Raw genomic sequence first — 56,221 nt, forward strand, 5'->3', positions numbered from 1 at the left:
AGGGGGGACCCTGTGGGAGAGTAGGACGCCGCCGAACAATCATTCACAGAGAACCCCCATCCGGGAGACCGGATGGGGGTTCTCTGCATTTCCGGTGACGTATCGTCGGGGCATGGACGATCAGACAGCGGTCATTGCGAACAGTGCGCTCCGCCCCGAGCAGCGCGACGGCGCCCTGCGCGTTCTGGCGGACGCCCAGGCGGTGGACGGCCGGGCTGCCGTGTCCGAGCAGGGCCGGCTTCGGCTGCGTTCCTCGGACACTCCGCGCCCCGGCGTGAGCCACTTCATCGAGAGCGAGCTCGGCGCCGTCGTCGGTTACGGACAGCTCGAAGTCCAGGAGGGCTCCGCCTCCAACCCCGCCGCCGAGCTGGTCGTCGACCCGGCCGTCCGCGGCCGCGGCCTGGCCCGGCCGCTGGTGGACGCGGTGCTGGCACAGGCCCACGGGGCCGGCCGCGACGCAGTGGACTTCTGGGTGCACGGCGGTCACCCGGCGGCCCGGCACCTGGCCGGCCGGTACGGTGCCGAGCTGGTCCGCGAGCTGCGGCAGATGCGCCGCCCCGGGCCGCAGACCGAGGCCGTCGCCGTCCCCGAGGGCGTCGAGCTCCGGACCTTCCGCCCCGGCGAGGACGACGCCGAGTGGCTGCGGTTGAACGCGCTGGCCTTCGCCCACCACCCGGAGCAGGGCTCCTGGACGGAGCGGGACCTGGCGGAGCGGCTGGCCGAGCCCTGGTTCGATCCGGCCGGCTTCTTCCTCGCCACCCGGGGCGGCAAGGTGGTCGGCTTCCACTGGACCAAGGTGCACCCGGCCACCGCCACCGAGCCCGCGCTCGGCGAGGTCTACGTGGTCGGGGTGGACCCGGCGGAGCAGGGCAGCGGTCTCGGCCGTGCCCTGACCGCCGCCGGTCTGCGTCACCTGACCGGTTCGGACGCCGGCGAGCGCGGACTGGAGACGGTCCTGCTCTACGTCGACGCCGACAATCCGGCCGCGGTGCGGGTATATGAACGACTGGGGTTCACCATCCACGAGGTGGACCTCATGTACCGCGTCCAGTACCGCGAGGACCAGGCGGCCTAGGAGCCTGACAGGACCGGACAGGACCTACAGGACCTAGCGGCTCCGGGTGGTCCGGGGCAAGGGGTCGGACGTCACCGGCCCTTGCCTCGACCGACTCAGCTTTCCTCCTGGCCATGCGGTGTTTACCGTGGATTCAATTGCTGCCGCGAAGATCACAGGATGAAGTCCGTAGTGTCTCGCTCGTGCAGAGTCGACCGCCACGCGCCGGCCGGCCCTGTACGGACCGCGCCCGGCGGGTGGGCGTTGGCCCTGGGCGAGGACGACGGCCCGCAGAGCCATTCGCGTCCGGACGACGTCCTGCTGCTGGAGGAGCTGGAGCCCATGAGCATCCCCCGCCCCGTCTCTGCCTCGCTGTCCCCGCCGGCCAGGATGTCCGGTGCGCTGGGGATACCGCCCGAGCTGCCGGCCGAGGACGAGCAGGAGTTCGACGCACTGCCGCAGGGCCGCTTCCTGGACCGCGAGCGCAGCTGGCTCGCGTTCAACGAGCGCGTTCTGGAGCTCGCCGAGGATCCGGGGATCCCGCTGCTGGAGCGGGCCAAGTTCCTCGCCATCTTCGCGAGCAACCTGGACGAGTTCTTCATGGTCCGGGTGGCCGGGCTGAAACGCCGGATCGCGACGGGCGTCGCCCAGCGCAGTGCCTCCGGGCTCCAGCCGCGCGAGGTGCTGGACCTGATCTGGACCCGCTCGCGCGAGCTGATGGCGCGGCACGCCGCGGCCTTCCAGCAGGAGGTGCTGCCGGACCTCGCCACCGAGGGCATCGAGGTGGTCCGCTGGCCGGAGCTGGCCGAGAAGGAGCAGGCCCGGCTGCACACCCTGTTCCGGCAGAAGATCTTCCCGGTCCTCACCCCGCTGGCGGTCGACCCGGCGCATCCCTTCCCGTACATATCGGGGCTCTCGCTCAACCTGGCCGTGGTGGTGCGCAACCCGGTGTCGGGGCACAAGCACTTCGCCCGGGTGAAGGTGCCGCAGTCGCTGGCCCGCTTCCTGGAGGCCTCGCCGCAGCGTTACGTCCCGCTGGAGGACGTGATGGGCGCGCACCTGGAGGAGCTGTTCCCGGGCATGGAGGTGCTCGCCCACCACGCCTTCCGGGTGACCCGCAACGAGGACCTGGAGGTGGAGGAGGACGACACCGAGAACATCCTCAAGGCCCTGGAGAAGGAGCTGATGCGGCGGCGCTTCGGCCCGCCGGTGCGGCTGGAGGTCGAGGAGTCGATCGACCCCTACATCCTGGACCTGCTGGTGCGGGAGCTGAACATCACCGAGGCGGAGGTCTTCCCGCTGCCCGGTCCGCTCGACCTGACCGGTCTGTTCGGGATCGCCGAACTGGACCGCCCGGAACTGAAGTACCCGAAGTTCGTGGCGGGCACCGCCCGTGGGCTGACGGACGTCGAGTCGGCGTCCCAGCCGGACATCTTCGCCGCGATGCGCGAGCGGGACGTCCTGCTGCACCACCCGTACGACAGCTTCTCCACCTCGGTGCAGGCCTTCCTGGAGCAGGCCGCCGCCGACCCGGACGTCCTGGCGATCAAGCAGACGCTGTACCGCACCTCCGGCGACTCGCCGATCGTGGACGCGCTGATAGACGCGGCGGAGTCGGGCAAGCAGGTGCTGGTCCTGGTCGAGATCAAGGCGCGCTTCGACGAGCAGGCCAACATCAAGTGGGCCCGCAAGCTGGAGGAGGCCGGTTGCCACGTGGTCTACGGCCTGGTCGGGCTGAAGACGCACTGCAAGCTGTCGCTGGTGGTCCGGCAGGAGGGTGACACCCTGCGCCGCTACTCGCACGTCGGCACCGGCAACTACCACCCGAAGACCGCCCGGCTGTACGAGGACCTGGGGCTGCTGACCTCGGACCCGCAGGTCGGCGCCGACCTCTCGGACCTCTTCAACCGGCTGTCCGGCTACTCGCGCCGGGAGTCCTACCGCCGCCTGCTGACCGCCCCGCGCGGCCTGCGCGACGGGCTGGTCTCCCGGATCCACAACGAGATCGCCCACCACCGGGCCGGCCGGCCGGCGTACGTGAAGCTCAAGGTCAACTCGATCGTCGACGAGGCCGTGATCGACGCGCTGTACCGGGCCTCGCAGGCGGGCGTGCCGGTCGACGTCTGGGTGCGCGGGATCTGTGCGATCCGGCCGGGGGTGCCGGGGCTGAGCGAGAACGTCCGGGTCCGCAGCATCCTGGGCCGCTTCCTGGAGCACTCCCGGGTCTTCGTGTTCGGCAACAACGGAGATCCGGAGGTCTGGATCGGCAGCGCCGACATGATGCACCGCAACCTGGACCGCCGGATCGAGGCGCTGATGCGGATCACCGACCCGGCCCACCGGGCCGAGCTGTCCGGCCTGATCGACCTCGGGATGTCGGACGAGACCGAGTCCTGGCACCTGGGGCAGGACGGTGCGTGGACCCGCCACTCGCAGGACGCCGAGAGCCGGCCGCTGCGGCACGTCCAGGATCTGCTGATCGACTCGCGCCTGCGCCGCCGGGCCGCCGCCTCGCGCTGACGCGACCACTGATGCGAGCCGCTGGAACCGCAGGGGACCGGTTCCAGCGGTCGGCCACCAGCCCCGGGGGGACGAACCCGGGGGAACGGGGATCTACCACGCCATGACCGATGCGCCGATGACGGCCCAGGCGGCCGCCACCACGACCGCCGGGGACATCCTCTCCAGCCACCTCACCGCCCAGGCCGGCGCGTTCCTGCGCGCCCTGCCGCTGACGGTGGGCGAGGTCGGCGCCAGACCGGGGACGGCCGCGGTCGTCCCGGCGGCCGGTACCGCCGACCTGCTGCGGGCGGTCCGGCGGATCGGCGGGCTGCTGCACACCTTCGGCTCCGTCTTCGAGCAGGCCTGGGCCCAGGAATCGCGCACCGAACTGCGCTGGCTGCTCAACCTGCTGGCGCTGGAGCCCGGTTACGTCCGCCGCTCGGCCCGGCTGCTGGGCGCGCTGGACTCGCTGAGCGGCAGCGATCCGGACGGGACGGGCATGCTGGCCGGGCACGTCGGGGCGCCCAAGGCGCGGGCGCTGCTGGACCGGCAGCTGACCCTGGCCCGGACCAGGGCGCACTCCTCGGTGCTCCAGGAGCTCCGGTCGGCCCGGCTGCACGCGCTGGCGGACCGGATGACGCTGCTGGTCGGCGACGCCCCGCTGCTGGAGTCGGCGGGCGGCCGGGCGTCGGCGGTGCTGCTGCCGCAGGCGGCCGCCGCGTTCACGGCGCTGTCGGCGAGCGCCCAGCAGCTGCCGCTGCACCGGGCCGCCACGCCGTACGGCGGCGACGGGCTGCGCCGGCTGGGCGCCGTCCCGGCGGCGCGCGGCGCGGTGGACGCGGACACGGCGCTGGCGGCCGACGACGCGCCGTGGGCGCGGACGCGGATCCTAGTGAAGCGGGCCCGGTACGCGCTGGAGGTGTGCGGTCGCGGATCCGCCGAACTGGACGAGCTGGACGAGGTGTTGGGCCGGCACCAGGAGGCGGCGGACGCGGCGGTCACCGCGGCCACCGCCGCGCGGACCCCGCGGATCACCCCGGCGACCGCCTACGTGCTGGGCGTGGTGCATGCTGATCAGCGACTGGAGGTGGAGGCGGCGCGGTACGCCTTCGGCCGCCGGTGGACCGACCTCCCGCCCGGCCTGGACGGCTGGCCGGACCTCCCCCCTGCCGAGGGCTGGGGGCATTCCCCCGCACCACGGACGGCCTGAATTGCGCGATCGCCTGAGCACCGGGCCGGCAGTGGACGCACCCGCGACCGGGGCGGGGCACGCCCGGGTGATCCTGGCGGCGGGCGCGGTGCTGTGGCTGCCGGGCCGGCCGAAGAAGAGCGGCCGGCTGGGGCGGCCGCGGATCGCGGTGATCCACCGGCCCAAGTACGACGACTGGAGCCTGCCGAAGGGCAAGCTCGACCCGGGGGAGGGGGTGGTCGCGGCGGCGCTGCGCGAGGTGCGCGAGGAGACCGGGTTCGCCTGCCTGCTCGGTCCGGAGCTGCCGACCCAGCACTACCTGGCGCAGGGCCGGCCGAAGGAGGTGCGCTACTGGGCGGCGGTGCCGTCGAGCGGGGCGTTCCGGCCGAACCGCGAGGTGGACCGGCTGGAGTGGCTGCCCGCCGGGAAGGCCCGCGCCCGGTTGACGCACGACCGCGACCGGTTGCTGGTCGACGCCCTGCTGGCGATCCTGGGTGCGAAGCCCGTACGCGCGGGCGGTCACCGTCGGTGAAGGAGCGGTGGGAGTGATCTCGTCGCGCCCTTGCCGTGACGCAACCGTGACTACCTGGCGTAGTTTCCTGTCATCCTTTCGAGGTTCACTCTCCGTTCACTTGTGACCGGCTGTCGTGTCACCTACCCGGCCTAACTTCGGGTTTACCGGAGGGCCGAACGGGCCCCGGACCACAGCAGAACCCGCGCCCGCCGTCCTCGTACGGCCCGCGCGACGGGCAATGCCACAGAAAGGGACACCCCTGTGAAGCTCCAGCGGAACGGCCGCTCCAAGGCCCTCGCCATCGGTGCCATGGCGCTCGTCAGCTCGCTGTCGCTCGCTGCCTGCGGCTCGGACGACAACGGTGCCAAGGCGGCCGGTGGCTCCAGCGGCTCCGCCTCGACCGCCGCGGTCAACTGTGGCAAGGGCGGGACGCTGCTCGCTGCGGGCTCGACGGCTCAGGCCAACGCGATCGACGTGTGGAAGACCACCTACGGCGCGTCCTGCTCCGGCACCACCGTCAACTACAGCGGTGGCGGCTCCGGCGCCGGTGTGCAGCAGTTCAACCAGGGCAAGGTCGCCTTCGCCGGCACCGACTTCGCGCTCAAGCCCGCCGACGTCGACGCCTCCAAGGCGGTCTGCACCGGCGGCAAGGCGATCGACCTGCCGCTGGTCGCGGGTCTCGTCTCGCTGGTCTACAACGTCGACAACGTCGACAACCTGGTCCTGGACGGCCCGACCTCCGCCAAGATCTTCGACTCGCAGATCACCAAGTGGAACGACCCGGCGATCGCCGCCCTGAACCCGGGCGTGCAGCTGCCGGACGCCGAGATCCAGACCGTCCACCGTTCGGACGACTCCGGGACCTCCTACAACCTCACCTCCTACTTCGCCAAGACCTCCGGTGGCGCCTGGACCGCGGCGCCGGAGAAGGCGTGGAAGGGCAAGGGCGGCCAGTCCGCCCAGGGCAGCGCCGGCGTCTCCGCGCAGATCAAGCAGGTCAAGAACTCCATCGGCTACGCCGAGCTGTCCTACGCGCAGAGCAACAACCTCAAGAGCGCCAAGATCGCCACCGGTGCGGCCAAGCCCGTCGAGGCGACCGCGGCCAACGCCGCCCTCACCTTCGCCTCCTCCACCGTCGTGGGCACCGACGGCGACCTCGCCCTCTCGCTGGACTACGGGACCAAGGCCGACAACGCCTACCCGATCATCCTGGTGACCTACGAGATCGCCTGCGACAAGGGCAACAAGCCGGAGAACCTGGACAACCTCAAGTCCTTCCTGACCTACGCCGTCAGCGACGCCGCGCAGAAGGCGATCGGCGACAAGGGCTACGTCCCGCTCCCCGCCGCCATCAGCGACAAGGTCAAGGCCGCCGTCTCCTCCCTGGCCTGACCCGACAGGAGCACCGGTGGGACGGCCCCGTGAGCGAGGGGGGCCGGGGTCGTCCCACCGGAACGCACCGACCCAGCACGAACGTCCGGGGCACCGCCGCCATGGTGCCGTCCCCCTCCGGGGCGGCACCACCAGACCGGAGTAGACAATGACTTCATCCTCCCCTGCCGCCCCGCGAGGCAGGGAACGCCGACCGCGCGACAGCCGCTTCGGCGACAAGATCTTCATGAACCTCGCCCGCGGTTCGGGCATCCTGCTGCTGGTCATCATGGCCGCGATCGCCGGCTTCCTGGCCTGGCGCGCGGGCCTGGCCCTCAGCACCAATGAGGGCAACTTCCTCACCACCTTCGAGTGGACGCCGGACGCCACGAAGCCGGTCTTCGGCATCGCCGTCCTGGCCTTCGGCACCCTCGTCAGCGCCGTCATCGCGATGACGATCGCCGTCCCGGTGGCCATCGGGATCGCGCTGTTCATCTCGCACTACGCGCCGCGGAAGATCGCCCAGCCGTTCGCCTACCTGGTCGACCTGCTCGCGGCCGTTCCCAGCATCGTCTACGGCCTGTGGGGCGCGCTCTTCCTGGTCCCGCACATGGACGGCCTGACCAGCTGGCTCAACCAGTACCTCGGCTGGACGTACCTCTTCGACCAGACCAAGTCCGGCACCCCGCGCAACCTGTTCACCGTCGGCATCCTGCTGGCGATCATGGTCCTGCCGATCATCACGGCGGTCTCCCGCGAGGTGTTCCGCCAGGTGCCGCGGATGCAGGAGGAGGCGGCGCTCGCGCTCGGCGCGACCCGCTGGGAGATGATCCGCACCGCGGTGCTGCCGTTCGGCCGCCCCGGCATCATCTCGGCCTCCATGCTCGGCCTCGGGCGCGCGCTGGGCGAGACCATCGCCGTCGCGGTGGTGCTGTCCGCGAGCAACGTGCTCTCGCTGCACATCCTCGACGCGGGCGGCGGCACCTTCGCGCAGAACATCGCGCTGAAGTTCGCCGAGGCCGGCAACAACGGGCGTGACGCCCTGATGGCCTCCGGCCTCGTCCTGTTCGTCATCACCCTGCTGGTGAACGGTGCCGCGCGACTGATCATCGCCCGCCGCAAGGAGTACTCGGGGGCCAACGCATGACCGCGGCAACGACTTCCGTCACGGCCGACGCCCGGCCGCTCAGCCGGTCGCTGACCGCCAACCGGCTGCCCAAGTGGGCCCCGGCCGCCGTCGCGGTCGGCTCGATCGCGGTCGGCTGCGGGATCGGCGCCGCCGCGGGGCTGGAGAGCCACCTGCAGTGGGGCCTGATCTCGGCCCTGCTGTTCCTGGTGATCAGCTACGGCGTCTCGGCCCAGGTCGAGGGCCGCCGCCAGGCCAAGGACCGGTTCGCCACCTCGGTGGTCTGGGTCGCCTTCATCCTGGCCGTCGTCCCGCTGATCTCCCTGACGATCTACACGATCCAGCAGGGCATCGGCGTGGTGAACGGGAACTTCCTGAGCCACTCGATGAAGGGCGTGATCGCCTCCGGCCCCGGCGGCGGCATCTACCACGCGCTGCTCGGCACCATGCAGCAGGTCGCCCTGGCCACCGCGATGGCCGCCCCGGTCGGTCTGCTGACCGCCGTCTACCTGGTCGAGTACGGCCGCGGCACGCTCGCCAAGACCGTCACCTTCTTCGTCGACGTCATGACGGGCATCCCGTCGATCGTCGCCGGTCTGTTCGTCCTCTCGCTCTGGAACATCGCCCTGGGCTTCAGCTACTCGGGCTTCTCGGGCAGCCTCGCACTGGCGATCCTGATGATGCCGGTCGTGGTCCGGTCCACCGAGGAGATGCTCAAGCTCGTCCCGAACGAGCTGCGCGAGGCCTCGTACGCGCTCGGCGTGCCGAAGTGGAAGACCATCCTGCGGATCGTCCTGCCCACCGCGATCGGCGGCATCACCACCGGCGTGATGCTGGCGGTCGCCCGCATCACGGGCGAGACCGCCCCGGTGCTGATGCTGGTCTTCGGCGCCGACGCCATCAACAGCAACCCGTTCGACGGACCGCAGCAGTCCCTGCCGATGTACATCTGGCAGCAGTACTCGGTGGTCAACAACGACTTCGGCTACGCCCGCGCCTGGGGCGCCGCGCTGGTGCTGATCGCCTTCGTGATGGGGCTCAACCTCATCGCCCGGGGCATCGCACGCTGGCGCTCGCCCAAGGGCGGACACTGACCGACTGACGTACGAAGACAGACGAGAGAAGCAACGATCATGGCCAAGCGCATCGACGTCAGCGGACTGTCCGCCTACTACGGCACCACCAAGGCCATCGAGGACATCTCGATGAGCATCGAACCCCGCTCGGTGACCGCCTTCATCGGCCCCTCCGGCTGCGGCAAGTCCACCTTCCTGCGCACCCTCAACCGGATGCACGAGGTGATCCCCGGCGCCCGGGTCGAGGGCAAGGTCCTCCTGGACGACGAGAACCTCTACGCCTCGAACGTCGACCCGGTCGCCGTCCGCCGCTCGGTCGGCATGGTCTTCCAGCGCCCGAACCCGTTCCCGACCATGTCGATCTACGACAACGTGATCGCCGGCCTCAAGCTCGCGGGCGTGCGCAAGAAGTCCGTCCTGGACGAGGTGGTCGAGCGCTCGTTGAAGGGCGCCAACCTCTGGAACGAGGTCCACACCCGGCTGAACAAGCCGGGGGCCGGCCTCTCCGGCGGCCAGCAGCAGCGGCTGTGCATCGCCCGCGCCATCGCGGTCGAGCCGCAGGTCCTGCTGATGGACGAGCCCTGCTCCGCGCTCGACCCGATCTCCACCCTCGCGATCGAGGACCTGATCGGCGAGCTCAAGTCGCAGTTCACCATCGTCATCGTGACCCACAACATGCAGCAGGCGGCCCGCGTCAGCGACCGCACCGCCTTCTTCAACCTGGCCGGCGTCGGCCAGCCCGGCAAGCTGGTCGAGCTGGACGACACCCAGCGGATCTTCTCCAACCCGTCGGTCCAGGCGACCGAGGACTACATCTCCGGCCGCTTCGGCTAGGCCGTACCCCCGCCCCCAGCCGACGGACCGCGGTGTCCGGAGGCGAACGGCGAGCACACAGGCTGCTCCGCGGTGCTGCATGGCGGTGCCGCCGTGGAGCATGAAGAAGGGCCCGCCCCCGAGATGTGGGGGCGGGCCCTGTCACGTGCGGGGCCGGTCAGCCCCAGAACAGGTGGGCGAACCAGTACACCAGCGCTGCGACGATGGCGGCCGCCGGCATCGTGATGAACCAGCCGAGCACGATGTTCTTGGCGACGCCCCAGCGCACCGCGCGGATCCGCTTGGTGGCCCCCGCGCCCATGATCGCCGCGGTGATCACGTGGGTGGTGGAGATCGGCGCCTTGAAGACGAACGAGGTGACGTACATGACCGTCGCGGCGGTGGCCTCGGCGGCGAAGCCTTGCGGCGGGTCCAGCTCGATGATCTTGCGGCCGAGCGTCCGCATGATCCGCCAACCACCCGCGTAGGTGCCCAGCGAGAGCATCGTGGCGCAGGAGATCTTCACCCACACCGGGATGCCCTCACCGGAGTGGTGGCCGGAGATGGTGAGCGCCATCACCACGATGCCCATGGTCTTCTGCGCGTCCTGCAGACCGTGCGCCAGCGCCATCGCGGCGGCCGAGGCGGTCTGGGCGACCCGGAAGTTGCGCTTGGCCTTGTGCGGGTTGGCCCGGCGGAAGATCCACAGGATCGCCAGCATCACCAGGAAGCCGCCGACCAGGCCGACGATCGGCGAGACGATCATCGGGATGACGATCTTGTCGAGGACGCCGCCCCAGATCACGTCGATGCCGCCGGCCATGGCCGCGCCCACCATGCCGCCGAACAGCGCGTGCGAGGAGGAGGACGGCAGGCCGAAGTACCAGGTGACCAGGTTCCAGGCGATCGCCCCGACCAGTGCGGCGAACAGGATCACCATGCCCCGGTCGCCGGTGGGGGTCTCGATGATCCCCTGGGAGACGGTGTGCGCCACGCCGCTGCCGAGGAAGGCGCCGGCCAGGTTCATCACCGCGGCCATCGCCAGTGCGGCCCGGGGGGTCAGCGCACGGGTGGAGACCGAGGTGGCGATCGCGTTCGCGGAGTCGTGGAAGCCGTTGGTGTAGGTGAAGAAGAACGCAACGCCGACGACGGCGATGAGTGCTGCCATGTCCACGAGGGTCAGGACTCCTTGACGGCGATGGTCTCCACCGTGTTGGCGACGTGCTCGAACGCGTCCGCCGCCTCCTCAAGAACGTCCACGACCTGCTTGAGCTTGAGCACCTCGATGGCGTCGTACTGGCCGGAGAACAGGTGGGCGAGCAGCTTGCGGTGGATCTGGTCGGCCTGGTTCTCCAGCCGGTTGACCTCGATCCAGTACTCGGTGAGGTTCGACATGCTGCGCAGGTTCGGCATCGCCTCGGCGGTGAGCTCGGCGGCCCGGGCCAGCACCTCGATCTGCTGCTCGATCCCCTTCGGCAGCGTCTGGATGTCGTAGAGGACGACCAGGTCGACGGCCTCCTCCATGAAGTCCATGATGTCGTCCAGCGACGAGGCGAGGTTGTAGATGTCCTCGCGGTCGAAGGGCGTGATGAAGGACGAGTTCAGCTGGTGGAACACGGCATGGGTGGTGTCGTCCCCGGCGTGCTCGGCGGCGCGCATGCGCTCGACGATCTCCGCGCGGGCCGACACGTCTGATCCCAGCAGTTCCAGCAGGAGCTTCGAACCGACGACGAGGTTCTCCGCGGCGGCAGAGAACATGTCGTAGAAGCTCGTCTCCTTCGGGGTCAGGCTAAAACGCACGGAAATCTCCGATGTGCGGGGTAGGGACTGAACGATGCTAGGTGCAACCAAGCGCAATCGTGCAAACGGGGTGGTGATGGTGGAGGCGGAACCTCCTCTTCCGTTCGGCTGCCGCACCAGCTGACCCGGACCGCACACCCAGGTGCGGACGTGAGCCCCCAGTCTGACGGAACCTCGCCCGGATTGTCCCCGTGGTACGTACGGAAGACGGGGGCGCCGCTCAGACGGGTGAACTGCGCGGCGGCCCGTTCGCAGACCGTTCGCAGACCGTCCGGAACCCGCCCTGAACCCTTCGGCACATGCCGCGTCGGCCGTCGGAACACCACGGACGGCCCCGGTGTTGGACACTGGTGGCCGACGCAGCCACCAGGCATCCAGACGAAGGCGGGCCGATGACCACGACGCAAGCGCGCACCGAGCCGGACCACGGGCACGGCACCGACGCGCAGGCCGACGCACCCGCCGCCCCCGCGGCCGCCACAGGACATCAGGCCGGGCACGGCCCGCACGGCTACAGCGCGCAGAAGGACGCCCACCTCAAGCGGCTGCGCCGGATCGAGGGCCAGATCCGCGGCCTCCAGCGCATGGTCGACGAGGACGTCTACTGCATCGACGTGCTCACCCAGGTCTCGGCCGGCACCAAGGCGCTGCAGTCCTTCGCGCTGTCCCTGCTGGAGGAGCACCTGCGGCACTGCGTCGCGGCCGCCGCCGAGGAGGGCGGCGCCGAACTCGACGCCAAGGTCGCGGAGGCCACGGCCGCGATCGGCCGGCTGCTGCGCAGCTGAGGCCGGGCCGGGCGAGCGGGCCCGGGCCGCGAACGCCACCGGTCGCCAACACCATCCGGTCGCCAACACCACCCGGCCGGGAACACCCCCTGGCCGGGAACGCCCTAACCGTCGGCCTGCCGCCAGGCCTCGCCGTCGGTCCGCCCCGACTCGATCCGGTCGAGCAGCACCTCGTCGATCCGCTCGGTCGGCAGCCGGTCGCCGGTGCTGGCCGTCGCGGCGATCATCAGCTCGCCGGCCAGATCGATCTCGTCGAGGGCCGCGTCGTCGTGGCCGCCGCTGCGGCCGCCCGTGGACGACACCACCTGCACCACCCCTTCAGTGCCTCGCCAGCCCGGGCGGCAGCCACCCGACGTCCAGCCTAGGCACTTCGGAGCCCGTCCACATGGCACGGACGGGCCATCTCGGCGCCGCCGAAACGGGTGACCACCGCTCCCCGGGCGGCCACCCGCTCCGGCGGCGCCCCGGTTCGCCCCGGCGCCGGAGCCCTGCCCCGGCGGCCTACTTCGGGCTTTCCGAGGGTTTCATCGCGTAGATGTCCGAGGCCGGCGGCTCGGCCGCCTCCACCGGCTTGCCGAAGTCCGTCACCGAGGTGGTCGACGTCACCTTCACCTGGTCCTTGGCCTCCTTCGAACCGGCCACCCCGGCGAAGGTGAACACCTCGACCACCTTGTGCAGCCGGCCCTGGTCGTCCAGCCAGGCGTCGTACGGGACCTCCTTCACGGTGAAGGTCTGGGCCCCCATCCGCAGGCCGTCCCCGCCGCGGCCGCCGGTCGCGTCGGCCGCCTTGGCCAGGTCCAGGGTGCCGCGGTAGTGGTGCAGCGCCACCCCGTCGACGGTCTCGGTGCCGACCGCCTCCGCCTTCTGCGCCCCGCGCAGGGCGCCCGCCGCCGAGGCCGGGTCGGTGGCGCCGCTGCTGACCAGGTTGCCGTCCGGCAGCTGGCGTACGTCCAGCTTGACCCACTTGCCCTCGGGCACCTTGGCGCCGCTGTTCTGCAGGTAGACGGTGCCCGGCAGGACCACCTCGACGATCTTCCCGGTGGTCGCCGCGCCCGGCGGCACCTGGACCTCCAGCCGGCCGACCCGCTTCACGTAGTCGTAGCCGCCCGTCCCGGTGAAGACGGCCTTCTTCTCGGACGACTCGGTGACCAGCTCGGTGGCGCTGTGCGCGGAGCCGGTGCGGCCGGTGATGTCGGCGGTGTTGCGCACCGCCGTCAGCGGGTCCGCGGCGAGCTGGTCGGGGGGACCGGACTGCCGGTCGGAGGAGCCGCCGCCGGTGCCGGCCGCGCAGCCGGCGGACAGGCCGGCCAGGGCGGCGGCGAGCAGGGCGGCCCCGGCCGCCGAACGCAGATGCGGCCGCGGACGGCGCCCCGGCCGTCCGCCACGCTGCTGGTCGGTCATCTTCATCCTCGCGACAACCCCCTCGGGCCCGACTGCCCTGCCGACACCACCAGGTGAACAGAGCTCTTTCCGGGCAAACGAGTTGAGCCGCGAAGGGTTACGCGGAAGAGGTCTTGTGGACGGCATCGCGCGCCCGGCGCCCGGCGCGTTACGGTGAACCACGTGCACAGTGAGCTGCCGGCCTCCCCCGGCACCGCCCGGATGCCCGAACACCGCGTCGCGGTCAGCGAGCGCGGTTCCTTCGCCTTCGCGACCTGCAGCTGCGGCTGGTTCTCACCGGCCCGCCGCTCGCGCGACCTGGTCCGGCGCGAGGGGGACGACCACCTCGCCCTCGCCGGGAACGGGGGCGGACCGGGGTAGCCGGGCCGGGCGGCTCACGCCGCCAGATCGGACTCCGGCGGCTGCTCCTCGGAGCGCACCGCCCCGCGCTCGCGCCCGCGCCGCCGACCGCGCGGGCCGCCGCCGGCGCGCTCCGGCGCCCGGATCAGCGGGGCGAGGGCGGTCCGGCCCAGCGCGTGGCAGAGCGGGACGAGCACCGCCATCGCGATCGGCGCCAGCAGCAGCACCACCGCGGCGGCGAGCGCGAAGCCGCCGATCACGTCGGTCGGGTAGTGCACGCCCATGAACATCCGGCAGAAGCCCTGCAACAGGGCCAGGCCGCCGGCGATCCAGCCGAGCCGCCGGTTCACCAGGAACAGCGCCACTGCCACGCCCATCGTCATGGTCGAGTGGTCGCTGACGAAGGAGTGGGTGCCGGCCTTGCCGTCCACCAGCACCAGCAGCCCGCCGTGGTCGACGAACGGGCGCGGGCGGTTCACGATCGCGGCGATCGGCAGGTTGGCCAGCTCGGCGATGGCGACGGAGAGCGGCACCCAGAGCAGCCCGGCGACGGCCACCGGCGCGTCCGGGCGGCGTCTCGCCTGCAGCCAGGCCACCAGGCCCAGCATCGCCAGGCCGATCAGGATGCCGTACTCACCGATCCACGAGACCAGGTGGTCCAGCCACTGCGGGGAGCGCTTGGCCAGTCCGTTGACGGCGTAGAGCAGGCCGAGGTCGGGGTTGGTCGTGTCGGCAAGCGGCGTCGACACGCCGCACCTCCTTCTGGTCCGCTGCAGCTGTTCGATCCGGTCGGGGCCCTCCCCGTGCGGGAAGCTGACGGTGGGCCATCGGGACCAACGTCATCGCCGGGGCACAGCGTTCCACGGAAACGCGCGGTTATGGAAACTTGACTCAGCGTCCACAGGGCACTCACACCTCGGGGCCACGGGCGGCTCAGTTCTTCGCCGCCGGCCGCCCCGCCCCGGCGGGGTCCGGGCCGGTCGGGGCGGGTGGCGCGGCGGCCGCGGGCGGTCCGGCGGCGGGCCGGGTGGCGGCGCTGCCGGGGCTCGGCAGGGCTGCCGGGGCCACCGGGGCCGAGGGGGTGGTCGCCGCGGTCGGGCCGGTCGGGCCGGTCGCGCCGGTCGGTGCCGTCGAGCCCGGGCGGCTCGGGGCGCTCACGGAGCCGTCCGCGTTGCGGGCCGGCAGCGCCTGGGCGCCGTCCGAGGTGACCCGGGTCGCGCCGATGTACTCCCTGGTGTCGATCTTGTCGTAGCGGATCACCGCGCCGGTGTGCGGCGCGTTGATCATGTAGCCGCCGCCCACGTAGATCCCGACGTGGTGGATGCTCCGCGGATCGTTCAGGTCCGTCGCCCAGAACACCAGGTCGCCCGGCCGCAGCTGATCGCGCGACGGGTGCGGCCCGGCGTACCACTGGTCGTTCGCCACCCGGGGCAGCGTGATGCCCACGCTGGCGTACGCCGCCTGGGTCAGGCCCGAGCAGTCGAACCGCCCGTTCTGCGAGGGCAGCCCCTCCCCGCCCCACAGGTAAGGCGTCCCGAGCTTGCTCTGCGCGAAGTAGATCGCCCCGGCCGACTGCCCGGACACCTCCACCGGCGCCGTGGGCACCGAGAAGCTGCGGGCCATCGCCTGGATGTTCCTCACATAGCCCTGGGTCTCCTTGTACGGCGGCACCCCGTTGTACTTGGTCACCGCGTACGGGCCGGCGTTGTAGGCGGCCAGCAGGTTGGCCTGCCGGTCGCCCGGGACCTTGGCGACGTCCTTCGCGAGCGCGCAGTCGAAGGTGGCCGCCGAGGCGATCGCGTCCAGCGGGTCCCAGACGTCCTTCTTGCCGTCCCCATTGGCGTCCGTGCCGTACGCCGCCCAGGTATCGGGCATGAACTGCGCCATTCCCTGTGCCCCGACGCCCGATTGGGCCTTCGGATCGAAACCGCTTTCCTGGTAGAGCTGTGCCGCGAGCATCGGCGGCGAGATCTCCGGGCAGAGCGCGCCCCACTGCTGGATCGGCGCCTGGAACGCCGCCGGGACCGTCCCCGGCGAGAGTGCGGCGCGATTCGCCGACTGCTGCGGCGTCCCACTCGCCGCGAACGTCCCCACCGTCACCAAACCCAGCAACCCGAACGTCACAACTCCCGCAGCGGCGGCGGCCGTACCGGCCTTCCGGAGTACCATCAGCACCATCCCGACGAATCGTCAGTCGAAGTGTTCCGGAAGGCGTTGCTCACCGCAATCATCAGAGATACAAAGAGTGAGCGCTATCCTTCGTACGGTGGACATCCTCGCGTACGTGCCCGGTGCCTCACGACCAATCCGCGAGAAGTAGCCAAGTCGACATCAGATCTGGCCAAGAATAGGTACCGACCCTTCGCGCGGGCGGGGTCAGGGCCCTTGAATTTGCCTGATCGGGCGGTGAGATGGAAATGAACCTGAGCAGCGTGCACACGAACGCGATCGGCCACCTGGCCGAAGACCCTCCAAAGAAGCCGAATATCGACACCATCATCGGCGGGATCGCCCCGGACTGGGGCCCGTTCGCGACCCTCGGGTCGGAGGCCAGGGTGATGGTCGAGGTCATCATGGCCGTCGCCATCCTCATCTGCCTCGGCATCGCCGTCTGGGGGGCGGCCAAACAGCGAATCGGTGCGACCGCGATGCGCGACAGCTTCGGCGCCGAACAGGGCAAGGGGCTGATCGTCGCCGGTCTGACCGGCGTGTTCATCATTGGATCACTCGGCACTCTGTTCACCATTGTCTACGGCATGGCGATCTGACGATCGGACAGCAGTAGCCAGGCCCGCCCGCCCCGGGGCCAGGTCCCCGTCCGGACCGCCCCGAGCCCACCCGCCAGCAGTCCACCCCCCGTTCCCACCCTCCGTCCGCGCCCGCCCCCGGCGGAGGGCCCCCGGAGCCCCCCGGCTCCCCGCACCAGGAGGGCCGCCGTGCCGTTGTCCGACGACCAGCCGCACACCCGTACGCGGCTGCCGGTCGGCGAACAGCCCTCCTCCCAGCCGACCCAGCGTCAGGCCCGACCGCTCCGCACCCTGCTGACCGTCCTCGTCGTCGTCACGCTGCTCGTTGTGGCCATCGCCATCGCCAACCGCGACAAACCCGACCCCGGCGGCACCGGCGGCTCCGCCGACCACGCCGCCCCCACCGCGCCCGCCGGCGCCGGCCCCGCCCCCAGCGGCGACCAGCCCGTCGGCACCACCACCAACGGCATCGGATCCGGCTACCCGCACACCGACCAGGGCGCCCAGTCCGCCGCCGCCAACTACGCGGTGGCGATCGGCTCCGCCGACATGTTCCGCGCCGACAGCCGCCACACCATCGTCGCCACCATCGCCGACCCGGGCGCGGTCTCGGCCCTGCAGAGCCGCCTGGACCAGGGGTTCTCTCCCGAGACGGCGGCCAGGTTCGGGGTCGATGCCCAGGGACAGCCGCCCAAGGGCATGGCGTTCGTCAGCCGGACCGTCCCGGTCGGGACCAAGAGCAGCAGTTACACCGCGGAGAGCGTCAAGGTCGATGTCTGGTGCACCGGGTTGTTCGGACTGGCCGGCGAGCGTTCCACCAGGCCGGTGTCCGAGGAGTGGTTCACCCTGACACTCAGCCTGCGGTGGACCGGGACGGACTGGAAACTCGCCGACTTCAGCCGAGCAGCCGGTCCGGCGCCGGTTCCGCCGGACCAGCAGGCCGCAACCGCCGAGGAGATCACTGGTGCCGTCGAGCAGTTCGGAGGCTTCCGTTATGCCCGCTGACGGTTGTCCCGGTTTCGTAGGGCGGGGCATGAGCCGCCTGGCCGGCGGGGCGCTGTTCGGCGTCCTTACGGTGGTCCTGACGGCCCACCGCGCCATGGCCGAGCCGTCGCCGACCCCTACCTCAGGGGCGACCAACACGAGTTGCCCGGGTGTTCCCCTGCCCGGTAACGACGTCTACTGCGCTCCGGGCGGCTCCGGCGCGCTCCCGGGCGGTGGGGCCATCGGGAGTGTGGCCGATCCGTTGGGGTCGTTGGCCAAGGGGTGTGCCCAGGCGGCGGCTTGGGTGGTGCGGAAGCTGTCGAGCGCGATCGACGGGACGACGCAGGTGGACTTCACCAACGCGTCGTTCCTGCAGCAGTACGCGGTGGTGTTCGCCGTGTCGACGGTGATCACGCTGGTGCTGTGGCTGCTGGCGGTGACGAAGCGGGCGGTGCGGGGGGCGCCGTTGGCGACGGCGTTCACGGAGGCGATCGGCTTCCTGTGGCTGACCGTCGTGGCGTCCGCGTTCACGCCGCTGATCCTCTACACCGTGGTGAGCGTGACGGACGGGCTGACCAAGGGGATCGCGGTGGGGACGAAGTCGGACACCGGGTCGTACCTGGGCGCGTTCGCCGACACCCTGGAGAAGGGTGACATGGGCGGTGGCCCGCTGATCCTGATCATCGTGTCGCTGGTGGCGGTGCTGGCGGCGGCGGTGCTCTGGATCGAGCTGCTGATCCGGGCGGCGATGCTGTACGTGGGCGCGCTGCTGGGTACGGCGGTGTACGCGGGGTTGGTGGACAAGCAGCTGTGGAAGCACGTGCGCCGGTGGGCGGGGGTGATGGTGGCGGTGGACCTGGCGAAGCCGATCATCGTGGTCATCCTGGGTCTGGCGGGCGCGGTGGCGTCGGGGGCCGGGGCCAGCGACGACTTCGCGCGGGTGCTGTCGGGGCTGGCGATCCTGTTCCTGTCGATCTTCGCGAGTGCCGCGGTGTACCGCTTCGTGCCGGGCTTCGGCGACGAGATCATGAACATGCGCCATGCCCGGGCGAGCGCGGTGTCGGCCGGATCGGCGATGATCAACGGCACCGCGAACCTGATGAAGCAGGGCATCACCACTCACGGTGACCGCGGGCCGGTCGGTGCGGGTGGTGGCGGCGGCGGGGGTGCGGGCGGCGGTTCGGTCGCGCCGGGCATCGCCGCGCACGCCGGACGGACGCCGGCGCCACCACCGCAGGCCGGGCCGCCGCAGACCTCGGTTCCGATCCGGGACAGCAACTCAGCGAAGGGAGGGTGACGGGTAAGTGAGCAGTGAACCGCTCGGCCAGTACGGAGCCCAGTACGCCCAGCCGTACGTGCACCAGCGCCGCACCTACCTGATCGGCAAGGCCCGCCCGAACGCGCCGATCGGCCGCAACCGGGAGTCCGGCGAGATCGTCCTGATCATCTTCGGGGCGTTCCTCGGCATGCTCTGGGGCCTGCTGATGCCGATCCTGCCGCTGCGGATCGGCGGCCTGATCGGCCTGCCCATGGTGGCCATCGCGGCGGTGTACGTGCCGTACCGCAGGCGGACGTTCTACAAGTGGGCGGAGATCAACCGCACCTACCGCCGGACGGTGCGGAGCGGCCGGTCGGTGTGGCGCTCGGACGTGATGGACGCCGGGACCCGGATGGACGGCCGTGAGGTGGAGGTCGGCCCGCCCCCCGGGGTGGGGCGGCTGCGCTGGCTGACCGCGCCGTTCGGGCCGGACGAGGTCGGGGTGCTGATGCACCTGGAGCGGCGGACGGTGACGGCCGCGATCGAGATCGAGGGCCCGGGTGTCGGCCTGCGCGACTCGGAGGACCAGGAGGCGCTGGTCGACCGGTTCGGCACGCTGCTGAAGCACGTCGCCAACGGGGACGGCTTCGTGACCCGGTTGCAGATCCTGGCCCGGACGCTGCCGGCCGACCCGGACGCGCACGCCAAGGACGTCGAGCGGCGCGGGGACCACGACGCGCCGCGCTGGCTGCAGGACTCGTACGACCAGTTGCAGTCGATGGTGTCGACCTCCTCGGAGCAGCACCGGGCGTACCTGGTGGCGTGCATGCACTACACCCGCGATCTGGCGGCCGAGGCGCACGCGATGGGCCGTACGGCGACCGGCCGGCGGGCCCGGGACGACGAGGGGCTGGCGGCCGTGATGGCGCGCGAGCTCACCGACATCTGCGCCCGGCTGGCGGAGGCGGACATCCGGGTGCGCCAGCCGCTGGGCCAGGCCCGGCTCTCCTCGCTGCTGCACTCGATGTACGACCCGGACCACCCGATCGACCACATCCAGGCGATGTCCCGGCGCAACGCCTGGCCGGCCGAACTGGACGCGACCAACCCGCAGTACCTGGAGGCGAAGACCCGCGAGTCGGCGACCCGGGAGCCGTGGTGCCACGCCACCGCGTGGATCAAGGAGTGGCCGCTGACCCCGGTGGGGGTCAACTTCCTGGCGCCGCTGCTGGTGCACACCCCGGACGTGATCCGGACGGTCGCGGTGACGATGGACCTGGAGCCCACCGACGTCGCGATCGAGCGGATGCTGACCGAGAAGACCAACGACGAGGCGGAGGCCAGCCGCGCGGCCAAGATGAACCGGACGGTCGACCCGCGCGACCTGGCCCACACCGGCCGGGTGGACCAGCGCGGCGACGACCTGGCCTCCGGCGCGGCCGGCGTGAACCTGGTCGGCTACATCACGGTGTCCTCGCGCAATCCCGACGCGCTGGCCCGGGACAAGCGCACCATCCGGGCCTCGGCCGGCAAGAGCTACCTCAAGCTGGAGTGGTGCGACCGCGAGCACCACCGGGCCTTCGTCAACACCCTGCCGTTCGCGACCGGCATCCGCCGCTGACACCCGGTCCGCACCGCTCCACCACCGCCCGTCGACCAGACCAGGAGGCCGTACATGGCGCTCGGCAACCTCTCCGAGGCGTTCACCAGCCTGATGTTCGGCAAGGTGGAGACCACCCGGCTGCCGGTGCGCACCTCCACCGGCCAGGCGCAGGCGGTCTACCTGCCCACCGCAGCGCCGGGGCTGGGTGACTCGGGCGTGATCATCGGCCGTGAGGTGTACAGCGGCAAGGGGTACGTCTACGACCCCTTCCAGCTGTACGGGCAGCAGCTGCCGGCCCCGCACTGGCTGGTGCTCGGCGAGTCCGGCAACGGCAAGTCGGCGCTGGAGAAGACGTACGTGCTGCGGCAGTTGAGGTTCCGCGACCGGCAGGTGGTGGTGCTCGACGCGCAGGGCGAGGACGGCGTCGGCGAGTGGAACCTGATCGCCAACGCGCTCGGCATAAAGTCGATCCGGCTCGACCCGATGGCTGCCCGGGACGGCGGGGTGAAGCTCAACCCGCTGGACCCGGCGATCACCCAGACCGGCCAGCTGTCGCTGCTGCGCACCATCGTCGAGGTGGCGATGGGGCGGGGTCTGGAGGAACGGGCCGGGTTCGCGCTGAAGGCCGCGCACGCCCATGTGGTGGCAACGGTGAAGGACCGTCAGCCGGTGCTCGACGACATCATCGACACCCTGCGCAGCCCCGAGCTGTCCTCGGTGGAGTCGCTGGGCGTGGCGGTGGACGAGGTGCAGTCCTGGGGCCTGGACGTGGCGCTCGTGCTGGACCGGCTGGTCGACGGCGACCTGCGCGGCATGTTCGACGGGTCGACCACCGACGGCATCGACCTGGACGCGCCGCTGATCGTCTTCGACCTCTCGCACATCGACCGGAACTCGATCGCGATGCCGATCCTGATGGCGATCGTCGGCGTGTGGCTGGAGCACACCTGGATCCGGCCGGACCGGAAGAAGCGCATCTTCCTGGTCGAGGAGGCCTGGCACATCATCAACAGCCCCTTCGTGGCGCAGCTGTTCCAGCGGCTGCTGAAGTTCGGCCGCCGGCTCGGGCTCTCCTTCGTCGCGGTGGTGCACCACCTGTCGGACGTCGTGGACGGCGCGGCGGCCAAGGAGGCGTCGGCGATCCTGAAGATGGCCTCCACCCGGACGATCTACATGCAGAAGGCGGAGGAGGCGCGGGCCACCGGCCGGGTGCTGGGCCTGCCGCGCTGGGCGGTGGAGATCATCCCCACCCTGTCGCCGGGCATCGCGGTCTGGGACGTCAACGGCAACGTCCAGGTGGTCAAGCACATCATCACCGAGGCCGAGCGGCCGCTGGTGTACACCGACCGTGCGATGACCGAGGACGCGGTGGCCGAACGGGACCGGGCCGAGCGGCAGTTGGCGGCCGAGCCGGGGGTCTGAGCGGCCGGTCGGGGATCCGGGCGGTTCTGCCGGGCGGGGCCGGGGGGCCCGGACGGGGGCAGCGGCCCTGGTCGGACGGCGACGGTTCGTCAGGAGGTAATCCTCTCGTTACGTTCGACGTCCTGACAGCTACGCGCGTTGACTCTAGGCTTCACAGGCGAAACACATCGCCCAGACGCCCGGTCAAGTCCACAGCGGGCGCTCCTCCAAGGTGCAGGGGACCCTCATGCTCACCGTCAGATCCCGACGCGCGGCGCTCGCCGTCGTCGCCGCCGCAGGTCTGTTCGGCACGGTGGCCGTGCCGACGGCCGCGCAGGCCGCCGACGCCAACGCCAAGCGTCACAAGACCGTCAACCTCCAGCTGCTGGCGATCAACGACTTCCACGGCAACCTGGAGCCCCCGGCCGGTTCGTCCGGCACCATCCGGGAGATCGACCCGGCCACCGGCAAGGAGGTCTCGACCCCGGCCGGTGGCATCGAGTACCTGGCCACCGAGCTGCGCAAGGCGCGGATCCCGGCCGACGACTCGATCACCGTCGCGGCCGGCGACATCATCGGCGCCAGCCCGCTCACCTCGGCGCTCTTCCACGACGAGCCGACCATCGAGGCGATGGACAAGCTCGGCCTGGACGTCACCTCGGTCGGCAACCACGAGTTCGACGAGGGCGCGCAGGAGCTGCGGCGCATGCAGGACGGCGGCTGCCACCCGGTCGACGGCTGCTACGAGCCCGGCCGCACGTTCAAGGGCGCCAACTTCAACTACCTGTCGGCCAACGTCACCGACGAGAAGACCGGCAAGCCGCTGCTGGCCCCGTACTGGGTGACCAAGTCCCAGGGCGTGAAGGTCGGCTTCATCGGCGTCACCCTGGAGGGCACGCCGAACATCGTGACCGCCGAGGGCGTCAAGGGCCTGAAGTTCGCCAACGAGGTCACCACGATCAACAAGTACGCCGCCGAGCTCAAGGCCAAGGGCGTCAACTCGATCGTCGCGCTGATCCACGAGGGCGGCTACCCGGCCAGCAGCGTCTACAACTACGACTGCGGCCCGGCCGGCCAGGGCATCTCCGGTCCGATCGTCGACATCTCCAGGAAGCTCGACCCGTCGATCGGCGCCATCGTCACCGGCCACACCCACAACGCGTACGCCTGCACCATCCCCGACCCCAACGGTGTCCCGCGCTCGGTCACCAGCGCCGCCTCCTTCGGCCGGCTGTACACCGAGATCGACATGAAGCTGGACAAGACCACCGGCGAGATCGTCCGCCCGACGGTCAAGGCCGAGAACCACGTGGTGCGCCGCACCGTCGAGAAGGCGCCCGACATGACGGCGCTGGTCGACCACTACTCCAAGCTGGCCGCGCCGATCGCCAACCGGCCGATCGGCTACATCGCCTCGGACATCAACGGCCGCGGCAACAGTGACCTGGAGAAGCCGCTCGGCGACCTGATCGCCGACGCGCAGGTGGAGGGGCTCGCCCCGGCCGCCAAGGGCGGGGCGCAGATCGCCTTCATGAACCCCGGCGGCATCCGCGCCGACCTGGTCTACAAGGCCTCCGGCGCCGAGGGCGACGGCGTGGTGACCTACGGCGAGGCGTTCACCGTCCAGCCGTTCACCAACATGATGCAGGTCAAGACGCTCACCGGCGCCCAGCTGGTGCAGCTGCTCCAGCAGCAGGTCAGCGGCTCCAACGAGGCCGCGCCGAAGATCCTCCAGGCGTCCTCGGGCCTGCACTACACCCTGGACATGCGCAAGACCGGCGCGGACCGGGTGGTCGTCGACTCGATCCGGCTGAACGGCGCCCCGATCGACCAGGCCGCCAAGTACCGGGTCGCGGCCAACGAGTTCCTGGCCGGCGGCGGCGACGGCTTCCCGGCCTTCGCGGCCGGCACCGACAAGCTCGTCGGCGCCTCCGACCTGGACGTCTTCGCCGCCTACCTGGGCGCCCACAGCTCGGCGGCCTCGCCGCTGAAGGCCCCGGCGCAGGACCGGATCAAGGTCATCGGCCCGGGCGTCGACATCGACTGACCGTGAGCCGGTGGAGGGCGGGCGGGGCGCTGTCGGGGCGCCCCGCCCGTCCTGCGTCGTCCGCCCGTCCCGCTCTACTCGGGGGTGGGGCCGCCGGGCAGCCGGACGGTCGCCAGCGCGCCCGGGCCGCCGTCCCCGACCGGGCCCAGCGACACCTCGCCGCCCGCCTCCCGGACGCTCTGCGCGACGATCGACAGGCCCAGGCCGGAGCCGGGCAGCTGCCGCGAGGACGGCGAACGCCAGAACCGGTCGAACACGTACTGCAGTTCCTCCGGCGGAATGCCGGGGCCGTGGTCGCGGACGGTCAGCACGCCCTGCTGGAGCCGGACTTCGATGGTGCCGCCGGGCGGGCTGTACTTGACCGCGTTGTCCAGCAGGTTGATCACCGCGCGTTCGAGCCCGGGGGCGTCGCCGTGCACGAACCAGGGGTCGGTCGCGGTCTCGAAGACCAGCCCCGGGCCGCGCAGCTTCGCCCGCTCGACCGCCCGCCCGGCGATCTCGTGCAGGGCCACCACGGTGGGGTTGTGGACCGGCTTGGGGGAGTCCGGGCGGGACAGCTGGAGCAGGTCCCCGATCAGGACGGTGAGTTCCTGCATCTGCGCCTTCATGTTGCCCAGCAGCTTGGTCTTGGTCGCGGCGGGCAGCGGGCGGCCCGTGTCGTTGCTGCGGATCAGCAGGTCGACGTTGGTGCGCAGCGAGGTGAGCGGGGTGCGCAGCTCGTGCCCGGCGTCGGCGATCAGACGGGTCTGCCGCTCGCGGGAGTTGGCGAGGGCGGTGCTCATCGAGTTGAAGGAGGTGGAGAGCCGGGCGATCTCGTCGTCCCCCTGGACGGGGATGGTGGTGCCGACCTCCTCGGTGCGGGCGATGTGCTCGACGGCGTCGGTGAGTTGGTCGACGGGCTTGAGCGCGGACCGGGCGACCACGCGGCCGGCGATGGCGGCGAGGATGATCCCGCCGAGGGCGACGCCGCCGAGGATGAAGGCGAGTTGCCGGAGGGACTCCCCGGCGGCCTGTGTGGAGGTGGCGACCAGCACCAGTGCGGTCGGATAGCCGAGGACTTCCGAGGGGGCGCTGGTCACCAGGACCATGGCGGGCTTGCCGTTGGTGTAGTGGCCGTCCCGGATGATCGACTGGCCGGGCTTGAGGTTCAGGACCTTGCTGTCGTCCGTCTGGACCAGGATCGCCTTGCTGGCGCTCATCGGCAGGCAGACCAGCGGGGGCCGGGTCGGGCCGAGCAGGACGTACTGGGTGTCCCGGGGGACGGAGGCTCCGACCGGGGGCTGCCGGACGTTGCTCTGGAGGTTCCGGAGGGCGGACTGGGGGGTCGCCGCGCAGTCGCTGATGTTGATCGGGGGGAGCTGGACCCGGATGTTCTGGAGGTCGCTGCGGATCAGCCCGTACATCCGCTGTTCCACGATGAACCAGCAGGCCAGCGCCGACAGGGCGATGGCCACCGCGACCGCGGCCGCGCTCAGGAAGGTGAGGCGGCTGCGGAGGGAGCGGGAGCGGAGCCAGTGGGTGAGGCGCCGGCGGCGGGGGACGCCGGGTGGAGCCAGTGGCGGGGGCGGGTAGGGCGTGGGGGAGGTCACGTGGTGGCGCCGGCGGCCGGGCGCAGGGCGTAGCCGACGCCGCGTACGGTCTGGATGAGGCGGGGCATGCCGCCCTGCTCGGTCTTGCGGCGCAGGTACATCACGTAGACGTCCAGGGAGTTGGAGGAGGGTTCGAAGTCGAAGCCCCAGACGGCCTTGAGGATCTGTTCGCGGGTGAGGACCTGGCGGGGGTGGGCGAGGAACATCTCCAGCAGCATGAACTCGGTGCGGGTGAGTTCGACGGGCTTGCCGGCGCGGGTGACCTCGCGGGTGGCGGTGTTCATCCGCAGGTCGCCGAAGGCCAGCACCTCGCTCTCGTCCTCGGCGGCGGCGCGGGCGGCGGCCTCGGTGGCGAGGGCGTTGCGGCGCAGCAGGGCGCGGACGCGGGCGAGCAGTTCGTCGAGTTCGAAGGGCTTGGCGAGGTAGTCGTCGGCGCCGACGTCCAGGCCGGTGACGCGGTCGCCGACGGCGTCGCGGGCGGTGAGCATCAGGACGGGGACGGTGTCGCCGCGGGAGCGCATCCGGCGGACGGCGGTGAGGCCGTCCATCCGGGGCATCATGATGTCCAGCAGGACGAGGTCGGGCCGGTCGCGTTCGACGGATTCCAGGGCCTCGTAGCCGTCGGTGGCGGTGGCGACCTCGTAGCCCTCGAAGGCGAGGCTGCTCTCCAGGGCGTCCCGGAGGGCGGGTTCGTCGTCGACCACGAGGAGCCGGGCGGAGGGGTGGCCGGCCTCGGCGGGGGTGCGGTCGTCGGCGGACGGGGTCATGGGCTGCTGCCCTTTCTCGTCGGGTGGAGGGCCTGCTGGGAGTACCGGGGGTAATTGTCCGTCTTACAGGTTCTGGCCGGCCTCCAGTTTCGGCAGAACCTGCTTGATGTCGTTGATCGGGATGGCGAAGCCGAGGCCGACGCTGCCGGCGCTGCTGCCGCCGCCGCCGGCGGTGGAGCTGGCGCCGCTGGGGGCGTACATCGCCGAGTTGATGCCGATGACCTGGCCGTTGGCGTTGATGAGCGGGCCGCCGGAGTTGCCGGGGTTGAGGGCGGCGTCGGTCTGGAAGGCCTTGTAGGTGGTGGTGCTGCCGCTGTTCTGCTGCGGGAGGTTGCCGCGCGTGCCGGGCAGGTTGGGCAGGCCGGGCAGGCTGGGGAAGCCGAAGCCGCCGTTGCTGCTGGTGGTGCCCTCGTCGAGCTGGACGGTGACGTCGCGGTTCTCGGCGCTGATGATGCCGGAGGTGACGGTGCCGGTGAGGCCGTCGGGGTTGCCGATGGCGACGACGGGGTCGCCGACGGCCACGGCGGAGGAGTCGCCGAGGGTGGCGGGGGTGAGGTTCTTGCCGCCACCGGCGGTGATCACGGCGACGTCGAGGGACTTGTCGGTGCCGGTGACGGTGGCGGGGGCGGTGGAGCCGTCCTTGAAGGTGACGGTGATCTGGCCGCCGTCGGCGGCGGTGTCGATCACGTGGTAGTTGGTGAGGATCTGCCCGTTGGTGTTGAGGATGACGCCGGTGCCGGTGGCGGTGCCGTTGCCGTTCTTGACGGTGATCTGGACGACGCTCGGCGAGACGGCGGCGGCGATGGCCGGCACGTCGGCGCCGCCGTCGGAGCGGGCGGAGACGGGGCTGGCGACGGTGCTGGTGCGGGTGGCGGAGCCGTGCTGCTCGGCGGCGACGAACCCGCCGGTGACGCCGCCGATGACGGCGGCGACCGCGGCGACGGCGGTGACCAGGGCGAGCCGCCCGCGCAGCAGACCGCGCCGGGCGCGCTTGCCGTGGCCGCCGTGGCCGCCGGGCTGGCCGGCGGTGGGCGGCTCGGGGGGCATGGGCGGGGGCGGGGAGTCGAAGCCGCCGGCCGAGTGGTCCTCGCGGTACCCGTAGGCGGTCGTGGCGGCGCTGCTGCCGAGGACGGTGCCCTCGACCACGCGGGGCTCGTACGGGCCGTACTGCTCGTCGTGGTGCTGCTGCTGTTCGCTCATGCCGACCAAATTCCGCCTGGTGGATGAGGATGGCATGAGAACCGGCTCAGAAGGGTCCGAGAAGCCCGTTGGGTTCTCATAAAGCCTGGTCAGGCGGTGTACGGCGGCGGGTGGAGCGGAGTGCGCTACTCCGCTTCCCCGGCCGGGCCCGGCGCGGCGCCGCCGCAGCCGCAGGAGCGGCGGATCACCAGACGGGACGGGAACTTGCGGACCCGCTCGGTGTCCGATCCGGGCACCATCAGCGAGTCGTCGAGCACCAGGTCCACGGCGGCCCGGGCCATCGCGTCGCGGTCGGAGGCGACGGTGGTCAGCGGCGGGTCGGCGAGCGCGGCCTCGGGGACGTCGTCGAAGCCGGCCACCGCGAGGTCCTCCGGGACCTTCAGCCCGACCTCGCGGGCGGCCCGCAGCACGCCGATCGCCTGGTCGTCGGTGGAGCAGAAGATCGCCCGCGGCCGGTCCGGCGAGCGCAGCACCCCGAGCGCGACCTCGTACGCGCCGTAGCGGTGGAAGGGCGCGTCGATCAGGTGGGGCTCGGTGGGCAGGCCGTGCGCGTCCATGGCGCGCTGCCAGCCCTCGACGTGGTCGATGACCGGGTCGCCGGGGGCGGGGGACTCGACCGGGCCGCCGAAGCACGCCACGTACGGGTGCCCGTGCACCTCCAGCAGGTGGCGGACGACGGCCTCGGCGCCGCCCACGTCGTCGGTGACCACCGCGACGTCGTCGATCGCCTCGGGGCGGCGGTGCAGCAGCACGACCTTGGCGCCCTCCATCGCGGCGAACTCCTCGGCGGCGCGCTGCGAGGGGCCCTGGCTGACCAGGATCAGGCCGGAGACGCGCATGCCGAGGAAGGCCCGGACGTAGTGCACCTCGCGGTCGTCCACGTAGTCGGAGTTGCCGATCAGCACGAGCTTGCCGCGCTCGGAGGCGGCCCGTTCCACGGCGTGCGCCATCTCGGCGAAGAAGGGCTGGCGGGCGTCCGGGACGACCATGCCGATCAGGTTGGTCCGGCGGGAGGCCATCGCCTGGGCGACGCTGTTCGGCCGGTAGCCGAGCTGATCGATCGCGGCGAGGACCTTCTCCCGGGTCGCGGGCGCGACCGGGCGCGGCCCGTTGTTGATGACGTAGCTGACGACCGCGGTCGAGGTACCAGCCAGCCGGGCTACATCGTCGCGCGTCACTTTGGCCACGGGGGGAGTCTACGCGTGTGGCGTGCGCGTCGGCAGTGGGACCTGGGGCTTTTCCGCCGGTGCTCGGCAGGTGTCGCGGAGCGAACCGGACAAGCCGGGCGGGGCGGCCCGCCCGGCCGTCGGTCAGGCCTCCAGCGGCGCCGAGGGGCGCTGGGCGAGCTCCGGGCGCTCGCCCTTCTCCGGCTTCTCCGGGACGACGAAGCGGTAGCCGACGTTGCGCACGGTGCCGATCAGCTGCTCGTGCTCGACGCCGAGCTTGGCGCGCAGCCGCCGGACGTGCACGTCGACCGTCCGGGTACCGCCGAAGTAGTCGTAGCCCCAGACCTCCTGCAGCAGCTGGGCCCGGGTGAAGACCCGGCCGGGGTGCTGGGCGAGGTACTTGATCAGCTCGAACTCCTTGAAGGTGAGGTCGAGCGCCCGGCCCTTGAGCTTGGCGGAGTAGGTGGCCTCGTCGACCGAGAGGTCGCCGTTGCGGATCTCCATCGGGCTGTCGTCGGTGCTGATGTGGAGCCGGCCGAGTGCGAGCCGCAGCCGGGCCTCGACCTCGGCCGGGCCGGCCGTGTCCAGCAGGACGTCGTCGATGCCCCACTCGGCGGTGACGGCGGCGAGGCCGCCCTCGGTCACCACCAGGATCAGCGGGCAGCCGATGCCGGTGGAGCGCAGCAGCTGGCAGAGGCTGCGGATCTGCGGCAGGTCGCGCCGGCCGTCGACCAGGATGACGTCCGCACTGGGGGTGTCCACCAGGGCGGATCCCTCGGCGGGGGCCACCCGGACGTTGTGCAGCAGCAGGCCGAGGGCCGGCAGCACCTCCGCGGAGGGTTGCAGAGCGTTGGTGAGGAGGAGGAGAGAACTCATACCCGGTAGTCCCCTTTCCGGGTCGTCGCGGTCGCGTTACGGCTGCCGCCACAGCCGGATGGCGCACGTGCTGAGGTCGGGGGGAGGAGGACGGACGCCCGAGGAGCGCCGGAGGACCGGCCGGCGAGCAGGACGCGACGGCGCACGCGCCGAGGGTCCCGCAACCCCTGGCGCACCGTTTCTGCCCTGTTCATCCCGCGAATCCTCCGGTTCGTTCCGGTCCCGGGCGGCGGCCCGGGTGCCGGGTGGACACCCCGGCCGGTCGGGGCACGTCGTCGTGCCGCGTGGGGCGGGGCGGTTCCCGCGACGCGCCGGGGGTGGGCCGACGAATCGCAAGAATGTCCGTACTGGCGTCCTGAAAGCACAAAAGGACCCGGGGGCGACTCTGCCCGGATCCCTCTTGGACGTCGAGAATAGCCGACGGCCCTGCGCGCCGGGAGGGCTCGAATCCGGCGGTTCGCCCAATCCGGGCGCGCGCCGGGTGAGCCTGGACACAGCTTCGAGCCGCCCTCCGGGCCCCCTCGGCCAGGGCGATTGCCCCTCGTGGCGGCGGACACGCCATCATGGGACGCACATCGGCGGCGCCGTACGAGTCCATCTTTCGGGTGGTCGGGCGGCCCGGTGGCGAGCCGGACCGGGGCACCGGGGCCGGGCGAGGACGACGAGAAGGGGTGGCCCGATGGGTGCGACCACGGAGCCCGCGAGCGGCGCCCGGGCGCGCGGGACGATCCGCTACTGGGCGGCCGCGAAGTCCGAGGCCGGGCTGGCCGAGGAGCCGTACGAGGCGGTGACCCTGGCGGAGGCGCTGGCGCAGGCCAGGCGGCGGCACGCGGACCGGCCGAAGCTCGTCCAGTTGCTCGGGCACTGCTCCTACCTGGTCGACGGCTCCCAGGTCGGCGGCCGGGACCACACGACCGTGGCCCTCACCGAGGGTGGCACGGTCGAGGTGCTGCCGCCGTTCGCGGGAGGCTGAGCGGCGTGACGGACATGAACGACGCGAACCAGGGCGGCTACGGCGAGTGGCCGCAGCAGCCCCCGCCGCCCCAGCCGCCCTACCGGCATCCGCAGCAGCAGCCCCACCCCCCGTACCCGCAGCCGCCGTACCCGCAGGCCCAGGCGCCGCAGCCGGGGCAGCAGCCGCCGTACGGCTACCCGGGGTACGGGCAGCCGCCGATGGACGACGCGGCGACCACGCTGCTGCCGCCCGTCCCCGCGATGGACGACGCCACGGCGACCATGCTGCTGCCGCCCGTCCCCCCGATGGAGGACGCGGCCGCGACGACGCTGCTGCCGCCGGTGGTCGTGTCCGGCGCGATGCCGACCGCCCCGCCGGCCTGGACGCCCGCCCCGCCGCCGCAGGCCCGGCACGCCGCACCGTCGCAGGCCCGGCACGCCGCTCCGGCGCCGGGCCCGCAGCACGCCGCCCCGCCGATGGTGACCCCGCCGACGGCGCCCCCGCAGCAGGGAGCGCCCGCCCTCGACTCGCCGACCATGACGCTCAAGCGCCCGGTCGCCCCCGGCGGCCCGGCGGGCGCCCCGGCCGTGCCGCCGTACGCGGCCGTCCCGGCGCAGCCCGCGCCGGCCGCGCCGCCCGCCGGCCCGCGCGGCCGGACCGGTTCGCCGATCATCGACCCGGGCCTTCAGCCCGCGCTGATCACCGCCGGCGTGGCGGCCCTGCTGGCCGGCGGCGCCGCGCTCGGGCAGGTGGCGCTGGCACTGGTGGTGGCGCTGCTCCAGGTGCTGACGGCGGCCGGCTGGTTCCGGCTGAACGGCATGTGGCCGGCCCGCCAGGGCATCGCGCTCGCCGCGCTGGCCGGGCTGACCGCGGACGCGGCGGTGCTGCTGGCGGACTCCGAGGGCAGTGTGGCGGCGGTGGTCGGCACGCTGGGCGGGTTCTTCCTGCTGGTCCTGGTGCTGCAGACGTTCCGCCCCTCGGACCCGAAGGAGCGGTTCTACGCGCTGACGGTGCTCGGCTCGGCCACGGTGGTGACGGCGCTGTGCACCTCGCTGCTGGTGGCCGACTGGGTGCCGGCCGGGGTGGGCGCGGTCGCGCTGGCCACCGTGCTGGCCGCGGCGCCGCTGCCCGGCCCGAAGCTGCTGGGCCCGGTGCTGGGCCTGGCGGCGGCGGTGCTGCTGGGTCTGCTGGTGGGCGCGCCGCCGGCGCTGGGGGTGCTGGCGGGGCTGGGTGCGCTGGTCGGCCGACGGGTCGCGGCGTACGACTTCCCGTCCCGGTTCGTGCACATGACGGCGGGCGTGGCGCTGCCGCTGGCGGTGGCCTCGCCGCTGATCTGGATCGCCACGGACCTGCTGGCCGGCTGAGGCCCGGGAGACGACCGGCGAGTCCCGCTCCGGAACCATGTTCCGGGGCGGGACGTCGTACGGTCGGGCGGGAACGGCCTCGGCCGGGGCCGCCACGGAACGCCGGGCGGGGAACGCCGGGCGAGGAACACCGGACGAGGACAGCGGACGACGACGGCGACCGGCGACGACGGGGAGTGCGATGCGCGGATGGCTGAAGGCGACGATCGGCCTGGTGGTGCTCTCCGGCCTGCTGGTCGGCGCCGACCGGATCGCGGTCGGGGTGGCCGAGGACCAGGCCGCCGACCGGATGGTGAGCAGCGGCCGGATGAGCCAGCGGCCGGACATCTCGATCGAGGGCTTCCCGTTCCTCACCCAGGCGCTGTCGATGAAGCTGGACGACGTCCGGATCTCCTCCGACGGCCTGACCGTCGGCGACGGCGGCCGCCAGGTGGCGCTGCGCTCCTTCAAGGCCCGGCTGTCCGGCGTCACGGTGAGCGACAGCCTGAGGAGCGCCACGGTGGACAGCGGCACCGGCAGCGGCCTGATCTCGTACGCGGACCTCGCGCAGCTGCTGCCGCCGGCCTCCCAGCTGGTGTCGGGGGCGGGCAAGCTGCCGGTGGGCGGCAACACCCGGCTGGCCCTGTCGTACGGCGGGCCGGGCAGGATCAAGGCCGCGCTGGGGCCGATCGAGGTCGGTGAGGGTTCGGTGCACAGCAGCGGGAGCACCGTCACCGCGGACGGCTTCCAGCTCAGCGCGCTCGCCGGGATGTTCGCCGGGGTCACCGACCAGCGGCTGAAGCCGATGAGCTTCACCCTCGACTCGCTCCCGGCCGGGCTGAAGCTGGCCGACAAGGACGGGGCGACGCCGCAGCCGGAGGGCCTGCAGCTGACCTTCGAGGGCAAGGGCGTCAAGCTGCTGGGCTGACCGGGCGGTCACTTCCGCTCCCGTGCCGTCCCCTCCCTCCGTTCCTTCCGTTTCTTCCGTCTCCCGCGTTCCGCTCCGCGAGACGCGCCGTCCGGCGCGGATCGCGGAGCGGTGTCGTTTCCGCCTGTTGTGGGCCGCCCGGGGCTGCCGGTCCGGGACGGGACGGCTGCCCCGCAGGCCATGGAAGGGTCAAATCTCGGCATTCGGGCTATTCGGTCTCGACATTCGGTACGCTGATGACAGCGGGCCTCCGGTGTCCCTAGCATCGTCGACATGAAGCGACAGACGGATCTCACGAAGCGGCGGGCGGTCGACCTGTGCCGCGTGGCCGCCTGTCTGTGTCGAATGCGCTAACTCGGCGTTTTTGCTGGGCAGTTGAAGCCCGCCGCCGATTTTCCCGGTGACCTTGCCCGGCTGCCCCGGCCGGCCGTCGCCGCCGCACCCCGCAACTCCTCGCCCGTCGGCCCGGACCGCCACCCCCGTCCCAGTATTCGGACAGGAATTCGGACCGCAGTCGCCCGGGCACCCAGCAGCACCTCCCGAGCAGAACCTTCCGCACACCGCCCTCGGATGGAGAACACCACCATGAGCCGCAGCGACGTCCTGGTCGACGCCGACTGGGTCCAGGCCCACCTGGACGACCCGAAGGTCGTCATCGTCGAGGTCGACGAGGACACCTCCGCGTACGACAAGAACCACATCCGCAACGCCGTCCGGATCGACTGGAAGCAGGACCTCCAGGACCCGGTCCGCCGCGACTTCATCGACCAGGCCGGCTTCGACGCGCTGCTCAGCGCCAAGGGCATCGCCAACGACGACACCGTCGTGCTCTACGGCGGCAACAACAACTGGTTCGCCTCGTACGCCTACTGGTACTTCAAGCTGTACGGCCACGGTGACGTCCGCCTGCTGGACGGCGGCCGCAAGAAGTGGGAGCTGGACTCCCGCGACCTGGTCGCCGAGGTGCCGGCCCGCGAGGCCACCGAGTACCGGGCGCAGGCCGTCGACTCCTCGATCCGCGCCTTCCGCGACGACGTGCTCGCGGCCATCGGCCAGCTCAACCTGGTCGACGTCCGTTCGCCCGACGAGTTCTCCGGCAAGCTGCTCGCCCCGGCGCACCTCCCGCAGGAGCAGTCGCAGCGCCCCGGCCACGTGCCGAGCGCCCGCAACATCCCGTGGGCCAAGAACGCCAACGACGACGGCACCTTCAAGAGCGATGACGAGCTCAAGGCGCTGTACGAGGCCGAGGGCATCGACCTGGCGAAGGACACCATCGCCTACTGCCGCATCGGCGAGCGCTCCGCGCTCACCTGGTTCGTCCTGCACGAGCTGCTCGGCCAGGAGAACGTCAAGAACTACGACGGTTCGTGGACCGAGTACGGCAGCCTCGTCGGCGTGCCGATCGAGCTCGGCAGCAACTGAGCCCGCGGCTCGACCGTCGTCAGAAGGGAAGACAAGACATGTGCGGTGCGAAGGCCGGCGGCCCGGACCTGGCAGGAGTTGACGTGGCGAACGAGACGATCATCCAGGGTTCGGTGACCCGCGACGGTGAGCCGGTCAACGGCTACGTCCGGCTGCTCGACGAGGGGGGCGAGTTCACGGCCGAGGTGCCCACCTCGGCGACCGGCCAGTTCCGGTTCTTCGCCCGCCCGGGCAAGTGGACCCTGCGCGCGCTGGTGCCGGGCCAGACCGTGGACCGTCAGGTGGTGGCCTCCCAGGGCACCGCCGTCGAGGTCGCGATCGCGGTCTGACCGGTACCCGATCCGCCTGATCCACGGGCGGAGTTACACCGAGGGCCCTGCCGCGGCAGGGCCCTCGGTCGTACCGTGGAGACGTGCAGACAAGGCGGCGGCGGCACTACTACTTCGCCCTGATGGGCGTCTGCCTGGGCCTGTTCGTGCTGGCCTGGGGCGTGGTGAGGTTCTTCTCCGTGCCCGCCGCGATCGGCATGTGCGTGGTCGCGATGGTGATCCCGCCGGCCGCCGCCGTGTTCGCCAACAAGCGGGACCCGGACGACGACTGGTGGAACGACCCCCGCTGGGACGACCCGAAGTGGGACGAGCCCGGCCACGACCGGGACCGCCCCGACCACGAGGAGCACCCGTAGCCGTCAGTAGACGAGTGCCTGGACGTTGTCCGCCATGATCTCGCTGACGAAGACCTGCGCGCCCGCGATCCGGACGCCCTCGACGGTGTCCTGCTGCACGATCCCCCGGCGGGCCGCACACTGGGTGCACAGCGTCACCGAGCCGCTCGCGAGGATCGCCTCCAGCAGGTCCGGAAGCGGTGCCGCGTGCGGCAGTTCGAACTCCGCCGCCCGCCCCGGCAGGGCGAACCAGGAGGACTCCCCGGTCAGCCAGAGCGAGACCTCGATCCCGCTGGCGACGGCCACCGCCGCGACGGTGAACGCCTGCGAACACCGCTCCGGCGCGTCGGCCCCGGCGGTGACCTTGATGACGAGTTTCTTCGACATGGCGCCACCTTAGAGGGCTCGCGGCCCCCGCTCGCCGTCATCCCGGGATCCCTTGGGGAAACCTTGGACGGCGGAGGAAAATCGGCGCGAACGATGACGTGGTGGGGCTCACCGCGACCGGCCGATGACCGGCGGATAGAGTGAGCGGCAGCAAAATCCACCACACTGTCGCCGCCTGGGAGCCACCCGTGTCCGGTCTGGAAATCTTCTTCGACGGTCTGCTGGCCCTCATGGCCGTGCTGATCACCTGGTTCGCCATCTTCTCGGTGATGAAGCTCTACCAGGGCCAGCGCTGATCCTGCCGTACGGTTGAGGCAGCCCACACCGACGACGACAGCGACCAGGAACATGATCGAGATCCCCTCCGACCTCCACAAGGACGTCGTCCCGCTCGCCTTCCTCCTCGGCACCTGGGAGGGCGCGGGCGTCTACGCCCCGTTGCCAGATGAAGAGGGCCCTGGCACCGAGAAGTGCAACTTCGGCCAGGAGATCGTGATCCGGCACGACGGCCGGCCCTTCCTGGAGTTCCGCTCCCGCACCTGGGTGCTGGACAACGAGGGCGAGAAGGTCCGCCCGCTGGAGAACGAGCACGCGTTCTGGCGCATCACCAGCAACCACGACGGCACCAGCGGCGTCCGCGGGATCGAGATCTCGTCGGTCCGCGACGACGGCACCGTGGAGATCTGGTACGGCGAGCTGGCCGACGGCAAGCCGCAGATCGACGTCTCCACGGACGCGGTCGCCCGGATCGAGGGCTCGCCGGAGTACTCGGGCGGCAAGCGGCTGTACGGCTTCGTCAACGAGGAGCTGCTCTGGGTCGGCGAGAAGGCCGCCCCGAACGTGCCGCTGCGCCCGTACATGTCGGCCCAGCTGAAGAAGGTGCTCAGCCCGGCCCAGCTGATCAAGGACATCAACGACCTGCCGGACGACGGCATCGCGTTCTTCAAGTGAGCCCGGCGCTCCGCTGAGCGGTACGGCTTTCGCGTGAGGTAGGGACCGGCCGCCGGCCGGTCCCTACACTTGCCTCAGGACCCCCGACCTTGGCAGGGACAGCACCGTGGCGGACACCGGCACCACCGACTGGCAGCTCTCCGGCGACTGGAAGGCCGACCTGCGTGAACGCGGCTACCGGCTGACCCCGCAGCGGCAGCTCGTACTCGAAGCCGTCGACCGCCTCGACCACGCCACCCCCGACGACATCCTCTGCCACGTCCGGCAGACCGCGAGCGGGGTCAACATCTCCACCGTCTACCGGACCCTGGAGCTGCTGGAGGAACTCGGCCTGGTCTCGCACGCCCACCTCGGCCACGGCGCCCCGACCTACCACCTGGCCGGCCGCCACCACCACCTGCACCTGGTCTGCCGGGACTGCGACAAGGTCTCCGAGACCGGCACCGAGATCGCCGAGCCGCTGATCAGCAGCCTGCGCGAACAGCACGGCTTCGACACCGACCTCAAGCACTTCGCCATCTTCGGCCGCTGCGCCGACTGCACCGCCAAGCTCGCGGACGGCCGGTCGTAAGCTGGCCGGTATGAAGAGCCCGCTGCTGAGCCTGCCCGGAGCCGTCCCCGCCGAAGGCGCCGACGAGGGCGTCGCCGCCCACTACGGCGACATCTTCCGCGAGCAACGCAACCTCGCGCAGGGCACGGGCTTCGTGGACCTCTCGCACCGCGGCGTGCTCACCGTCACCGGCCAGGACCGCCTGGCCTGGCTGCACCTGCTGCTCACCCAGCACGTCAGCGCGCTGGCGCCGCAGGAGGCCACCGAGGCGCTGGTGCTCTCCCCGAACGGGCACGTCGAGCACGCGCTCTACCTGGTCGACGACGGCACCACCACCTGGGCGCACGTCGAGCCGGGCACCCAGGAGGCGCTGCTGGGCTACCTGGAGAGCATGAAGTTCTTCTACCGGGTGGAGGTCGCCGACGCGACCGCCGAGTACGCCGTGGTGCACCTGCCGGCGGGCTCCACCGCCGCCGTCGAGGGTGCCGCTGCGGTGCGCGAACTCCCGTACGGGCGCGACCTGTTCGTGCCGCGCGCCGAGCTGGCGGAGCTGGCCGCCGGGTACGGCCCGGCGGCGGGGGTCTGGGCGTACGAGGCGCTGCGGATCGAGGGCCACCGGCCGCGGCTGGGCTTCGAGACCGACCACCGGACCATCCCGCACGAGGTGGACTGGCTGCGCACCGCCGTCCACCTGCAGAAGGGCTGCTACCGGGGACAGGAGACCGTCGCCCGGGTGCACAACCTGGGCCGGCCGCCGCGCCGGCTGGTCTTCCTGCACCTGGACGGCACCGAGGAGACGCTGCCCCCGCACGGGACGCAGGTGCGGCTGGCGACCGAGCCGGACGGGCGCCCGCTCGGCTTCGTCACCTCCTCGGCCCGCCACCACGAGCTGGGGCCGATCGCGCTGGCGATCGTCAAGCGGAACGTCCCGGTGGACGCGGTACTGCTGGCCGGGACGGTGCCGGGCACCCAGGACGTGATCGTCCCGCAGTAGCCCGTGCGCCCGGCCGCGGTCAGACCTCCACGAGGACGGTGAACGGGCCGTCGTTCACCAGCGCCACCTGCATGTCGGCGCCGAACCGGCCCGTCTCCACCTTGGCGCCGAGCTCGCGCAGTCGGGCGACCACCTCGTCCACCAGGGGCTCGGCGACCGGGCCGGGGGCGGCGGCGTTCCAGGTCGGGCGGCGGCCCTTGCGGGCGTCGCCGTAGAGGGTGAACTGGCTGATCACCAGCAGCGGGGCCCCGAGGTCGGAGCAGGACTGCTCGACGCCCTCGTCGTCGGCGGGCAGCAGCCGCAGCGTCCACAGCTTGCGGGCCAGCTGGGCCGCCTTGGCCGGGGTGTCCTCGTGGGTGACGCCGACCAGGACGCAGAGCCCGGGCCCCTCGATCGCGCCGACGGTCTCTCCGGCCACGGTCACCCTGGCCTCGGTCACTCGCTGCACCACTGCTCGCATGCCGCCATTGTGCCGGAGGCCCGGGGGGTGCCCGACGGGCACCCGGCGCCGTGCTCGCGGGGCACCCGGTGCCGTGCCCGGCGGCACCTGGGGCGTGCGGGAGGGGCGCGTGTGCAGGTGGTGCACGCCGGGTGGTGCGCGCCTGCGCAGGGTCGGGCGCCGCTCTTCCTGCGGAAAGGTCCGGTCATATCAGCCACCCCCGTTCGCCAGGGGGCCGTTCGGGTGCACGGGCGGTGCGCCCGCGCCGGGCGGGGTGGCACGCTGGTGGACCGTACGGAGGGCCCGGCGCGCCATATGGTCCGCCGCACCGGGCCGGGCTCGGCCGGGCGGTCGAGCCCGTAGGTCAGGCGTTCCGGCGGCATCGCCCCGGTGGGTGGTTCCGGCCGGGAACCGGAACCTTCGGGGGCGGCCGGGCGTGCCAACGGACGGGACGCGTGAGCCCGTCGGGGGACGGGTCGGACCGGCGGCAGGGACGCAGTGCCGCGAGCGGGCGGGATCGGACGACGGCAGGTGGGTTGGTTGATGGACGCGAGCAGCGCGGCGTGGGACCGGTCCGGGCACGTGGCGGAGGTCGCCGGGGGCGCCGGGGCCCTGGGCACGGCGATAGAGCCCGACCTGGAACGGCTGGGCCTGGACCAGCTGCGGATCCTGCGCCGGGAGACCCTGGAGCAGGAGGCCGACCTCTCCTACCTGCGGCGGCTGCTGCACGGGCGGATGGACATCCTGCGCGCCGAACTCGACCGCCGGCCCGGCGGTCCGGTCCGGGCGGTCGGGCCGGCCGGGGCGGGCGGCGCCGACGGGCCCCCCGGCGACCTGCTGGACCGCCTCCCGGCCATCCTGACCGACGCGCCCTCCACCGTGCGGCGCTCGGCCCGGCACGTCACGCTCGGGCCGCCGCGCGGCCACGAGTCCCAACTGGAGGCGGCCGAGCTGATGGGGGACGTCCAGCTCGCCGACCTGGCCGCGCACCCGGCGGAGGAACTGCTGGCCGCGCTGGAGCGGCTGCGCGCGCACGAGCGCGAGGTGTCCGGGCGGCGGCAGCGGCTGCTGCGGACGGCCGACGGTTGCAGCGCGGAGATCACCCGCAGGTACCGTGATGGGGAAGCACGGGTCGAGGACCTGCTCGCAGGGGGGCCGCTCTGACCGGGTGAGGTACCACGGGCGGGCGGGGCCCGGTCCACCCTCACCCCCGGAAGGCTCCCGCCATGTCCCAGTCCGCCACCCCGCCCGTCGTCCTCGCCGAGGTCATACGCTCGGGCTTCACCGAGGGCCGCCACCACGGCTCCCTGGTGCTGCTCGCCGCCGACGGCTCGGTGGAGTTCGCGCTCGGCGACCCCGACGCGCCGGTCTTCCCCCGGTCGACCGCCAAGCCGTTCCAGGCGGTGGCCACGCTGCGGGCCGGGCTGGCGATCGAGGGCGAACTGCTGGCGCTGGCCGCCTCCAGCCACTCCGCGGAATCGTTTCACCTCGACGGTGTCCGGACCATCCTGAGCTCCGCCGGGCTCGACGAGTCCGCCCTGCGCACCCCGGCCGACCTCCCGCTCGACGAGACCGAGGCGGAACTGCTGCTCGGCTCCGGCGGCCGCCGCGCCCCCGTCCTGATGGACTGCTCCGGCAAGCACGCCGGCTGGCTGGCCGCCTGCGTCGCCAACGGCTGGGACACCGCGAGCTACCTCGACCCCGGTCACCCGATCCAGCTGCTGGCCCGCGAGGCCCTGGAGGAGGGCACCGGCGAGACCGCCACCCACGCCGGGGTGGACGGCTGCGGCGCGCCGCTGCTGGCCGTCACGCTGACCGGCCTGGCCCGCGGCTACCGCGGCCTGGTGCTGGCCGCCGAGGGCACGGCGCCCCGCCGGGTGGCCGACGCCATGCGCGCCCACCCCGAGTACGTGGCCGGCACCCGCCGGGCCGACACCTGGCTGATGCGGGCCGTCCCCGGCGCGCTGTCCAAGATGGGCGCCGAGGCCGTCCAGGTGGTGGCGCTGCCGGACGGGCGGGCGCTCGCCTTCAAGATCGACGACGGCGGCGAGCGGGCCCGCGGCCCGGTGCTGGCGGCCGCGCTGCGCCGGCTCGGGGTGACCGGCGCGGACGCGACCGTCGAGCGGATCGGGGCGGCCCCGCTGCTGGGCGGCGGCGCCACGGTCGGGCAGGTGCGGGCGGCCTTCTAGCGGGCTCCTAGCGCCTCCGCGGTCTCCCGCAGCCGCCCCGGGGTGTGCCAGCGGCCTCCCCGGGGCCCGCAAGGGGCCTGCCGGCGGCCTTCCAGGGGAGGCGGGGAGGCCGGGGAGGCGGCCGTCGGCGTGCGGGCGGAGCGGCGGCGGTGCACGGTGGACCGGGGGCCGTCGCACAGCTGAGGGAGTCCGCCATGACTGACCACGTGTACCGGGTGACCGAGATCGTCGGATCCTCGACCGAGAGCGTCGACGCCGCGATTCGCAACGGGGTGGAGCGGGCCTCCCGGACGCTGCGCAACCTCGACTGGTTCGAGGTGACGCAGGTCCGGGGCCACCTGGAGGACGGCGGGGTGAAGCACTACCAGGTCGGACTGAAGCTCGGCTTCCGGCTGGAGGACTGAGCCCGCTTCCGCGGCCCGCCCACAGCCACGCCACCGCCGGCCCCGCGCCCGGTCAGCGTTCGGGCAGCACCAGCGGCACCCCGGTGCGCGGGTGCGCCAGCACCTCGACCGGGTGGCCGTACACCTCGCTGAGCAGCGGGGCGCGCAGCACCTCGGCGACCGGCCCGTCCGCGACCGTCGCCCCGGCGTCCAACAGCACCACCCGGTCCGCGTAGGCCGCCGCCAGGGACAGGTCGTGCAGCACCACGACCACGCCGTCTCCGGCGGCGGCGCGCTCCCGGGCGACCCGCAGCACCAGCTCCTGGTGGCGCAGGTCGAGGGCGGCGGTCGGCTCGTCCAGGAGCAGCAGCGGGGCGCGCTGGGCCAGCACCCGGGCCAGCGCCACCCGGGCCCGCTCGCCGCCGGACAGGGCGGTGAACGGGCGCCCGGCGAAGGCGGTGGACTCGGTGGCGGCCATCGCCTCGGCGACCACGGCCTCGTCCTTGACGGCGGCCGCCGTGCCGGTCCAGGGGGCGCGGCCCATCCGGACCACCTCGTCGGCGGGGAACGGGAAGGACAGCGCGGCGGACTGCGGCAGCAGCGCGCGGTGCAGGGCGAGCTCGGCGGCGCCGTAGCCGGCCAGCGGGCGGCCGCGCAGCCGGACCTCGCCGCCGTCCGGACGGACGTCGCCGGCCAGGACGGACAGCAGGGTGGACTTGCCGGCGCCGTTCGGCCCGAGCAGCGCGACCACCTCTCCGGCGGCGACCCGCACCGACGCGCCGTCCAGCAGGGCGCGCCCGCCGATGGTCAGCCGGACGGTCTCGGCGGTCAGCAACTCGCTTCCGGGTAGGGGCCGTTCGGGCACCTCCCGGGGGGTTCGCAATCTCATGCCCAGCCTCCCTGCCGGCTCCTGGTCCGGCGCAGCAGCCAGAAGAAGAACGGACTGCCGATCAGTGCGGTGAGCACCCCGAGCGGCAGCTCGGCCGGCTCGGCGACGGTGCGGGCGGCGAGGTCGGCGGCCACCAGGACCAGCGCGCCGCCGAGTGCCGAGGCGGGCAGCAGGAAGCGGTGGCCGGGCCCGGCCAGCATCCGCAGCAGGTGCGGGACGACGAGCCCGACGAAGCCGATGATGCCGCTGACCGCGACGGCCGCGGCGGTGAGCAGCGCGACGACGGTGATCAGCACCAGCCGCATCCGCTCGACGTCCACCCCGAGGTGGCGGGCCGGGCGTTCGCCGAGGGCCAGCAGGTCCAGCTTGCGGGCGTACAGCGGGGCGACGGCCAGGCCGACGGCGGCGAACGGCAGGACGGCGAGCACCTTGCCCCAGGTGGCCTGGGAGAGCGAGCCGAGCTGCCAGAAGGTGACCTGGCTGATCGCGGCGGAGTCGGCGGTGAACAGGAAGATCCCGATCAGCGCACCGCAGAAGGCGTTCACGGCGACCCCGGTGAGGATCAGGGTGACGACCTCGGTGCGTCCGCCGGAGCGGGCCATCAGGTACACCGCGTAGACGGTCAGCAGGCCGCTGGCGAAGGCGAAGGCGGTGATCGTCCAGCTGCCGAGGGTGTCCAGGCCGAGCACGATGCAGGCCACCGCGCCGACCGCGCCGCCCGAGGAGACGCCGATCACGGCGGGTTCGGCCAGCGGGTTGCCGAACACGCCCTGCATCAGCGCCCCGGCGCAGCCGAGCGAGCCGCCGACCAGCAGGGCGAGCACCACCCGGGGGAGCCGGACGTTCCACAGCACCGACTCGGGCACCCGGTCCAGGGCGTGCCCGCCGAGGCCGAGCCGGTGGGCGGCGGAGGCCAGGATGTCGCCGAGCGGGATGCGGTAGGCGCCGATGCCGGCGGCGAGCAGGGCGCAGAGCACCAGGGCGGCGGCGAGCCCGGCGGTGATCAGGGTGGTCCTGCTGACGGCGGGCGCGGTCTTCGCCCGTACGGCGGTGGTCACTTGGCGTCCGCCGGGTAGAGCTGGGCGGCGATCTCGCGGAGCACCTGGGGGGTGCGCGGGCCGTAGCTGAGCAGTTGGCCGTCCTCGATCGAGACGATCCGGCGGTCGAGGCCGGCCGGGGTCTGGGCGACGCCGGGCAGCTTGAGCAGGCCGTCGACGCCGCCGACCGAGTCCAGGCCCTTGCTCATCACGAGGATGGCGTCGGGTGCGGCCTTGACCAGGGCCTCGCTGGTGAGCGGGGTGAAGTCGCCGGTGAGGCCGGCGGCGGTGCCGGCGTCCTGGCCGCCGACCGCCTCGATCAGCGAGCCGGCGCCGGAGGCGGGCCCGCCGAGCAGGTAGACGGAGGCGCTGCCGCGCAGGTAGAGGAAGGCGACCTTGGGGTGGCGGGCGGCGGCCGGGGCGGCGGCCCTGGCATCGTCGATCCGCTGTGCGGTGCGCTCCTTCAACTGCCGCCCGGCGTCCGGGACTCCGAGGGCGGCGGCGACGGTGTCGATGCGCGGGCCGACGTCGGCGAGTTGCTTGGCGTCGTCCAGGACGAGCAGCGGGACGCCGGCCGCGCGGATCTGCGCGATGGCCTCGGCCGGGCCGGTGGAGCGGTCGGCGAGGACGACGGTGGGGTGCAGTGACAGCACGCCCTCGGCGGACACGTCGTGGGCCTGGGTGATCACCGGCAGGGCGGCGGCCTGCTGGAAGGTGGTGGAGACGTCCCGGGCGACGACCTTGGGGCCGAGGCCGAGGCTGAAGACCAGCTCGGAGAGGCTGCCGTTGAGCGGGATGATCCGCTCGGCGCTGGTGACGGTGACCTGGCGGCCGTCGACGGAGGCGGTGGTGGCCGGGAGCTGCGGGACGGGTTCGACGGGCAGTGGTTCGACCGCGTCGGGGGCCCGGGAGGAGCTCGCCGCGGTCGCTCCGCCGGTGGTGCCGGACGGGCCGCAGGCGGTGAGGGCGAGCAGCAGGCCGAGGGCGAGCAGCAGGAGGGCGGGCCCGCGGGCCGCCCCGGTTCGGATCGTACTGCTGCTCAACGTGCTTCCCTTCGATGGGAGTTGTCGCCGCTCCGGTCCTGGTGGAGGGGTTGCGGCGGGACTCTTGACTCATATATTAGGTTAGCCTTACCTAGGTTTCGCAAGGGGGTCGGCATCGCGCCAGACCCCTCCCTTGCCGCGTCCTTCACCGCCACTGACCGCACCCCGCCGAGGAGTGATCCGCCGTGCCCCTGCCCAGCCGGCTCCGCCGTCTGGCCGCCACCCTGGTGGCCGCCCTCGCCGCCCTGCTGGCGGTGGGCCTGTCACCCGGCCCGGCGCACGCGGCGGAGGGCAAGGTCGCCGGCGGACGGCTGGACTGGGGCATCAAGCAGTCCTTCCTGACGTACATCACCGGGCCTATCGCGAAGGGGAGTTGGACGCTCAACGGCGGCGCGGCCACGGTCGGCGGCAGCACCTTCCGGTTCCACTCCGCGACCGGCGGCTACGACCCGGCGACCGGTGCGCTGACCGCCGCCTTCTCCGGCGGGGTCCGGTTCACCGGGCACCAGGAGAACGGCGCCAACGCGCTCGACCTGAGCCTCGGCCGGCTCACCGTCCGGGCCGTCCAGGGCGGCGCGGCCGGGCTGTACGCCGACGTCAGCAGCAAGTCCAAGGACACCGGGCAGGTCAGCAGCGCGAGCCAGGCCAAACTGGCCGAGCTCTCCCTGGCCGGCGTCGACCTGCGCGGCGCGGCCGGCACCCTGACGCTCAGCAACGTGCCGGGCACCCTCACCGACGCCGGGGCCAAGGCCTTCGGCAACTTCTACCCCGCCGGGACGGCCCTGGACCCGCTCACCCTCTCGGTCAACCTGCCCGCCGCGCAGCCGACTTCGCAGGCCCCGTCGCCGACCGCCGCGGCCACCCCCTCGGCGGCCGCCGTGCCGACGCCGTCGGCGACCGCTGAGGCCCCGACCGCTGAGGCCCCGACCACCCCGCCCGTCGCCCAGGCCCCCGCCAGGACCGAGTTCGCCAACGGCGCCCTCGACTGGGGCGTGCGCCGCACCTTCCGCGACTACGTCACCGGCGCGATCGCCCAGGGCCGCTGGGAACTCGGCGCCGGCGCGGCGGACGGCGGCGCCTACTTCCGCTGGACCCCGGCCAAGGGCGGGTACGACCCCGCCAACGGCGACCTCACCGCCGCCTTCACCGGCACCGTGCGCTTCACCGGCCTGCGCAGCGGCGACAGCTACGGCCTGGACCTCACCCTCGCCAACCCGGGCGTCACCGTGGCCGGCGGCCAGGGCCGACTGGTCGCGGACGTCTCCGGCCGGACCCCGGACGGCGCCACCCAGCAGCTCACCGGCGTCGAGCTGGCCGCGTTCGACCCGGCCGGCCTCAAGCCCGAGGGCGGCCTGCTGAAGGCCGTCGAGGTGCCGCTGAAGCTCACCGAGGGCGGCGCCAAGGCCTTCGGCGGCCTCTACCCGGCCGGCACCGAGATGGACCCGCTGAGCTTCGCCGTCGCGCTCGACCCGGCCGCCGCGCTGCCCCCGCTGCCCGACCTCGGCAGCGCCCCGGCCACCGCGCCGAGCACCACCGCGACCCCCACCGGCGACCCCTCCGCCGCGCCCGTCGCCGCCGCCTCCTCCCCGGGCGGCTTCCCGGTGGCGGCCGTGGCCGGCGGCGCCGTGCTGGTGGCCGCGCTCGCCGTGACCGGCGGCCTGCTCCTGCGGCGCCGCCGCGCGGCCGCCGCGTCGGGCGCGGCCGTCGACGGCGGTCCCGGCGACGGCCCCGGTGCCGCGCCGGGCCCCGGCGACGCGGCCTGACACCCCGGAGCGTCCCCCCGCTCCCTCCCCCCGCCCCATCCGAACGGAGTACCCACCATGTCCCGCAACCGCACCCGGCTGGCCGCCCTCGCGGCCGCCACCGCCGGCCTCGGCCTGACCGCCCTCGGCGCCCCCGCACTGGCCTTCGGCGCGGGCGGTCCCGGCAGCGTCACGTACGACACCGGCTCGCTGGACTGGGGTGTGAAGGCCAGCTTCCGCAGCTACGTCAGCGGCCCGGCCTCCCAGGGCGGCGCCATCGAACTGACCGGCGGCGCCACCACCAACGCCGACGGCACCTTCCACTTCGGCCTGGCGGGCGCCAGTTACGACCTCGCCACCCACGCGCTGAGCTCCTCCTTCACCGGCGGGGTCCGCTTCACCGCCCACCACGGCGCGCTGGACGTCGCCCTCAGCGACCTCAAGGTCACCACCGCCGGGACGACCGGCACGCTCACCGCCGACACCGCCTCCAAGGAGTCGATGGGCGCCACCGAGGTCACCCGACGGGACGACGTGCCGCTGGTGACGTTCACCGTCGGGCGGGACACCACCACCGGGGTGCCGACGGCGGCGAAGCTGACCGAGCAGGGCGCCAAGGCCTTCGCGGGCTTCTACGCGGCCGGGACGGACATGGACCCGCTGTCGCTGCTGCTGAAGCAGAGCCCGGCGACGCCGTCGCCGACCGCCACGGCGACCGCCACCGCTTCGCCGACGACCCCGACGTCGACGCCGTCCGCCACGGGCACGCCGACCGCCTCGCCGTCCGCCGGCGGCACGCCGTCGGCCACGCCCTCCGCCACGCCCTCCGCCACGCCGTCGGCCACCTCGACGCCGTCCGCGACGCAGTCGCCGAGCGCCACCGCCTCGCCGTCCGCGAGCTCCACCCCGTCCGCGACCGGGACCCCGGCGCCCACCGGCGCCCCCGGCCGGCTGCCCGTGCTGAACGGCACCCTGGACTGGAAGGTCAAGGAGAGCTTCCGCGCGTACCTGGCCACCCCGATGGCGAGCGGCAAGGTCGAGTTCGGCGGCGGTGCGGCCGACTACCGCTTCGGCAACGCCACCGGCGGCTACAACACCACCGACCACTCGCTGACCGCCGCGTTCGACGGCTCGGTCCGTTTCCTCGGCCACCCCGGCAAGGACGGCTGGGCGCTCGACACCACGCTCTCCAAGCTGGGCCTGACGATCGACCAGGGCGGGGCCTTCCTGACCGCCGACGTGAACGGCAAGTCCCCTGACGGCAAGGCGACGTCGCTGAGCGGAGCGCGGATCGCCAAGCTGGACGTGCCCGCCTCCGCCCTGAAGCCGGTCGACGGCGTGGTGACGCTCTCCGGCGTCCCGGCCACGCTCACCGCCGAGGGCGTCCCGGTGTTCTCCAACTACCCGGCGGGCACGGCCCTGGACCCGGTCAGCGCCACCCTGGCGTTCGACAAGGACGCCAAGCTGCCGGCCACCCCGCCGACCTCCGGGTCCGGTGCCGGTGCCGGTGGCGCCGACCAGCCCGCCGGAGGCCAGGGTTCGGGCACCGGCACGGTCGGCGGCGCCTCGCTGACCACCGGCGGCGGCCTGACCGGTGCGGGCAGCGCGGGCGGTGCGGGCGGCGTGCTGGCCGCCACCGGTTCGCAGACCCCGGTGGTCCCGCTGCTGGCCACCGCGGCCGGTCTGCTGCTGGTCGGCGGCAGCGCCACCGTGCTGGTGCGCAACCGTCGCGGCGCGCGCTCCTGACGCACCCCCGGGACGCGCGGCGGCCCCGGCGAGCAATCGCTCGCCGGGGCCGATCCGTTGGCGCACCCGGGTGGGTGCGCCCTATGGAGAAACGTTCAGGCGCTCAGCGGGTAGCGCGCGTCGAGGTCCCGGAAGACCGCGCCGTTGAGCACGAAGGCCCGCTTGCACTCCTCGACCACCCGGCGCCGCTCCACCTCGTCCATCGCCAGCCCGGCGGCGTCGAGTCGCGCCCGGTACTCGCGCTTGAAGGCGGCCGGGTTGTCGACCTCCTCGAAGACGTAGAACCGCACGCCGTCGCCCTTGCGCTCGAAGCCCCAGGTCTTCTCGGCGATGCCGCGGATGATCTGACCGCCGGACAGGTCGCCCAGGTAGCGGGTGTAGTGGTGCGCGATGTACCCGGCCGGCCACGTCTCGGCCAGTTCCTCCACCCGCGCGACGTACGCGGCGGTGGCGGGCAGCGGCGCCAGGCCGTCCCGCCAGTCCGGCCCGCGCAGGTGCGCCAGGTCGCGCTCGATGGCGGCGGTGCGCAGCAGCGCCCGGTCGATGAAGGGCCCGGCGAGCGGGTGCTCCGCCAGGTGTCCGGCGCGGTCCTCCAGGGCCCGGTAGACGTACCAGAGCTGGCCGGTGAGGTCGGCGTAGGCCTCGACCCCGAGCCGTCCGCCCAGCAGGTGGCTCATGAACGAGGACTGCTCCGCAGCCTCGTGCTCCTCGCTGCTGGCGGTGCGGAGCGCGGTGGAGAACGGGACGGGTTCGGGCGTGGGCATGCGGCCTCCAGGATCGGATTCGGCCCCGACTGTTTTGGTTAGCCTAACCTAACGTTCCGTCTTGCCGACAGACTGTCGGAAAAACCGGCCGCGCCCGGCCCCGGACATGGCGAAGGCCGGGGCCCGCGGACGAATCCGCGAACCCCGGCCTCCGGCTGCCCCGACCTACCTCGAACTGCTCAGAACGATCTGATCGAACGAGATCGGAACGACGGCTCAGTGACCGCCCTGCTCCGCCAGACGCTTGATCGAAGCGGTGACCTCGGCCTCGGCCTCGGCGCGGCCGACCCAGTTGGCGCCCTCGACGGACTTGCCGGGCTCCAGGTCCTTGTAGACCTCGAAGAAGTGCTGGATCTCCAGACGGTCGAACTCCGACACGTGGTGGATGTCCCGCAGGTGCTCCCAGCGCGGGTCGGTGGCCGGGACGCACAGCAGCTTGTCGTCGCCGCCGGCCTCGTCGGTCATCTGGAACATGCCGATGGCACGGCACTTGATGAGGCAACCCGGGAAGGTCGGCTCGTCCAGGATCACCAGCGCGTCCAGCGGGTCGCCGTCCTCGCCGAGCGTGCCCTCCACGTAGCCGTAGTCGGCCGGGTAGCGGGTCGAAGTGAAGAGCATCCGGTCGAGCCGCAGCCGGCCGCTCTCGTGGTCGACCTCGTACTTGTTACGAGAGCCCTTCGGGATTTCGATAAGGACGTCGAATTCCAACGGTTCCTCCAAGGTAGGGACTGACAGAATCCAAGTGTCTCCTACGGGAGTGAGTGCTCAGGAAAGGGGCCGGTCGGTGGGAGCAGGGGTCGGGGCGGCACGCCGCCGCAGGGGGACGGCCGCTGGGCTGTTCGGAGCGGCCCTGCTGGTCGCCGGAACGGTCCTGACCTCGGGCGGAGCGTACGCGCAGCCCTCCCCGGGCCCCGGCGGCCACAGCACCGGGCACGGCGAGGGCGACGGCCGGGGTGACGGCCGGGGTGACGGCCGGGACGGCCACGACGGCGGGAAGGGCGGCCGGGGGAGGGGCGACGGCAAGTCCAGGCCGGGCGACACCCCGGCCACCCGCCCGGGCGAACAGCCCGCCACCTCCGGCACCGCCGCCGGCTCCGCGCCCACCGGCACCGGCTCCACGGGCCCCACCGGCTCGGCCCCCGCCCCGGGCGGCGGCGCCCGCCCGGCCCCCGCCCCCGGCGCCGTCCTGGCCACCGTCGACGTCGGCGGCTCCGCCGCCGCACCCAGCGCCCAGGGCCTCCAGCAGGCGCTCGCCGCCGCCGTCGCCGACAAGAACCTCGGCACCGTCACCTTCGCCGTCGCGGACGCCGCCAGCGGCCAACTCCTGTACGGCTCCGGCGAGAACACCCCGGGCACCCCCGCCTCCACCACCAAACTGGCCACCGCGATCGCGGCCCTGTCGCTGATCCCCGGCGACACCCGGCTGACCACCCGGGTGGTCCGGGGCGCGGACCCCGGCACGATCACCCTGGTCGGCGGCGGCGACCCGACGCTCACCGCGCTGCCCGCCGACCAGGTCCAGATCGGCGGCCAGGCGGCCGACGCCGACACCGCCCCCGCCTCGCTCGACGCCCTGGCCCGGCAGACCGCCGCCGCCCTCAAGGCCGCCGGCACCACCACCGTCAAGCTCGACTACGACCTGTCGATGTACACGGGCAACCCGCAGCACAAGAACCACGACGCGCAGAACATCGCCCTGGTCGTCCCGCTGATGGTCGACGAGGGCAGGGTGGACCCGAAGAGCCGCGACGAGGCGCCGGCCCGGGTCGCCGACCCGGCCGGGAAGGCCGCCGAGAGCTTCGCCGCCCTGCTCAAGGCCCAGGGCGTCACCGTCGACGGCACGGCCAAGCCCGCCGCCGCCCCGGCCGCCCCCGCCGCCACCGTCCTCGGCCGGGTGGACTCGCCGACCGTCGCCCGGCTGGTCGAACGCATGCTCACCACCTCCGACAACCAGCTCGCCGAGGCGATGGCCCGTCAGGCGGCGCTGGCCGCGGGCCAGCCGGCCGGCTTCGAGGGCGCGGCCACCGCCGTCACCCGTGAACTCGCCAAGCTGGGCGTGCCGATGACGGGCGTGTCCCTGAACGACGGCAGCGGACTGCACCCGGGCAACGCCGTCCCGCCGGCCGTCCTCGTCCGACTCCTCGCCCTGGCCGCCTCCGAGCAGCACCCGGCCCTGCGCCCGGTCCTCACCGGCCTGCCCGTCGCCGGCTTCACCGGCACCCTCGGCAAGCGCTACGGCACCGGCTCGGGCGCCGCCGACGCGGCCGGCCTGATCCGCGCCAAGACCGGGACCCTCAGCGGCGTCAACACCCTCGCCGGCACCGTCGTCGACGCCGACGGCCGCCTCCTCGCCTTCGCCGTCATGACCCGCACCACCGCCCCCGCCGACACCGCACGCGCCGCCATGGACCGCGTCGCCGCCCGCCTCGCCACCTGCGGCTGCCACTGACCCGCCCCCGCCCGCCCGCGACCCCCGCCCCGCCGGGGGCGGGGTGAGGGTGTTCGTGGCGGGTGGCTGCCGCTGGTGGGTGGGAGCACGTACGGTGAGGGCATGACGAGCGCGAGTGGCGGTGCTGGCATGGTCGACTGGAATCTCGCGGTCGCAACCGCGACCAGGTTGGTGCGGCCGGGGCCGGAGGTGAGTCGGGCGGAGGCGGCGGCCGTGGTCGCCGAACTGCGCCGGCACGCGCTGGAGGCCGAGGAGCACGTCCGGGTGTTCACGGGGATGCGGTCGAGCAGTCTGACGGCGGCCACCGCGACGCCGGTGCTGGTGGTGGACCGCCCGGGCTGGGTGCGGGCGAACGTGGCCGGCTTCCGCACGGTGGTCCAGCCGCTGGTGGAGAAGCTCCAGGCGCGCCGGGCGAGCAGCCCGACGGCGGGGGTGTTCGGCGCGGTGGGGGAGAAGGCCACCGGGATCGAGGTGGGCGCGCTGCTGGCGTTCCTGGCCGGGAAGGTGCTCGGCCAGTACGAGACCTTCGCCCCGGCGGAGCCTTCGCTGGAGGCCCCGGACAGCCCGGCGGCGCTCTTCGACAAGCCGCGGCTGGGCCCGGAGGGCCCGGGGCCGGGAAGGCTGCTGCTGGTGGCGCCGAACATCGTGCACGTCGAGCGGGAGCTGGACGTCGACCCGTCCGACTTCCGGCTCTGGGTCTGCCTGCACGAGGAGACGCACCGGACGCAGTTCACCGCGGTGCCGTGGCTGCGCGACCACATCCAGTCCGAGGTGCAGTCCTTCCTGGCGGAGACGGACGTGGACCCGGGTGCCCTGCTGGAGCGGCTGCGGGACGCGGCGGGTTCGCTCGGTGGCGGGCTGCCGGGTGCCGGGAGCCGGGACGGCATGCCGTCGGCGGGGCTGATCGAGGTCGTCCAGTCGCCGGCGCAGCGCGAGATCCTGGGCCGGCTGACGGCGGTGATGTCGCTGCTGGAGGGCCACGCGGACGTGGTGATGGACGGGGTCGGCCCGGCGGTGGTGCCGACGGTGGCGGAGATCCGGGAGAAGTTCCAGCAGCGCCGGGACCGCGGGGCGAACCGGCTCGACCTGCTGTTGCGCCGGCTGCTCGGGATGGACGCGAAGCTGCGCCAGTACCAGGACGGCGCGGTGTTCGTGCGCGGGGTGGTGGAGCAGGTCGGCATGGAGGGCTTCAACCGGGTCTGGACCTCCCCGAACACGCTGCCGACCAAGGAGGAGATCCACGATCCGGCCGCCTGGGTCGCCCGCGTCGCTCGCTGAGGCGGGCGCGGACGGGGCTCGGACCCCAAGTGCCGTGCGGTGGTCGGTGGTGGTCAAACCCGCTCGTACGAGTGGTCCAATCGGGCAGGGGGAGGGTGAAGATACGTTTCTCCATTCACCCGAACGTGGGACGGTGGTCGTACCGGTGGCGCGGGTGGCGTAGCGGGGTGCTCCTTTCTGCCACCATCTGTGAGCGCCCGGTAACAGGGCGCTCATGAAGCCGCGCGGCCCGGCCGCGCGAGCCGCCGTCCTGTCCCCTCCGTCGAGGAGTCGTCCGCCGTGGGTCCACACCCCGCAGTCGCAGCGATACGCCTGGCCGTCCGCCGCACGCTCACCGACCTCGCCGCCGAGGCCGGTACCACCTTCACCGCGCCCGTGCGCGAGCCCCGCGAGCGCCCGGCCGGGGCGCCCCTGGTGGGCGCCGCCGTCGGCACCACCCTGATCGGCAACGCCGCCCGGCACCCGTCCGGGCTGCCCCGGACCCCGGCCGCCCCCGGCTCCCCGCTGGTGCTGGTCGCCGTCAGCGGCGGCGCCGACTCGATGGCGCTGGCCATCGCCGCCGCCTTCGAAGCCCCCAAGATCGGCCTGCGGGTCGGCGCCGTCACCGTGGACCACGGCCTGCAGCCCGGCTCCGCCGACCGGGCCGCCCAGGTGGCCGAACGGCTGCGCTCGCTCGGCCTGGACCCGGTCGAGGCGATCCCGGTGCGCGTCGGCCGGTCCGGCGGCCCCGAGGCCGCCGCCCGGGACGCCCGCTACGCGGCCCTGGACGCGGCCGCCGAGCGGCTCGGCGCGGTCGCGGTGCTGCTCGGCCACACCCGGGACGACCAGGCCGAGACGGTGCTGCTGGGCCTGGCGCGTGGTTCGGGCTCCCGCTCGCTGGCCGGGATGCCGGCGCAGAAGGGCCGCTACCGCCGCCCGCTGCTGGAGCTGGACCGGGCGGCCACCCGGCAGGCCTGCTCCGCCCAGGCGATCCCGGTCTGGGACGACCCGCACAACTGTGATCCCGCCTACACCCGCTCCCGGGTCCGGCACGAGGTGCTGCCGGTGCTGGAGAAGCACCTGGGCGGCGGGGTGGTCGAGGCGCTGGCCCGCACCGCCCGGCTGTTCCGCGACGACGCGGACGCCCTCGACCAGTGGGCCTCGCTGGCCGAACGCGACCTCCGGACGGGTGAGGGCACCCTGGACGCGGTGAAACTCGCCGAGCTCCCGCCCGCCGTCCGCCGTCGGGTGTTGCGCCGGGCCGCGCTGCGGGCGGGCTGCCCGGCCGGGGACCTGTTCGCGCGGCACCTGGAGACGATCGACCTGCTGGTCACCGGATGGCGCGGCCAGGGGCCGCTGCACCTACCCGGGGGCGTCGAGGCCACCCGCAGGTGTGGCACGCTGGTCTTTCGGCGGCAGGGCGACTGACGGGCGGGCATGTCCCGGGGTAGTCGGCCGCCGGCCACACAGACCCCGAACGTTTGAGGACGTATCCCCGGTGGACCAGAACGACATGGGCGCTGACCTCGCGAAGGTGCTCATCAGCAAGGACGAGATCGACGCCAAGCTCCTGGAGCTGGCCGAGCGCATCGACCGGGACTACGCAGGCAAGGACCTGCTGATCGTCGGCGTCCTCAAGGGGGCTGTGATGGTCATGGCCGACCTCGCCCGGGCCCTGCACTCGCAGGTCACCATGGACTGGATGGCGGTGTCGTCCTACGGCATGGGCACCAAGTCCTCCGGCGTGGTCCGCATCCTGAAGGACCTGGACACCGACATCGCCGGCCGGGACGTCCTGATCGTCGAGGACATCATCGACTCCGGTCTGACCCTGTCCTGGCTGCTGGGCAACCTGAGCTCGCGCGGCCCGGCCTCGCTGGAGGTCTGCGCCCTGCTGCGCAAGCCGGACGCGGCGAAGGTCGAGATCGACGTGAAGTACGTCGGTTTCGACATTCCGAACGAGTTCGTGGTCGGCTACGGCCTGGACTACGCGGAGAAGCTGCGTAACCTGCCCTTCATCGGGACGCTCGCCCCGCACGTCTACGGGGGCTGAGGGCTCCGTTCGGGCTACGGGTGGGAACAGGAGCCGGTTCCCGCCCGTTGGACCGGGGGGACCAAGAACGACGGCCGTGTCGCTGTGCTCCCGCCAAGGGCGGGTGCGACTGCGGTACGGTCCATTAAAACCGCTCTTCACATGAGCACCGACCAGGATGCGCCGGCGGCACCCAGCCCGCGGCGCCGCTGAGTGGCAGGAGGGACGGGGCGGCAACGCCCCGCATGGATGGACGTCAAGCGATACTTCCGTGCGCCGATCATGTGGATCGTGCTGGCCGTCCTCGCCGTCATCGTCTTGATGCAGGTCGTTTCGGATTCGAACGGCTACAAGACGGTGGACACCGGTCAGGTCGTCGCGGCGATCGACGCGAAGCAGGTCAAGTCGGCGCAGATCACCACTGGTGACTCGAACACGATCAAGATCCAGCTGAAGGACGGCGCCACGCTGTCCAACGCCGGTACCGGCAAGACGCCGTCCGGCAGCAAGTTCCAGGCCTCGTACATCGGCGACCAGGGTGTTGCGATCGCCGACAAGCTCCAGGCCCAGATCAACGACAACGACCAGAGCACGCTCGCCGAGGGCTACACCATCAGCCCCGAGAAGCAGAGCACCTTCGTCAGCCTGCTGCTGTCGATGCTCCCGATCGTCATCATCGTCCTGGTCTTCCTGTTCCTGATGAATCAGATGCAGGGCGGCGGCTCCCGGGTCATGCAGTTCGGCAAGTCCAAGGCCAAGCTGCTCACCAAGGACACCCCGAAGACGACCTTCGCGGACGTCGCGGGTGCCGACGAGGCGGTCGAGGAGCTCCACGAGATCAAGGAGTTCCTCCAGGAGCCGGCCAAGTTCCAGGCCGTCGGCGCCAAGATCCCCAAGGGTGTGCTGCTCTACGGCCCGCCCGGTACCGGCAAGACCCTGCTGGCGCGTGCCGTCGCGGGCGAGGCCGGGGTGCCGTTCTACTCCATCTCCGGCTCGGACTTCGTCGAGATGTTCGTGGGTGTCGGCGCCAGCCGCGTCCGCGACCTCTTCGAGCAGGCCAAGGCGAACGCCCCGGCGATCGTCTTCGTCGACGAGATCGACGCCGTCGGCCGGCACCGCGGTGCGGGCCTGGGCGGCGGTCACGACGAGCGCGAGCAGACCCTCAACCAGCTGCTGGTCGAGATGGACGGCTTCGACGTCAAGGGTGGCGTGATCCTGATCGCGGCCACCAACCGCCCCGACATCCTGGACCCGGCGCTGCTGCGCCCGGGCCGCTTCGACCGCCAGATCGCGGTCGAGCGCCCCGACCTCCAGGGCCGGCTGGACATCCTCAAGGTGCACCAGAAGGGCAAGCCGATCGCGCCCGACGTCGACCTCTCGGCCGTCGCCAAGCGCACCCCCGGCTTCACCGGCGCGGACCTGTCGAACGTCCTCAACGAGGCCGCTCTGCTGACGGCCCGTTCGGACAAGAAGCTGATCGACAACGGCATCCTGGACGAGGCGATCGACCGCGTCGTGGCCGGTCCGCAGAAGCGCACCCGGATCATGTCCGAGCGGGAGAAGAAGATCACCGCGTACCACGAGGGCGGCCACGCCCTGGTGGCGGCGGCGTGCCCCAACAGCGACCCGGTGCACAAGATCACGATCCTCTCGCGCGGCCGGGCCCTCGGCTACACCATGGTGCTGCCGGACGAGGACAAGTACTCCACCACCCGCAACGAGATGCTCGACCAGCTGGCCTACATGCTGGGCGGGCGCGCGGCGGAGGAGCTGGTCTTCCACGACCCGACCACCGGGGCGTCGAACGACATCGAGAAGGCCACCGCCACCGCCCGGGCCATGGTGACCCAGTACGGCATGACCGAGCGGCTCGGCGCCATCAAGTTCGGCTCGGACAACGCGGAGCCGTTCCTGGGCCGTGAGATGGGCCACCAGCGCGACTACTCGGAAGAGGTCGCCGGGCTGGTGGACGAAGAGGTCAAGAAGCTCATCGAGAACGCGCACAACGAGGCCTGGGAGATCCTGGTCGAGAACCGCGACGTGCTCGACAACCTGGTTCTGGAGCTCCTGGAGAAGGAGACCCTGAACAAGGAGCAGATCGCGGAGATCTTCGCCACGATCGTGAAGCGCCCGGCCCGGCCGGCCTGGACGGGCTCGTCCCGTCGCACGCCGTCCACCCGGCCCCCGGTGCAGTCCCCGAAGGAGCTGGCGCTCACCAACGGCGCCGCCGCGATCGACACCGCCCCGGTGGACATCGTGAAGCTCCCGCCGCTGCCGACCGCGGAGCCGCCCGCCGAGGGCTGATCCCGCGCACCGTACGGAATGGATGCCGCGTCACCGGGGTTTGTACCCTGGAGACGCGGCATCCGTGCTGTACAGCAAAGTCGTCCCAAGTAAGCGAGGCCCGCATGATCGACCCGGTGACGCTCGACGGTCCACCCACCGTCGG

The 56,221-nt window shown here is 72.6% G+C and carries 55 protein-coding genes (1 of these 55 cut by a window edge); 37 read left to right on the forward strand and 18 right to left on the reverse strand.

From position 1 onward, the window contains the following. The first annotated feature begins 112 nt into the window (after window positions 1-112). From mshD to pstB, 8 genes are all read left to right on the forward strand, one after another. Entirely contained in the window at window positions 113-1,075 is a 963-nt protein-coding gene (gene mshD, locus ABT015_RS31225; protein ID WP_350885117.1) for a mycothiol synthase, read from the forward strand. 321 nt (window positions 1,076-1,396) lie between these two features. Then, entirely contained in the window at window positions 1,397-3,574 is a 2,178-nt protein-coding gene (locus ABT015_RS31230) for an RNA degradosome polyphosphate kinase (protein ID WP_350885228.1), read from the forward strand. Between the two features lie 103 nt (window positions 3,575-3,677). After that, entirely contained in the window at window positions 3,678-4,766 is a 1,089-nt protein-coding gene (locus ABT015_RS31235; protein ID WP_350885119.1) for a CHAD domain-containing protein, read from the forward strand. A gap of 31 nt (window positions 4,767-4,797) precedes the next feature. After that, window positions 4,798-5,277, forward strand: coding sequence for an NUDIX hydrolase (locus tag ABT015_RS31240; RefSeq protein WP_402455749.1), 480 nt, complete (start codon window positions 4,798-4,800; stop codon window positions 5,275-5,277). A 243-nt stretch (window positions 5,278-5,520) separates the two neighbouring features. Further along, a complete protein-coding gene (gene pstS / locus ABT015_RS31245; protein ID WP_350885121.1) occupies window positions 5,521-6,651 on the forward strand; it encodes a phosphate ABC transporter substrate-binding protein PstS in 1,131 nt (376 codons plus the stop codon). Between the two features lie 148 nt (window positions 6,652-6,799). Next, window positions 6,800-7,777, forward strand: a complete 978-nt coding sequence (gene pstC / locus ABT015_RS31250) for a phosphate ABC transporter permease subunit PstC (RefSeq protein ID WP_350885123.1) — start codon at window positions 6,800-6,802, stop codon at window positions 7,775-7,777. Beyond that, window positions 7,774-8,850: a phosphate ABC transporter permease PstA gene (gene pstA, locus ABT015_RS31255; RefSeq protein WP_350885125.1), complete on the forward strand. Its 1,077-nt coding sequence runs from the start codon at window positions 7,774-7,776 to the stop codon at window positions 8,848-8,850. The genes pstC and pstA overlap by 4 nt, the downstream gene beginning before the upstream one ends. Before the next feature lie 39 nt (window positions 8,851-8,889). Beyond that, window positions 8,890-9,666, forward strand: coding sequence for a phosphate ABC transporter ATP-binding protein PstB (pstB, locus tag ABT015_RS31260; protein ID WP_063348284.1), 777 nt, complete (start codon window positions 8,890-8,892; stop codon window positions 9,664-9,666). A gap of 157 nt (window positions 9,667-9,823) precedes the next feature. Here the strand turns inward: pstB and ABT015_RS31265 are convergent, their stop codons facing one another. Then, window positions 9,824-10,819: an inorganic phosphate transporter gene (locus ABT015_RS31265; RefSeq protein ID WP_350885128.1), complete on the reverse strand. Its 996-nt coding sequence runs from the start codon at window positions 10,817-10,819 to the stop codon at window positions 9,824-9,826. A gap of 5 nt (window positions 10,820-10,824) precedes the next feature. Then, entirely contained in the window at window positions 10,825-11,445 is a 621-nt protein-coding gene (locus ABT015_RS31270) for a DUF47 domain-containing protein (protein ID WP_063348282.1), read from the reverse strand. Window positions 11,446-11,837: 392 nt separating this feature from the next. Between ABT015_RS31270 and ABT015_RS31275 the strand changes: the two genes are divergently transcribed. After that, complete coding sequence (locus tag ABT015_RS31275) at window positions 11,838-12,230, forward strand: metal-sensitive transcriptional regulator (RefSeq protein ID WP_350885130.1); 393 nt, start codon at window positions 11,838-11,840, stop codon at window positions 12,228-12,230. A 104-nt stretch (window positions 12,231-12,334) separates the two neighbouring features. Here ABT015_RS31275 and ABT015_RS31280 read toward each other — a convergent pair whose 3' ends face one another. Together ABT015_RS31280 and ABT015_RS31285 are read right to left on the reverse strand one after the other, a co-directional pair. Continuing rightward, window positions 12,335-12,535 (reverse strand): hypothetical protein, encoded by a 201-nt coding sequence (locus ABT015_RS31280; protein ID WP_350885132.1) that lies wholly within the window; start codon window positions 12,533-12,535, stop codon window positions 12,335-12,337. 196 nt (window positions 12,536-12,731) lie between these two features. Then, the gene (locus tag ABT015_RS31285; RefSeq protein ID WP_350885134.1) at window positions 12,732-13,631 is read right to left on the reverse strand and encodes an SCO4651 family lipoprotein; all 900 of its coding nucleotides are present in this window, start codon (window positions 13,629-13,631) and stop codon (window positions 12,732-12,734) included. Between the two features lie 162 nt (window positions 13,632-13,793). Between ABT015_RS31285 and ABT015_RS31290 the strand changes: the two genes are divergently transcribed. Continuing rightward, window positions 13,794-13,991 (forward strand): hypothetical protein, encoded by a 198-nt coding sequence (locus ABT015_RS31290; RefSeq protein WP_350885136.1) that lies wholly within the window; start codon window positions 13,794-13,796, stop codon window positions 13,989-13,991. 14 nt (window positions 13,992-14,005) lie between these two features. Here ABT015_RS31290 and ABT015_RS31295 read toward each other — a convergent pair whose 3' ends face one another. Both ABT015_RS31295 and ABT015_RS31300 read right to left on the reverse strand, forming a co-directional pair. Beyond that, window positions 14,006-14,719, reverse strand: coding sequence for a phosphatase PAP2 family protein (locus ABT015_RS31295; protein WP_350885138.1), 714 nt, complete (start codon window positions 14,717-14,719; stop codon window positions 14,006-14,008). 184 nt (window positions 14,720-14,903) lie between these two features. Beyond that, window positions 14,904-16,070 carry an NlpC/P60 family protein gene (locus ABT015_RS31300; RefSeq protein WP_502897448.1) on the reverse strand — a complete coding sequence of 389 codons (1,167 nt, stop codon included), beginning with the start codon at window positions 16,068-16,070 and terminating at the stop codon, window positions 14,904-14,906. Window positions 16,071-16,387: 317 nt separating this feature from the next. Between ABT015_RS31300 and ABT015_RS31305 the strand changes: the two genes are divergently transcribed. The 6 genes from ABT015_RS31305 to ABT015_RS31330 all read left to right on the forward strand — a co-directional run bounded on the left by ABT015_RS31305 (window position 16,388) and on the right by ABT015_RS31330 (window position 24,010). Next, the gene (locus tag ABT015_RS31305) at window positions 16,388-16,738 is read left to right on the forward strand and encodes a DUF8827 family protein (protein ID WP_350885142.1); all 351 of its coding nucleotides are present in this window, start codon (window positions 16,388-16,390) and stop codon (window positions 16,736-16,738) included. 168 nt (window positions 16,739-16,906) lie between these two features. Beyond that, window positions 16,907-17,722: a hypothetical protein gene (locus tag ABT015_RS31310; RefSeq protein ID WP_350885144.1), complete on the forward strand. Its 816-nt coding sequence runs from the start codon at window positions 16,907-16,909 to the stop codon at window positions 17,720-17,722. Between the two features lie 28 nt (window positions 17,723-17,750). Further along, entirely contained in the window at window positions 17,751-18,998 is a 1,248-nt protein-coding gene (locus ABT015_RS31315) for a hypothetical protein (protein WP_350885146.1), read from the forward strand. Between the two features lie 7 nt (window positions 18,999-19,005). Continuing rightward, window positions 19,006-20,580, forward strand: a complete 1,575-nt coding sequence (locus tag ABT015_RS31320) for an SCO6880 family protein (protein WP_350885148.1) — start codon at window positions 19,006-19,008, stop codon at window positions 20,578-20,580. A gap of 54 nt (window positions 20,581-20,634) precedes the next feature. After that, entirely contained in the window at window positions 20,635-21,984 is a 1,350-nt protein-coding gene (locus ABT015_RS31325) for an ATP-binding protein (protein WP_350885150.1), read from the forward strand. A gap of 226 nt (window positions 21,985-22,210) precedes the next feature. After that, entirely contained in the window at window positions 22,211-24,010 is a 1,800-nt protein-coding gene (locus ABT015_RS31330) for a bifunctional metallophosphatase/5'-nucleotidase (RefSeq protein ID WP_350885152.1), read from the forward strand. 74 nt (window positions 24,011-24,084) lie between these two features. Here ABT015_RS31330 and ABT015_RS31335 read toward each other — a convergent pair whose 3' ends face one another. From ABT015_RS31335 to ABT015_RS31355, 5 genes are all read right to left on the reverse strand, one after another. Continuing rightward, a complete protein-coding gene (locus tag ABT015_RS31335; RefSeq protein WP_350885154.1) occupies window positions 24,085-25,599 on the reverse strand; it encodes a HAMP domain-containing sensor histidine kinase in 1,515 nt (504 codons plus the stop codon). Beyond that, complete coding sequence (locus ABT015_RS31340; RefSeq protein ID WP_350885156.1) at window positions 25,596-26,366, reverse strand: response regulator transcription factor; 771 nt, start codon at window positions 26,364-26,366, stop codon at window positions 25,596-25,598. Before ABT015_RS31340 ends, ABT015_RS31335 begins: the two co-directional genes overlap by 4 nt. A 63-nt stretch (window positions 26,367-26,429) precedes the next feature. Beyond that, on the reverse strand, window positions 26,430-27,566 hold the full coding sequence (locus ABT015_RS31345) for a S1C family serine protease (RefSeq protein ID WP_350885158.1): 1,137 nt from the start codon (window positions 27,564-27,566) through the stop codon (window positions 26,430-26,432). A gap of 125 nt (window positions 27,567-27,691) precedes the next feature. Then, entirely contained in the window at window positions 27,692-28,753 is a 1,062-nt protein-coding gene (locus ABT015_RS31350; RefSeq protein ID WP_350885160.1) for a LacI family DNA-binding transcriptional regulator, read from the reverse strand. A 123-nt stretch (window positions 28,754-28,876) separates the two neighbouring features. Then, a complete protein-coding gene (locus ABT015_RS31355; protein WP_350885162.1) occupies window positions 28,877-29,608 on the reverse strand; it encodes a response regulator transcription factor in 732 nt (243 codons plus the stop codon). A 679-nt stretch (window positions 29,609-30,287) separates the two neighbouring features. On the opposite strand from ABT015_RS31355, the gene ABT015_RS31360 reads away from it, so the two are divergent. The 7 genes from ABT015_RS31360 (at window position 30,288) to ABT015_RS31390 (ending at window position 34,941) form a co-directional block, all read left to right on the forward strand. Then, window positions 30,288-30,581, forward strand: coding sequence for a MoaD/ThiS family protein (locus tag ABT015_RS31360; protein ID WP_350885164.1), 294 nt, complete (start codon window positions 30,288-30,290; stop codon window positions 30,579-30,581). Window positions 30,582-30,586: 5 nt separating this feature from the next. After that, a complete protein-coding gene (locus ABT015_RS31365) occupies window positions 30,587-31,927 on the forward strand; it encodes a hypothetical protein (RefSeq protein WP_502897449.1) in 1,341 nt (446 codons plus the stop codon). Between the two features lie 181 nt (window positions 31,928-32,108). Next, a complete protein-coding gene (locus ABT015_RS31370; protein WP_350885166.1) occupies window positions 32,109-32,834 on the forward strand; it encodes an LmeA family phospholipid-binding protein in 726 nt (241 codons plus the stop codon). A gap of 273 nt (window positions 32,835-33,107) precedes the next feature. After that, a complete protein-coding gene (locus ABT015_RS31375) occupies window positions 33,108-33,188 on the forward strand; it encodes an Ms5788A family Cys-rich leader peptide (protein ID WP_350517234.1) in 81 nt (26 codons plus the stop codon). A gap of 231 nt (window positions 33,189-33,419) precedes the next feature. Further along, on the forward strand, window positions 33,420-34,256 hold the full coding sequence (locus ABT015_RS31380; RefSeq protein ID WP_350885168.1) for a sulfurtransferase: 837 nt from the start codon (window positions 33,420-33,422) through the stop codon (window positions 34,254-34,256). 38 nt (window positions 34,257-34,294) lie between these two features. Beyond that, a complete protein-coding gene (locus tag ABT015_RS31385) occupies window positions 34,295-34,585 on the forward strand; it encodes a DUF1416 domain-containing protein (protein WP_030059605.1) in 291 nt (96 codons plus the stop codon). Between the two features lie 83 nt (window positions 34,586-34,668). Next, on the forward strand, window positions 34,669-34,941 hold the full coding sequence (locus ABT015_RS31390) for a DUF3099 domain-containing protein (protein WP_350885170.1): 273 nt from the start codon (window positions 34,669-34,671) through the stop codon (window positions 34,939-34,941). A gap of 3 nt (window positions 34,942-34,944) precedes the next feature. Here the strand turns inward: ABT015_RS31390 and ABT015_RS31395 are convergent, their stop codons facing one another. Then, the gene (locus tag ABT015_RS31395) at window positions 34,945-35,307 is read right to left on the reverse strand and encodes a DsrE family protein (RefSeq protein ID WP_063348267.1); all 363 of its coding nucleotides are present in this window, start codon (window positions 35,305-35,307) and stop codon (window positions 34,945-34,947) included. 348 nt (window positions 35,308-35,655) lie between these two features. On the opposite strand from ABT015_RS31395, the gene ABT015_RS31400 reads away from it, so the two are divergent. From ABT015_RS31400 to ygfZ, 3 genes are all read left to right on the forward strand, one after another. Beyond that, window positions 35,656-36,258: a heme-binding beta-barrel domain-containing protein gene (locus ABT015_RS31400; protein ID WP_350885173.1), complete on the forward strand. Its 603-nt coding sequence runs from the start codon at window positions 35,656-35,658 to the stop codon at window positions 36,256-36,258. A 106-nt stretch (window positions 36,259-36,364) separates the two neighbouring features. Next, entirely contained in the window at window positions 36,365-36,829 is a 465-nt protein-coding gene (locus tag ABT015_RS31405; protein ID WP_350885175.1) for a Fur family transcriptional regulator, read from the forward strand. A 10-nt stretch (window positions 36,830-36,839) separates the two neighbouring features. Further along, window positions 36,840-37,802, forward strand: coding sequence for a CAF17-like 4Fe-4S cluster assembly/insertion protein YgfZ (ygfZ, locus tag ABT015_RS31410; protein WP_350885177.1), 963 nt, complete (start codon window positions 36,840-36,842; stop codon window positions 37,800-37,802). Between the two features lie 19 nt (window positions 37,803-37,821). On the opposite strand, the gene dtd is transcribed toward ygfZ, so the two are convergent. Next, on the reverse strand, window positions 37,822-38,262 hold the full coding sequence (dtd, locus tag ABT015_RS31415; protein ID WP_350885179.1) for a D-aminoacyl-tRNA deacylase: 441 nt from the start codon (window positions 38,260-38,262) through the stop codon (window positions 37,822-37,824). A 522-nt stretch (window positions 38,263-38,784) separates the two neighbouring features. On the opposite strand from dtd, the gene ABT015_RS31420 reads away from it, so the two are divergent. The 3 genes from ABT015_RS31420 (at window position 38,785) to ABT015_RS31430 (ending at window position 40,834) form a co-directional block, all read left to right on the forward strand. After that, a complete protein-coding gene (locus ABT015_RS31420; protein WP_350885181.1) occupies window positions 38,785-39,405 on the forward strand; it encodes an RsiG family protein in 621 nt (206 codons plus the stop codon). A 62-nt stretch (window positions 39,406-39,467) separates the two neighbouring features. Beyond that, window positions 39,468-40,430, forward strand: coding sequence for an asparaginase (locus tag ABT015_RS31425; protein ID WP_350885183.1), 963 nt, complete (start codon window positions 39,468-39,470; stop codon window positions 40,428-40,430). 194 nt (window positions 40,431-40,624) lie between these two features. After that, window positions 40,625-40,834, forward strand: coding sequence for a dodecin (locus ABT015_RS31430; RefSeq protein ID WP_063348261.1), 210 nt, complete (start codon window positions 40,625-40,627; stop codon window positions 40,832-40,834). 52 nt (window positions 40,835-40,886) lie between these two features. Here ABT015_RS31430 and ABT015_RS31435 read toward each other — a convergent pair whose 3' ends face one another. Genes ABT015_RS31435 through ABT015_RS31445 form a run of 3 tightly spaced genes read right to left on the reverse strand, consistent with a single transcriptional unit; the run spans window position 40,887 to window position 43,782 of the window. Next, window positions 40,887-41,702: a heme ABC transporter ATP-binding protein gene (locus tag ABT015_RS31435; protein ID WP_350885185.1), complete on the reverse strand. Its 816-nt coding sequence runs from the start codon at window positions 41,700-41,702 to the stop codon at window positions 40,887-40,889. Further along, window positions 41,699-42,760 carry a FecCD family ABC transporter permease gene (locus ABT015_RS31440; protein WP_350885187.1) on the reverse strand — a complete coding sequence of 354 codons (1,062 nt, stop codon included), beginning with the start codon at window positions 42,758-42,760 and terminating at the stop codon, window positions 41,699-41,701. Before ABT015_RS31440 ends, ABT015_RS31435 begins: the two co-directional genes overlap by 4 nt. Further along, window positions 42,757-43,782 carry a heme/hemin ABC transporter substrate-binding protein gene (locus tag ABT015_RS31445; protein WP_502897450.1) on the reverse strand — a complete coding sequence of 342 codons (1,026 nt, stop codon included), beginning with the start codon at window positions 43,780-43,782 and terminating at the stop codon, window positions 42,757-42,759. Before ABT015_RS31445 ends, ABT015_RS31440 begins: the two co-directional genes overlap by 4 nt. A gap of 185 nt (window positions 43,783-43,967) precedes the next feature. Between ABT015_RS31445 and ABT015_RS31450 the strand changes: the two genes are divergently transcribed. Both ABT015_RS31450 and ABT015_RS31455 read left to right on the forward strand, forming a co-directional pair. Then, window positions 43,968-45,545, forward strand: coding sequence for an HtaA domain-containing protein (locus tag ABT015_RS31450; protein ID WP_350885189.1), 1,578 nt, complete (start codon window positions 43,968-43,970; stop codon window positions 45,543-45,545). Between the two features lie 57 nt (window positions 45,546-45,602). Further along, window positions 45,603-47,270 carry an HtaA domain-containing protein gene (locus tag ABT015_RS31455; protein WP_350885191.1) on the forward strand — a complete coding sequence of 556 codons (1,668 nt, stop codon included), beginning with the start codon at window positions 45,603-45,605 and terminating at the stop codon, window positions 47,268-47,270. Between the two features lie 95 nt (window positions 47,271-47,365). On the opposite strand, the gene ABT015_RS31460 is transcribed toward ABT015_RS31455, so the two are convergent. Beyond that, window positions 47,366-48,034, reverse strand: a complete 669-nt coding sequence (locus tag ABT015_RS31460; RefSeq protein WP_350885193.1) for a biliverdin-producing heme oxygenase — start codon at window positions 48,032-48,034, stop codon at window positions 47,366-47,368. Window positions 48,035-48,250: 216 nt separating this feature from the next. Then, a complete protein-coding gene (locus ABT015_RS31465) occupies window positions 48,251-48,742 on the reverse strand; it encodes an inorganic diphosphatase (RefSeq protein WP_063348256.1) in 492 nt (163 codons plus the stop codon). Window positions 48,743-48,818: 76 nt separating this feature from the next. Here ABT015_RS31465 and dacB point away from each other — a divergent pair, with 76 nt between their 5' ends. From dacB to folE, 6 genes are all read left to right on the forward strand, one after another. Further along, on the forward strand, window positions 48,819-50,483 hold the full coding sequence (gene dacB / locus ABT015_RS31470; RefSeq protein WP_350885195.1) for a D-alanyl-D-alanine carboxypeptidase/D-alanyl-D-alanine endopeptidase: 1,665 nt from the start codon (window positions 48,819-48,821) through the stop codon (window positions 50,481-50,483). Window positions 50,484-50,585: 102 nt separating this feature from the next. Then, entirely contained in the window at window positions 50,586-51,761 is a 1,176-nt protein-coding gene (locus tag ABT015_RS31475; RefSeq protein ID WP_350885197.1) for an Rv3626c family coenzyme F420 biosynthesis-associated protein, read from the forward strand. 279 nt (window positions 51,762-52,040) lie between these two features. Further along, window positions 52,041-53,168, forward strand: coding sequence for a tRNA lysidine(34) synthetase TilS (gene tilS, locus ABT015_RS31480; RefSeq protein WP_350885199.1), 1,128 nt, complete (start codon window positions 52,041-52,043; stop codon window positions 53,166-53,168). A 70-nt stretch (window positions 53,169-53,238) separates the two neighbouring features. Next, window positions 53,239-53,793 (forward strand): hypoxanthine phosphoribosyltransferase, encoded by a 555-nt coding sequence (gene hpt / locus ABT015_RS31485; protein ID WP_063348252.1) that lies wholly within the window; start codon window positions 53,239-53,241, stop codon window positions 53,791-53,793. A 228-nt stretch (window positions 53,794-54,021) separates the two neighbouring features. Next, window positions 54,022-56,076: an ATP-dependent zinc metalloprotease FtsH gene (gene ftsH, locus ABT015_RS31490; protein ID WP_350885202.1), complete on the forward strand. Its 2,055-nt coding sequence runs from the start codon at window positions 54,022-54,024 to the stop codon at window positions 56,074-56,076. Between the two features lie 104 nt (window positions 56,077-56,180). Next, window positions 56,181-56,221 carry the beginning of a GTP cyclohydrolase I FolE gene (gene folE, locus ABT015_RS31495; RefSeq protein ID WP_063348250.1) on the forward strand. The gene runs 565 nt beyond the window's last position, so only the first 41 of its 606 coding nucleotides appear in the window; the start codon lies at window positions 56,181-56,183; its stop codon lies off the right edge, out of view.

This window comes from Kitasatospora sp. NPDC094016, from assembly GCF_040304045.1.
Taxonomy (GTDB): Bacteria; Actinomycetota; Actinomycetes; order Streptomycetales; family Streptomycetaceae; genus Kitasatospora.

What these genes read in the sequence shown, in the direction of transcription:
- ABT015_RS31395 (WP_063348267.1), bottom strand. Translation starts at nt 35,307, where the DNA reads ATGTCGAAGAAACTCGTCATCAAGGTCACCGCCGGGGCCGACGCGCCG.
- dtd (WP_350885179.1), bottom strand. Translation starts at nt 38,262, where the DNA reads ATGCGAGCAGTGGTGCAGCGAGTGACCGAGGCCAGGGTGACCGTGGCC.
- ABT015_RS31400 (WP_350885173.1), top strand. Translation starts at nt 35,656, where the DNA reads ATGATCGAGATCCCCTCCGACCTCCACAAGGACGTCGTCCCGCTCGCC.
- ABT015_RS31315 (WP_350885146.1), top strand. Translation starts at nt 17,751, where the DNA reads ATGAGCCGCCTGGCCGGCGGGGCGCTGTTCGGCGTCCTTACGGTGGTC.
- ABT015_RS31385 (WP_030059605.1), top strand. Translation starts at nt 34,295, where the DNA reads ATGTGCGGTGCGAAGGCCGGCGGCCCGGACCTGGCAGGAGTTGACGTG.
- ABT015_RS31340 (WP_350885156.1), bottom strand. Translation starts at nt 26,366, where the DNA reads ATGACCCCGTCCGCCGACGACCGCACCCCCGCCGAGGCCGGCCACCCC.
- ABT015_RS31360 (WP_350885164.1), top strand. Translation starts at nt 30,288, where the DNA reads ATGGGTGCGACCACGGAGCCCGCGAGCGGCGCCCGGGCGCGCGGGACG.
- ABT015_RS31345 (WP_350885158.1), bottom strand. Translation starts at nt 27,566, where the DNA reads ATGAGCGAACAGCAGCAGCACCACGACGAGCAGTACGGCCCGTACGAG.
- ABT015_RS31380 (WP_350885168.1), top strand. Translation starts at nt 33,420, where the DNA reads ATGAGCCGCAGCGACGTCCTGGTCGACGCCGACTGGGTCCAGGCCCAC.
- ABT015_RS31435 (WP_350885185.1), bottom strand. Translation starts at nt 41,702, where the DNA reads ATGAGATTGCGAACCCCCCGGGAGGTGCCCGAACGGCCCCTACCCGGA.
- ABT015_RS31460 (WP_350885193.1), bottom strand. Translation starts at nt 48,034, where the DNA reads ATGCCCACGCCCGAACCCGTCCCGTTCTCCACCGCGCTCCGCACCGCC.
- ABT015_RS31305 (WP_350885142.1), top strand. Translation starts at nt 16,388, where the DNA reads ATGAACCTGAGCAGCGTGCACACGAACGCGATCGGCCACCTGGCCGAA.
- ABT015_RS31325 (WP_350885150.1), top strand. Translation starts at nt 20,635, where the DNA reads ATGGCGCTCGGCAACCTCTCCGAGGCGTTCACCAGCCTGATGTTCGGC.
- ABT015_RS31475 (WP_350885197.1), top strand. Translation starts at nt 50,586, where the DNA reads ATGACGAGCGCGAGTGGCGGTGCTGGCATGGTCGACTGGAATCTCGCG.
- pstB (WP_063348284.1), top strand. Translation starts at nt 8,890, where the DNA reads ATGGCCAAGCGCATCGACGTCAGCGGACTGTCCGCCTACTACGGCACC.
- mshD (WP_350885117.1), top strand. Translation starts at nt 113, where the DNA reads ATGGACGATCAGACAGCGGTCATTGCGAACAGTGCGCTCCGCCCCGAG.
- ABT015_RS31330 (WP_350885152.1), top strand. Translation starts at nt 22,211, where the DNA reads ATGCTCACCGTCAGATCCCGACGCGCGGCGCTCGCCGTCGTCGCCGCC.
- ABT015_RS31355 (WP_350885162.1), bottom strand. Translation starts at nt 29,608, where the DNA reads ATGAGTTCTCTCCTCCTCCTCACCAACGCTCTGCAACCCTCCGCGGAG.
- ABT015_RS31275 (WP_350885130.1), top strand. Translation starts at nt 11,838, where the DNA reads ATGACCACGACGCAAGCGCGCACCGAGCCGGACCACGGGCACGGCACC.
- ABT015_RS31370 (WP_350885166.1), top strand. Translation starts at nt 32,109, where the DNA reads ATGCGCGGATGGCTGAAGGCGACGATCGGCCTGGTGGTGCTCTCCGGC.
- ABT015_RS31430 (WP_063348261.1), top strand. Translation starts at nt 40,625, where the DNA reads ATGACTGACCACGTGTACCGGGTGACCGAGATCGTCGGATCCTCGACC.
- ABT015_RS31420 (WP_350885181.1), top strand. Translation starts at nt 38,785, where the DNA reads ATGGACGCGAGCAGCGCGGCGTGGGACCGGTCCGGGCACGTGGCGGAG.
- ABT015_RS31425 (WP_350885183.1), top strand. Translation starts at nt 39,468, where the DNA reads ATGTCCCAGTCCGCCACCCCGCCCGTCGTCCTCGCCGAGGTCATACGC.
- ygfZ (WP_350885177.1), top strand. Translation starts at nt 36,840, where the DNA reads ATGAAGAGCCCGCTGCTGAGCCTGCCCGGAGCCGTCCCCGCCGAAGGC.
- ABT015_RS31375 (WP_350517234.1), top strand. Translation starts at nt 33,108, where the DNA reads ATGAAGCGACAGACGGATCTCACGAAGCGGCGGGCGGTCGACCTGTGC.
- ABT015_RS31235 (WP_350885119.1), top strand. Translation starts at nt 3,678, where the DNA reads ATGACCGATGCGCCGATGACGGCCCAGGCGGCCGCCACCACGACCGCC.
- pstA (WP_350885125.1), top strand. Translation starts at nt 7,774, where the DNA reads ATGACCGCGGCAACGACTTCCGTCACGGCCGACGCCCGGCCGCTCAGC.
- ABT015_RS31455 (WP_350885191.1), top strand. Translation starts at nt 45,603, where the DNA reads ATGTCCCGCAACCGCACCCGGCTGGCCGCCCTCGCGGCCGCCACCGCC.
- ftsH (WP_350885202.1), top strand. Translation starts at nt 54,022, where the DNA reads ATGGACGTCAAGCGATACTTCCGTGCGCCGATCATGTGGATCGTGCTG.
- ABT015_RS31230 (WP_350885228.1), top strand. Translation starts at nt 1,397, where the DNA reads ATGAGCATCCCCCGCCCCGTCTCTGCCTCGCTGTCCCCGCCGGCCAGG.
- pstC (WP_350885123.1), top strand. Translation starts at nt 6,800, where the DNA reads ATGACTTCATCCTCCCCTGCCGCCCCGCGAGGCAGGGAACGCCGACCG.
- ABT015_RS31285 (WP_350885134.1), bottom strand. Translation starts at nt 13,631, where the DNA reads ATGACCGACCAGCAGCGTGGCGGACGGCCGGGGCGCCGTCCGCGGCCG.